Source organism: Amycolatopsis sp. NPDC024027, from assembly GCF_040638975.1.
Lineage (GTDB): Bacteria > Actinomycetota > Actinomycetes > Mycobacteriales > Pseudonocardiaceae > Amycolatopsis.
Genome location: NZ_JBEZYY010000019.1, coordinates 1 through 55,038, shown reverse-complemented (window position 1 = coordinate 55,038; position 55,038 = coordinate 1). Strand labels below are relative to the sequence as shown.

The 55,038-nt window shown below is 71.5% G+C and carries 54 protein-coding genes, 1 tRNA gene and 2 pseudogenes (1 of these 57 only partly in view); 22 read left to right on the top strand and 35 right to left on the bottom strand.

What is annotated here, in order from left to right; translation table 11 throughout:
• Positions 1-2,019: the 3' portion of an elongation factor G-like protein EF-G2 gene (locus AB0F52_RS36460; RefSeq protein ID WP_360180807.1), read on the top strand. Its footprint begins 90 nt before the window's first position; the window shows 2,019 of its 2,109 coding nt (coding positions 91-2,109); the start codon falls outside the window, past its left edge; the stop codon is at positions 2,017-2,019.
• 128 nt (positions 2,020-2,147) lie between these two features.
• Here the strand turns inward: AB0F52_RS36460 and AB0F52_RS36455 are convergent, their stop codons facing one another.
• The 10 genes from AB0F52_RS36455 to AB0F52_RS36410 form a co-directional block, all read right to left on the bottom strand.
• A complete protein-coding gene (locus tag AB0F52_RS36455; protein ID WP_360180805.1) occupies positions 2,148-2,657 on the bottom strand; it encodes an XdhC family protein in 510 nt (169 codons plus the stop codon).
• Between the two features lie 190 nt (positions 2,658-2,847).
• On the bottom strand, positions 2,848-3,102 hold the full coding sequence (locus AB0F52_RS36450) for a hypothetical protein (protein WP_360180804.1): 255 nt from the start codon (positions 3,100-3,102) through the stop codon (positions 2,848-2,850).
• Between the two features lies 1 nt (position 3,103).
• A complete protein-coding gene (locus AB0F52_RS36445; protein ID WP_360180802.1) occupies positions 3,104-3,586 on the bottom strand; it encodes an NUDIX hydrolase in 483 nt (160 codons plus the stop codon).
• A complete protein-coding gene (locus tag AB0F52_RS36440) occupies positions 3,583-4,728 on the bottom strand; it encodes a glycosyltransferase family 4 protein (protein WP_360181130.1) in 1,146 nt (381 codons plus the stop codon). Before AB0F52_RS36440 ends, AB0F52_RS36445 begins: the two co-directional genes overlap by 4 nt.
• Positions 4,729-4,746: 18 nt before the next feature.
• Positions 4,747-5,664: a phosphatidylinositol mannoside acyltransferase gene (locus AB0F52_RS36435; RefSeq protein WP_360180800.1), complete on the bottom strand. Its 918-nt coding sequence runs from the start codon at positions 5,662-5,664 to the stop codon at positions 4,747-4,749.
• Entirely contained in the window at positions 5,661-6,287 is a 627-nt protein-coding gene (gene pgsA / locus AB0F52_RS36430) for a phosphatidylinositol phosphate synthase (protein ID WP_360180798.1), read from the bottom strand. Before pgsA ends, AB0F52_RS36435 begins: the two co-directional genes overlap by 4 nt.
• Positions 6,288-6,375: 88 nt before the next feature.
• Positions 6,376-6,897: a MarR family transcriptional regulator gene (locus tag AB0F52_RS36425; protein WP_360180796.1), complete on the bottom strand. Its 522-nt coding sequence runs from the start codon at positions 6,895-6,897 to the stop codon at positions 6,376-6,378.
• Positions 6,898-6,983: 86 nt separating this feature from the next.
• On the bottom strand, positions 6,984-7,526 hold the full coding sequence (locus AB0F52_RS36420; RefSeq protein WP_360180794.1) for an HIT domain-containing protein: 543 nt from the start codon (positions 7,524-7,526) through the stop codon (positions 6,984-6,986).
• Positions 7,523-9,550, bottom strand: coding sequence for a threonine--tRNA ligase (thrS, locus tag AB0F52_RS36415; RefSeq protein WP_360180792.1), 2,028 nt, complete (start codon positions 9,548-9,550; stop codon positions 7,523-7,525). Before thrS ends, AB0F52_RS36420 begins: the two co-directional genes overlap by 4 nt.
• A 133-nt stretch (positions 9,551-9,683) precedes the next feature.
• The gene (locus AB0F52_RS36410; protein WP_360180790.1) at positions 9,684-10,298 is read right to left on the bottom strand and encodes a malonic semialdehyde reductase; all 615 of its coding nucleotides are present in this window, start codon (positions 10,296-10,298) and stop codon (positions 9,684-9,686) included.
• Between the two features lie 316 nt (positions 10,299-10,614).
• Here AB0F52_RS36410 and AB0F52_RS36405 point away from each other — a divergent pair, with 316 nt between their 5' ends.
• From AB0F52_RS36405 to AB0F52_RS36395, 3 genes are read left to right on the top strand one after another with little or no spacing between them, the layout of a single operon-like run.
• Entirely contained in the window at positions 10,615-10,863 is a 249-nt protein-coding gene (locus tag AB0F52_RS36405; RefSeq protein WP_360180788.1) for a hypothetical protein, read from the top strand.
• A gap of 21 nt (positions 10,864-10,884) precedes the next feature.
• On the top strand, positions 10,885-11,892 hold the full coding sequence (locus tag AB0F52_RS36400; RefSeq protein WP_285987041.1) for an ArsA-related P-loop ATPase: 1,008 nt from the start codon (positions 10,885-10,887) through the stop codon (positions 11,890-11,892).
• Positions 11,889-13,010 carry an ArsA family ATPase gene (locus AB0F52_RS36395; RefSeq protein WP_360180786.1) on the top strand — a complete coding sequence of 374 codons (1,122 nt, stop codon included), beginning with the start codon at positions 11,889-11,891 and terminating at the stop codon, positions 13,008-13,010. The genes AB0F52_RS36400 and AB0F52_RS36395 overlap by 4 nt, the downstream gene beginning before the upstream one ends.
• 61 nt (positions 13,011-13,071) lie before the next feature.
• Here AB0F52_RS36395 and AB0F52_RS36390 read toward each other — a convergent pair whose 3' ends face one another.
• Positions 13,072-13,368 carry a WhiB family transcriptional regulator gene (locus AB0F52_RS36390; protein ID WP_103340124.1) on the bottom strand — a complete coding sequence of 99 codons (297 nt, stop codon included), beginning with the start codon at positions 13,366-13,368 and terminating at the stop codon, positions 13,072-13,074.
• A 344-nt stretch (positions 13,369-13,712) separates the two neighbouring features.
• On the opposite strand from AB0F52_RS36390, the gene AB0F52_RS36385 reads away from it, so the two are divergent.
• Positions 13,713-15,899: a transglycosylase domain-containing protein gene (locus AB0F52_RS36385; protein ID WP_360180784.1), complete on the top strand. Its 2,187-nt coding sequence runs from the start codon at positions 13,713-13,715 to the stop codon at positions 15,897-15,899.
• A gap of 53 nt (positions 15,900-15,952) precedes the next feature.
• On the opposite strand, the gene AB0F52_RS36380 is transcribed toward AB0F52_RS36385, so the two are convergent.
• Positions 15,953-17,638 (bottom strand): protein kinase, encoded by a 1,686-nt coding sequence (locus AB0F52_RS36380; protein WP_360180782.1) that lies wholly within the window; start codon positions 17,636-17,638, stop codon positions 15,953-15,955.
• A 119-nt stretch (positions 17,639-17,757) separates the two neighbouring features.
• On the opposite strand from AB0F52_RS36380, the gene AB0F52_RS36375 reads away from it, so the two are divergent.
• Positions 17,758-18,738, top strand: coding sequence for a metallophosphoesterase (locus tag AB0F52_RS36375; protein ID WP_360180780.1), 981 nt, complete (start codon positions 17,758-17,760; stop codon positions 18,736-18,738).
• Between the two features lie 29 nt (positions 18,739-18,767).
• A tRNA-Pro gene (locus tag AB0F52_RS36370) sits at positions 18,768-18,841 on the top strand.
• A 41-nt stretch (positions 18,842-18,882) separates the two neighbouring features.
• On the opposite strand, the gene AB0F52_RS36365 is transcribed toward AB0F52_RS36370, so the two are convergent.
• Positions 18,883-19,656: a methyltransferase domain-containing protein gene (locus AB0F52_RS36365; protein ID WP_360180778.1), complete on the bottom strand. Its 774-nt coding sequence runs from the start codon at positions 19,654-19,656 to the stop codon at positions 18,883-18,885.
• Between the two features lie 39 nt (positions 19,657-19,695).
• Here AB0F52_RS36365 and AB0F52_RS36360 point away from each other — a divergent pair, with 39 nt between their 5' ends.
• Entirely contained in the window at positions 19,696-21,546 is a 1,851-nt protein-coding gene (locus tag AB0F52_RS36360) for a prolyl oligopeptidase family serine peptidase (protein ID WP_360180776.1), read from the top strand.
• A 37-nt stretch (positions 21,547-21,583) separates the two neighbouring features.
• On the opposite strand, the gene AB0F52_RS36355 is transcribed toward AB0F52_RS36360, so the two are convergent.
• From AB0F52_RS36355 to AB0F52_RS36335, 5 genes are read right to left on the bottom strand one after another with little or no spacing between them, the layout of a single operon-like run.
• Positions 21,584-21,769, bottom strand: a complete 186-nt coding sequence (locus AB0F52_RS36355) for a tautomerase family protein (RefSeq protein ID WP_176174273.1) — start codon at positions 21,767-21,769, stop codon at positions 21,584-21,586.
• Between the two features lie 32 nt (positions 21,770-21,801).
• Positions 21,802-22,821 (bottom strand): GNAT family N-acetyltransferase, encoded by a 1,020-nt coding sequence (locus tag AB0F52_RS36350; RefSeq protein ID WP_360180774.1) that lies wholly within the window; start codon positions 22,819-22,821, stop codon positions 21,802-21,804.
• Complete coding sequence (locus AB0F52_RS36345) at positions 22,818-23,855, bottom strand: hypothetical protein (protein WP_360181127.1); 1,038 nt, start codon at positions 23,853-23,855, stop codon at positions 22,818-22,820. Before AB0F52_RS36345 ends, AB0F52_RS36350 begins: the two co-directional genes overlap by 4 nt.
• A gap of 26 nt (positions 23,856-23,881) precedes the next feature.
• Entirely contained in the window at positions 23,882-24,922 is a 1,041-nt protein-coding gene (locus AB0F52_RS36340; protein WP_360180773.1) for a GNAT family N-acetyltransferase, read from the bottom strand.
• Positions 24,919-25,626: a hypothetical protein gene (locus AB0F52_RS36335; protein WP_360181124.1), complete on the bottom strand. Its 708-nt coding sequence runs from the start codon at positions 25,624-25,626 to the stop codon at positions 24,919-24,921. Before AB0F52_RS36335 ends, AB0F52_RS36340 begins: the two co-directional genes overlap by 4 nt.
• Positions 25,627-25,947: 321 nt before the next feature.
• On the opposite strand from AB0F52_RS36335, the gene AB0F52_RS36330 reads away from it, so the two are divergent.
• The 5 genes from AB0F52_RS36330 to AB0F52_RS36310 are packed head-to-tail and all read left to right on the top strand — an operon-like array spanning position 25,948 to position 31,997.
• Entirely contained in the window at positions 25,948-26,958 is a 1,011-nt protein-coding gene (locus tag AB0F52_RS36330; protein WP_360180771.1) for a glycosyltransferase family 2 protein, read from the top strand.
• The gene (locus AB0F52_RS36325) at positions 26,955-28,196 is read left to right on the top strand and encodes an ATP-grasp domain-containing protein (protein WP_360180769.1); all 1,242 of its coding nucleotides are present in this window, start codon (positions 26,955-26,957) and stop codon (positions 28,194-28,196) included. The genes AB0F52_RS36330 and AB0F52_RS36325 overlap by 4 nt, the downstream gene beginning before the upstream one ends.
• Positions 28,193-29,440: a hypothetical protein gene (locus AB0F52_RS36320; RefSeq protein WP_360180767.1), complete on the top strand. Its 1,248-nt coding sequence runs from the start codon at positions 28,193-28,195 to the stop codon at positions 29,438-29,440. The genes AB0F52_RS36325 and AB0F52_RS36320 overlap by 4 nt, the downstream gene beginning before the upstream one ends.
• A 26-nt stretch (positions 29,441-29,466) precedes the next feature.
• Positions 29,467-31,278, top strand: a complete 1,812-nt coding sequence (locus AB0F52_RS36315; RefSeq protein WP_360180765.1) for a carbamoyltransferase C-terminal domain-containing protein — start codon at positions 29,467-29,469, stop codon at positions 31,276-31,278.
• The gene (locus AB0F52_RS36310; RefSeq protein WP_360180763.1) at positions 31,275-31,997 is read left to right on the top strand and encodes a hypothetical protein; all 723 of its coding nucleotides are present in this window, start codon (positions 31,275-31,277) and stop codon (positions 31,995-31,997) included. Before AB0F52_RS36315 ends, AB0F52_RS36310 begins: the two co-directional genes overlap by 4 nt.
• Here the strand turns inward: AB0F52_RS36310 and AB0F52_RS36305 are convergent.
• Entirely contained in the window at positions 31,963-32,589 is a 627-nt protein-coding gene (locus AB0F52_RS36305) for a TIGR03085 family metal-binding protein (RefSeq protein ID WP_360180761.1), read from the bottom strand. The genes AB0F52_RS36310 and AB0F52_RS36305 overlap by 35 nt on opposite strands.
• 210 nt (positions 32,590-32,799) lie before the next feature.
• Between AB0F52_RS36305 and AB0F52_RS36300 the strand changes: the two are divergent.
• Positions 32,800-32,901: pseudogene (locus AB0F52_RS36300) on the top strand (IS5/IS1182 family transposase); the annotation flags it as partial.
• Positions 32,902-33,051: 150 nt separating this feature from the next.
• Here AB0F52_RS36300 and AB0F52_RS36295 read toward each other — a convergent pair.
• The 4 genes from AB0F52_RS36295 to AB0F52_RS36280 all read right to left on the bottom strand — a co-directional run bounded on the left by AB0F52_RS36295 (position 33,052) and on the right by AB0F52_RS36280 (position 36,283).
• A complete protein-coding gene (locus tag AB0F52_RS36295) occupies positions 33,052-34,500 on the bottom strand; it encodes a glutamate decarboxylase (RefSeq protein WP_360180760.1) in 1,449 nt (482 codons plus the stop codon).
• A gap of 72 nt (positions 34,501-34,572) precedes the next feature.
• On the bottom strand, positions 34,573-35,049 hold the full coding sequence (locus tag AB0F52_RS36290) for a DNA starvation/stationary phase protection protein (protein ID WP_013230585.1): 477 nt from the start codon (positions 35,047-35,049) through the stop codon (positions 34,573-34,575).
• 43 nt (positions 35,050-35,092) lie between these two features.
• Positions 35,093-35,515 carry an organic hydroperoxide resistance protein gene (locus AB0F52_RS36285; protein ID WP_013230586.1) on the bottom strand — a complete coding sequence of 141 codons (423 nt, stop codon included), beginning with the start codon at positions 35,513-35,515 and terminating at the stop codon, positions 35,093-35,095.
• 195 nt (positions 35,516-35,710) lie between these two features.
• A complete protein-coding gene (locus tag AB0F52_RS36280) occupies positions 35,711-36,283 on the bottom strand; it encodes an NAD(P)H-dependent oxidoreductase (RefSeq protein ID WP_360180757.1) in 573 nt (190 codons plus the stop codon).
• Between the two features lie 127 nt (positions 36,284-36,410).
• On the opposite strand from AB0F52_RS36280, the gene AB0F52_RS36275 reads away from it, so the two are divergent.
• Complete coding sequence (locus AB0F52_RS36275) at positions 36,411-37,463, top strand: alpha/beta hydrolase (RefSeq protein WP_360180755.1); 1,053 nt, start codon at positions 36,411-36,413, stop codon at positions 37,461-37,463.
• Between the two features lie 144 nt (positions 37,464-37,607).
• Here AB0F52_RS36275 and AB0F52_RS36270 read toward each other — a convergent pair whose 3' ends face one another.
• The 3 genes from AB0F52_RS36270 to AB0F52_RS36260 all read right to left on the bottom strand — a co-directional run bounded on the left by AB0F52_RS36270 (position 37,608) and on the right by AB0F52_RS36260 (position 40,593).
• Entirely contained in the window at positions 37,608-38,138 is a 531-nt protein-coding gene (locus AB0F52_RS36270) for a hypothetical protein (RefSeq protein WP_360180753.1), read from the bottom strand.
• A gap of 396 nt (positions 38,139-38,534) precedes the next feature.
• A complete protein-coding gene (locus AB0F52_RS36265) occupies positions 38,535-39,134 on the bottom strand; it encodes a TetR family transcriptional regulator (RefSeq protein ID WP_360180751.1) in 600 nt (199 codons plus the stop codon).
• Positions 39,115-40,593 carry a DHA2 family efflux MFS transporter permease subunit gene (locus tag AB0F52_RS36260; RefSeq protein WP_360180749.1) on the bottom strand — a complete coding sequence of 493 codons (1,479 nt, stop codon included), beginning with the start codon at positions 40,591-40,593 and terminating at the stop codon, positions 39,115-39,117. The genes AB0F52_RS36265 and AB0F52_RS36260 overlap by 20 nt, the downstream gene beginning before the upstream one ends.
• A gap of 231 nt (positions 40,594-40,824) precedes the next feature.
• Here AB0F52_RS36260 and AB0F52_RS36255 point away from each other — a divergent pair, with 231 nt between their 5' ends.
• Positions 40,825-41,964 (top strand): MFS transporter, encoded by a 1,140-nt coding sequence (locus AB0F52_RS36255; protein ID WP_360181121.1) that lies wholly within the window; start codon positions 40,825-40,827, stop codon positions 41,962-41,964.
• 11 nt (positions 41,965-41,975) lie between these two features.
• Here the strand turns inward: AB0F52_RS36255 and AB0F52_RS36250 are convergent, their stop codons facing one another.
• From AB0F52_RS36250 to AB0F52_RS36235, 4 genes are all read right to left on the bottom strand, one after another.
• Positions 41,976-42,356 (bottom strand): hypothetical protein, encoded by a 381-nt coding sequence (locus AB0F52_RS36250; protein ID WP_360180747.1) that lies wholly within the window; start codon positions 42,354-42,356, stop codon positions 41,976-41,978.
• Between the two features lie 16 nt (positions 42,357-42,372).
• The gene (locus AB0F52_RS36245; RefSeq protein ID WP_360180745.1) at positions 42,373-43,563 is read right to left on the bottom strand and encodes an RtcB family protein; all 1,191 of its coding nucleotides are present in this window, start codon (positions 43,561-43,563) and stop codon (positions 42,373-42,375) included.
• A 93-nt stretch (positions 43,564-43,656) separates the two neighbouring features.
• A complete protein-coding gene (locus AB0F52_RS36240; RefSeq protein ID WP_360180743.1) occupies positions 43,657-44,697 on the bottom strand; it encodes an aspartate-semialdehyde dehydrogenase in 1,041 nt (346 codons plus the stop codon).
• Positions 44,697-45,962: an aspartate kinase gene (locus tag AB0F52_RS36235; RefSeq protein ID WP_093946197.1), complete on the bottom strand. Its 1,266-nt coding sequence runs from the start codon at positions 45,960-45,962 to the stop codon at positions 44,697-44,699. The genes AB0F52_RS36240 and AB0F52_RS36235 overlap by 1 nt, the downstream gene beginning before the upstream one ends.
• Positions 45,963-46,190: 228 nt before the next feature.
• Between AB0F52_RS36235 and AB0F52_RS36230 the strand changes: the two genes are divergently transcribed.
• Entirely contained in the window at positions 46,191-46,781 is a 591-nt protein-coding gene (locus tag AB0F52_RS36230) for a nitroreductase family protein (protein ID WP_360180741.1), read from the top strand.
• Here the strand turns inward: AB0F52_RS36230 and AB0F52_RS36225 are convergent.
• Positions 46,776-47,141 (bottom strand): hypothetical protein, encoded by a 366-nt coding sequence (locus tag AB0F52_RS36225; protein WP_360180739.1) that lies wholly within the window; start codon positions 47,139-47,141, stop codon positions 46,776-46,778. The genes AB0F52_RS36230 and AB0F52_RS36225 overlap by 6 nt on opposite strands.
• 295 nt (positions 47,142-47,436) lie before the next feature.
• Between AB0F52_RS36225 and leuA the strand changes: the two genes are divergently transcribed.
• Positions 47,437-49,197, top strand: a complete 1,761-nt coding sequence (gene leuA / locus AB0F52_RS36220; protein WP_360180737.1) for a 2-isopropylmalate synthase — start codon at positions 47,437-47,439, stop codon at positions 49,195-49,197.
• Positions 49,198-49,200: 3 nt separating this feature from the next.
• Positions 49,201-50,178 (top strand): WYL domain-containing protein, encoded by a 978-nt coding sequence (locus AB0F52_RS36215; protein ID WP_360180735.1) that lies wholly within the window; start codon positions 49,201-49,203, stop codon positions 50,176-50,178.
• On the opposite strand, the gene AB0F52_RS36210 is transcribed toward AB0F52_RS36215, so the two are convergent.
• A complete protein-coding gene (locus AB0F52_RS36210; protein WP_360180733.1) occupies positions 50,169-51,071 on the bottom strand; it encodes an SDR family oxidoreductase in 903 nt (300 codons plus the stop codon). The genes AB0F52_RS36215 and AB0F52_RS36210 overlap by 10 nt on opposite strands.
• 131 nt (positions 51,072-51,202) lie before the next feature.
• Between AB0F52_RS36210 and AB0F52_RS36205 the strand changes: the two genes are divergently transcribed.
• Positions 51,203-51,754 carry a DedA family protein gene (locus AB0F52_RS36205; protein WP_360180731.1) on the top strand — a complete coding sequence of 184 codons (552 nt, stop codon included), beginning with the start codon at positions 51,203-51,205 and terminating at the stop codon, positions 51,752-51,754.
• Here AB0F52_RS36205 and AB0F52_RS36200 read toward each other — a convergent pair.
• Both AB0F52_RS36200 and AB0F52_RS36195 read right to left on the bottom strand, forming a co-directional pair.
• Positions 51,741-52,118: pseudogene (locus tag AB0F52_RS36200) on the bottom strand (AhpC/TSA family protein); the annotation flags it as partial. The gene AB0F52_RS36205 and the pseudogene AB0F52_RS36200 sit on opposite strands and share 14 nt — an antisense overlap.
• A gap of 12 nt (positions 52,119-52,130) precedes the next feature.
• Positions 52,131-52,361, bottom strand: a complete 231-nt coding sequence (locus tag AB0F52_RS36195; protein WP_360180729.1) for a hypothetical protein — start codon at positions 52,359-52,361, stop codon at positions 52,131-52,133.
• Between the two features lie 58 nt (positions 52,362-52,419).
• On the opposite strand from AB0F52_RS36195, the gene AB0F52_RS36190 reads away from it, so the two are divergent.
• Positions 52,420-53,028 carry a TetR/AcrR family transcriptional regulator gene (locus AB0F52_RS36190; protein ID WP_360180727.1) on the top strand — a complete coding sequence of 203 codons (609 nt, stop codon included), beginning with the start codon at positions 52,420-52,422 and terminating at the stop codon, positions 53,026-53,028.
• Positions 53,029-53,053: 25 nt separating this feature from the next.
• Here the strand turns inward: AB0F52_RS36190 and AB0F52_RS36185 are convergent, their stop codons facing one another.
• Positions 53,054-53,962: a LysR family transcriptional regulator gene (locus tag AB0F52_RS36185; protein WP_360180725.1), complete on the bottom strand. Its 909-nt coding sequence runs from the start codon at positions 53,960-53,962 to the stop codon at positions 53,054-53,056.
• Between the two features lie 86 nt (positions 53,963-54,048).
• On the opposite strand from AB0F52_RS36185, the gene AB0F52_RS36180 reads away from it, so the two are divergent.
• Positions 54,049-54,942: an EamA family transporter gene (locus AB0F52_RS36180; RefSeq protein WP_360180723.1), complete on the top strand. Its 894-nt coding sequence runs from the start codon at positions 54,049-54,051 to the stop codon at positions 54,940-54,942.
• Positions 54,943-55,038: the final 96 nt, after the last annotated feature.

Sequence of the window (55,038 nt, the reverse complement as noted above, 5' to 3'; positions counted from 1 at the left end):
CCGGCCGGTTCCGGGAAGACCACCCTCGCCGAAGCCCTGCTCGCCGCCTCCGGCACGGTGCCGCGGGCGGGCTCGGTGGTCGACGGCACGACGGTGTGCGACCACGACCCGGCGGCGGTCCGCCAGCAGCGCTCGGTCGGCCTCTCGGTCGCGCCGGTGCTGCACCAGGGCCACAAGATCAACCTGATCGACACGCCCGGGTACGCGGACTTCGTCGGGGAGCTGCGGGCCGGGCTGCGGGCGGCCGACGCGGCGTTGTTCGTCGTCTCCGCCGCCGAAGGCGTGGACGCGGCGACGGTCGCGGTGTGGGAGGAGTGCGCCGCGGTCGGGATGCCTCGCGCGGTCGTCGTCTCCCGGCTCGACCACCACCGGGCCGACGCCACGGCCGAGATCGCCGCCTGCCAGGCCGCGTTCGGCGCCGGCGTGCTGCCGCTGTACCTCCCCGCGGGCGACGGCCTGGTCGGGCTGATCACCCAGCGGTACTTCGACTACTCCGGCGGGCACCCGCCGACGGTCGGCGAGCCCGCCCCGGCCGACCTGGAGCGGCTGGCCGAGGCCCGCAACGAACTGATCGAAGGGATCATCGCCGAGAGCGAGGACGAGTCCCTGATGGACCGCTACCTCGCCGGCGAGGAGATCGCGGAGGCCACCCTCATCGCCGACCTGGAGACCGCGGTCGCCCGCGGCTCCTTCCACCCCGTCATCCCGGTGTGCGCGACCAGCGGCGTGGGCCTGGCCGAGGTGCTCGACGGCATCGTCCGCGCGTTCTCCTCCCCGCTGGAGCACCGGCCCCCCGACGTCACCACGCCGGACGGCGGCGAGCACGCCGCGATCACCGCCGACCCCGCGGGCCCCCTCGCCGCGGAAGTCGTCCGGACGGCCGTGGACTCCTACGTCGGCCGGGTGTCCCTCGTCCGGGTGTTTTCCGGCACGCTCCGCCCCGAACGCCCGGTGCACGTGTCCGGACACGGCCTCGCCGAGCGCGGCCACGAAGACCACGACGCCGACGAGCGCGTCGCCCACCTGTATTCGCCGCTCGGCTCTTCCCTGCGGGAAGTGCCCTACTGCGTCGCGGGCGACCTCTGCGCGCTGACGAAGGTCGGCTCGGCCGAGACCGGCGACACCGTCTCCTCCCCCGACGACCCGCTGCTGATGGAGCCGTGGGCGATGCCGGAACCGCTGCTGCCGGTGGCGGTTGTCGCGAAGACCCGCAGTGACGAGGACACCCTCGCCCGCAACCTTTCCCGGCTCGTCGCCGGCGATCCGACGCTGCGGCTGGACCGCAACGCCGAGACCGCCCAGCTGGTGCTGTGGTGCATGGGCGAGGCCCACGCCGACGTCGTGCTCTCGCGGCTGCGCGCGGGCGGCGCGGACGTCGACACCGAGCCGGTGAAGATCAGCCTGCGCTCGACGTTCGCCAAGCCGGCCAAGGGCCACGGGCGGCACGTGAAGCAGTCCGGCGGGCACGGCCAGTTCGCCGTCTGCGACATCGAGGTCGAGCCGCTGCCGCGCGGCGGCGGCTTCCAGTTCGTGGACAAGGTCGTCGGCGGCTCGGTGCCCCACCAGTTCATCCCGAGCGTGGAGAAGGGCGTGCGCGCCCAGCTGCAGCGCGGGCTGGCGGACGGCCACCCGGTGGTCGACGTCAAGGTCACCCTGGTCGACGGCAAGGCGCACAGCGTGGATTCCTCGGACGCGGCGTTCCAGACGGCGGGCGCGCTGGCCCTGCGCGAGGCCGCGGCGAACGGGCACCTCACGATGCTCGAGCCCCTGGAGGAGGTGGCGATCCGGCTGCCGGACGAGCACCTCGGCACGGTGCTCGGCGACCTGTCGTCCCGGCGCGGCCGGGTGCTGGGCACCGAAGCGGGCGAAGGCGGCCGGACGGTGATCCGGGCCGAGGTCCCGGCGACGGAACTGCTCCGGTACCTGATCGACCTGCGCTCGATGACCTCGGGCACGGCGACGTTCACCCGCCGCCACGCCAGGTTCGAGCCGATGCCGGAGGGAATGGCGGTCCACTAGCCCGACCGCAACGGACGACACGCGTACCTGGCCGGACGACACGCGCACGTGGATGGACGACACGGCGGAAAGCCGAGCCGGCCGCCGTGTCGTCCGCCTGGGTACGCGCGTCGTCCGGTCGGGCGGGCCTACGCGGTGAAGTCGAAGCCGCCGGGGCGGTTGTTCCGGTCGGCCAGGAGGCCGGCCAGCGTGGCCAGCGCGATCTCCGGCGGGGTGCGGGAGCCGATGTTCAGCCCGACCGGGCGGTGTACCCGGGCGATGTCCGCTTCGGCGACGCCCAGCCCCCGCAAGGCGGCCACGTGCGGGCCCGGGTGACGCGGGTTGCCGAGCACGCCCACCCACCGCGGCTCCCCCGCGAGCGCGGCCTTCAGCACCGCCCCCAGCTCGGGCCGGTGGTGATCGGTGACGACCACGTCCGCGGACGCGTCGAGGGGCGGCAGCGTCGTCTCCGCCTCGAACCCCTCGGGCACGTCCGTGCCGCGCGCGGCGTCGGGCTCGAACAGCGCCACGCGGTACCCGAGGTCCTTCGCGAACTTCAGCAGGTACCGGGACACCGGCGACGCGAACACCGCCACCAGGGTCCGCAGCCCCGGATCGGCCGGAGCCGTGCCGTGGGCGACGTCGCAGGTCTCGCTCATGCCGCCCAGTGTGTCAGCCGCCGGCCTGCTCGCCCACCGTCACGCGGAACTGCCACAGGTCGGTCTTGCCCTTCACGAGCACCAGGTACCCGTCGCTCACGCGCAGCACCAGCCGGTTCCGCGGCGACGACGGCCGCGGCGGCCGGTGCTGCTCGGCGAGCGGTCCGACGCGCCGGGGGCCGCCGTGGTTTCAGAGCTCTTCGAGCACGCTCAGCCGGAAGTGGAACGTCGACGTCCGGCCGTCGACGATCACCAGGTACCCGCCCGGCCCGCGCAGCACCTTCCGCGACTTCGGCGACCACGGGTAGGCGGGCTGGTACTCGTGCGCGAGCCGCAGGGCCTCGGCCTCGGCGGTCTCCTGGTCGGGCAGTGGAAACGTCTCCGACAGCGACCAGTTCCGGTTGTCCCCCATGCCGCGCTGCTCCTCGACGACCACCCACCACATCTCAGACCTCCGGCTCCGCGAATTCGAAGTACTCCGGCAGCGGCGCGGTCCCGGCGAGGCGGAAGTACCGCACCTTCCGCCGCCGCCGCAGGCGCAGCGTGTCGCGGACGGCGTCGTTGTGGACGCGGCGGGCGATCACCACCCGGTGCTCGGCGTCGGTCAGCTCCTCGGCCAGCTCGGCCGGCAGGCCCGTCCGGTCGACGCGGCCCAGCCGCAGCGTCAGCTCGTTCTCCGCGGCTTCGCGCTCGGCCCGGGGCGCCGCTTCGGCGCGTTCGGCCGACGTCCGCAAGCCCGTGTCGCCCAGCACCAGAGCGACCGCCCGCGCCACCACCGCCCGGCGCGCCAGCGCCGAGTCCAGCGCGGCCCAGCCGGCGTCCGTGCGGACGTGCAGGCGGTCGAGCCGGTTCGCCGTCGCCACCAGGAAGAGCCCGCCCAGCACGACGATCACCGCCAGCACCGGGAGCAACCAGCCGAGCACGCTCACCGGGCGGGCTCCCGCTCCGGCGCCGCGACCCGCCGGGGGTCGGCGGCGACGGCCGTCTCGTAGACCCGCAGCACCTGCGTGGCCACCACCGACCAGTCGTACATCGTGACGCGCTCCCCCGCCGCCGCGGCCAGCGACGCCCGGCGCGCCGGGTCGCCGAGCAGCTCGCGCAGCCCGTCCGCGAGCGCGGCCGGGTCACCGGTCTCGACGAGCTGGCCGGCGCGGCCGTCGTCGAGCACCCGCCGGAACGAGTCGAGCCCGCTGGCCAGCACCGGGGTCCCGGCCGCCATCGCCTCGGTGAGGATCATCCCGAAGCTCTCGCCGCCGGTGTTGGGCGCGCAGTAGACGTCGACGCTGCGCAGCGCCTGGGCCTTCACGTGGTCGTCGGCCTGACCCAGCAGCTCCAGGTGGGGGGCCAGCTCCGGCCCGGCGTCGCGGCGCAGCTGGTCTTCGTCGCCGCGGCCGACCACGACCAGCCGCAGGTCTTCGAACTCCGGGAGGATCCGCCGCAGCGCCTCCAGCAGCACCCCCATGCCCTTGCGCGGCTCGCCGAACCGGCCGACGAACCCGACCGTGCCGCCGGCCCGCGGGTAGCCGGGCAGCGGCAGCGCCGAGGAGAAGAATTCGACGTCGACGCCGTTGGGGATCTCCACGGCGTCGCCGCCCGCGTGCTCGACCTGGACCCGGCGGGCCAGCGCGGACACCGCGATCCGCGCGGTGATCTTCTCCAGCAGCGGCCGCAGCACGGGCTGGAACGCCGACAGCGTGCGGGAGCGGGTCGTCGCGGTGTGGAACGTCGCCACGATCGGCCCGTCCGCGATGAGCAGCGCCAGCAGGGACAGGCTGGGCGCGGCGGGCTCGTGCAGGTGCAGGACGTCGAAGTCGCCGTCGCGGATCCAGCGCCGGACCCGCGCGTAGGAGACGGGACCGAACTGCAGCCGCGCGACCGAGCCGTTGTACCGGATGCCGAGCGCCTTGCCCGCCGGGTGCACGAACTCCGGGAGTTCGGCGTCTTCGTCGGCCGGTGCCAGCACCGACACCTGGTGCCCGCGGGCGAGCAGCGCCTTCGTCAGGTCGATCACGTGCCCCTGGACCCCGCCGGGCACGTCGAAGGAGTAGGGGCACACGATCCCGACCCGCATCGGCCGCGTGGCCACCGGTCAGCTCGCTTCTTCGAGGCTGACCCGCTCGGCGGCCTCGAGGTCGGCGGGCCAGAACTTCTGCACCATGTGCCAGTCGGCCGGGTGCGCGGCGATGTCGCCGGCGAAGATGTCGGCCAGTGCCTGGGTGGCCGCCGGGACCTCGGCCCGCGCGGTGACGCGGATGCGCGGGTGCAGCCGGATCTGCCAGCCGTCCTCGGTGAACCAGCAGCCGGCCGGGATCAGCGCCGCGCCGGTCGTCGCGGCCAGCCGCGCCGGGCCGCCGGGCAGCCGGGCGGGCTCGCCGAAGAACTTCACCGGGATGCCGCTGGTGGTGAGGTCGCGGTCGCCGACCAGGCAGACCGCCTTGTTCTCGCGCAGGCGTTTCAGCAGCACGCGCATCGCCGAGCTGTCCCCGGTGAGCGGCACGATCTCGAAGCCGAGGGACTCCCGGTACTCGACGAACCGGCGGTAGAGCGACTCGGGCTTCAGCCGTTCCGCCACGGTCGTGAAGCCACCCAGGTAGTCGGCCAGCCAGACGCCGGCGATGTCCCAGTTGCCGCTGTGCGGCAGGGCCATCACCGCGCCGTTGCCCTCGGCCAGCGCCGCGTCGAGGTTCTCCACGCCGGTGATCGAGGCCGCGACCTTGGCGCTGACCTCCTTGTGGTCCATCGACGGCAGCCGGAACGTCTCGTGCCAGTACCGCGCGTACGAGCGCATCGCGCGCCGCGTCAGTTCGTCGAGCTCGGCCGGGTCGGCCTGGGGCACCACCCGGGCGAGGTTCGCGCGCAGCTGCCGCACGCCCCCGCCGTCCCGGCGGACGGCCAGGTCGGCGCCGAGGGAGAAGACCGTGCCGCCGAACCCGGGGGGCAGCCAGCCGGCCAGCTTCCAGCCGGCCGCATAGCCGAACGCGCTCAGCCGCTCGGTCAGCCCACTCATGCCGGTTGCTCCCCCGGAGCGGCCTCGCGGGCCGCCTTCGCCACGGCGGCGAAGCGCTGCACCAGGGTGACGACCGATCCGGCGGCGAGCAGCCAGAGCGTCACGTCCACGGTGTACGGGATGCCGAAGCCGTGCAGGCCGGTACCGACCAGCGCGATGATCAGCCGCTCGGCGCGCTCGACGAGCCCGCCGTCGACCGGCAGGCCGGAGGCGTCGGCCCGGGCCTTGACGTAGGAGATGACCTGGGCGAGGACCAGGCACAGCAGCGCCGCGGCGGCGGCCGGGTGGTTGTCGTCGACGACGAAGCACCACCAGGCGATGGCGGCGAACAGGGCGCCGTCCACCAGCCTGTCGCAGGTCGCGTCGAGCACCGCGCCGAACGGGGTGCCGTAGCCGCGGGCGCGGGCCATGGCGCCGTCGAGGATGTCGAGCATGGCGAAGCCCCACACCGTGAAGGTGCCCCACAGGAGGTGGTCGTTCGGGAAGAAGACCAGCGCGCAGACCACCGCGCCGGCGGTGCCGAACACGGTCATGGCGTTCGGGGTCAGCCCGGCGCGGACCAGCGCCTGGCCGATCGGATCGGTGACGCGGGAGACGGAGGCACGCGCGAAGATATTGAGCATCGGTTCGTCGAGGCACCTGGCTACGAGGGTCGGGTGGGCGAATGCAGCCTATCCACCCACCTCGGCCCTCCCGACGCGCCGCCCCGGGTCAGCCCGATTTCGTGAGCTCGCCCTCGTGCTCCCGCGCCTCTTCGGCGGCCGCCGCGGCGGCACACTTCGGCGACAGCTGACGCCGGATGGCCGCGCTGATCTCGCCGAGCGCCGTGACCTGCTCCGGCGTCAGCGGGTCGAACAGGCTCTCCCGGACGGCTTCGACGTGCCCGGGCGCGGCCGCTTCGAGCGCGGCGAAACCGGCGTCGGTCAGCACCGCCCAGGCGCCGCGCTTGTCGGTCGGGCACGCCTCGCGCCGGACCCACCCGTTCGCCTCCAGCCGCGCGACGGCGTGCGAAAGGCGGCTGCGGGACGCTTGCCGGGCGTCGGCGAGCTCGCTCATCCGCAGCCGGCGGCCGGGCGCTTCGGAGAGGGCGACGAGGACTTCGTAATAGGTGTGCGGCATGCCCGAGTCGTGCTGCAGCTGAGCCTCGAGGTGCGCGCTGAGCATGCGGGTGGCCGCGTTGAACTCACGCCAGACGCGCTGTTCGTCGTCGCTGAGCCATCGGGTTCCGGACATAACCCCATCATACTCTCGGTTGAACACTCAATCAGGAGTTTTCGCCGGTCGGAGCCACGATGGTCCAGACGAGTGCGGGCCGGGTGTCACCAGGCGTCGGCGAGCAGGTCCCTCGTCTCCCCCAGCAGCTGCGGGAGCACCTTCGTCTGGCCGATGATCGGCATGAAGTTGGCGTCCCCGCCCCACCGCGGCACCAGGTGCTGGTGCAGGTGCGCGGCGATGCCCGCCCCCGCGATGACACCCTGGTTCAGGCCGATGTTGAAGCCGTGCGCACCGGAGGCCGCGCGGATCACCTTCATCGCGTGCTGCGTGAACTCCGCGACCTCGCGCGTCTCCTCGACGGTGAGATCGGTGTAGTCCGCGACGTGCCGGTACGGCACCACCATCAGGTGCCCCGGGTTGTACGGGTAGAGGTTCAGCACCGCGAACACGAGGTCGCCGCGGGCGACGATCAGGCCGGTTTTGTCGTCCAGCGAAGGGATCCGGCAGAACGGGCAGCCGGTGTCTTCGTCGCCGTCCGGCTTGTCCTGGCCCTTGATGTAGGCCATCCGGTGCGGGGTCCAGAGACGCTGGAAGGCGTCCTGGACCCCGATGCCCTGCTGTTCGACGAGTTCGGGACCCTCGCTCACCGAACGATCGTCTCCAGCGCCTCGGCCGACGGCGACGCGTTCTCGCGGCGCGCGACCCACTCCGCGATCGCCTCGACCGCCTTCGCCACCGGCACGCCGTTGATCTGGCCGCCGTCGCGGAAGCGGAACGACACCGCGCCCGCCTCGACGTCCTTGGCGCCGGCCAGCAGCATGAACGGCACCTTCTGCGTGGTGTGCGTGCGGATCTTCTTCTGCATCCGGTCGTCGCTCGCGTCGACCTCGGCGCGGATCCCCTTGGCGCGCAACGCCTTCTCGACGTCCTGCAGGTACTCGACCTGGTCGGCGGTGATCGGGATGCCGACCACCTGCACCGGCGACAGCCACGCCGGGAAGGCGCCCGCGTAGTGCTCGGTGAGCACGCCGAAGAAGCGTTCGATCGAGCCGAACAGCGCGCGGTGGATCATCACCGGGCGCTGGCGCGAGCCGTCGGAGGCGGTGTACTCGAGCTCGAACCGCTTGTTCTGGTTGAAGTCCAGCTGGATGGTCGACATCTGCCAGGTGCGGCCGATGGCGTCCTTGGCCTGCACCGAGATCTTCGGGCCGTAGAAGGCCGCGCCACCCGGGTCCGGGACCAGCTCGAGGCCGGAGTCGACGGCGGCCTGCCGCAGCGTCTCGGTGGCCTCCTCCCACTCCCAGTCTTCGCCGATGAACTTGTCGGAGTCCCCGCGGGTGGACAGCTCGAGGTAGAAGTCGGAGAGGCCGTAGTCGGCCAGCAGGTCGAGGACGAACTTCAGCAGCGACCGCAGCTCGCCCGGCATCTGCTCCTTGGTGCAGTAGATGTGCGAGTCGTCCATCGTCAGCCCGCGCACGCGGGTGAGGCCGTGCACCACGCCGGACTTCTCGTAGCGGTAGACCGTGCCGAACTCGAACAGCCGCAGCGGCAGCTCGCGGTAGGACCGCCCGCGCGAGCGGAAGATCAGGTTGTGCATCGGGCAGTTCATGGCCTTGAGGTAGTAGTTCTCCTCGTCGAACTGCACCGGCGGGAACATCGTGTCCGCGTAGTAGGGCAGGTGGCCGGAGGTGTGGAACAGCTCGCCCTTGCTGATGTGCGGGGTGTTCACGAACTCGTAGCCGGCCTCCTCGTGGCGGCGGCGCGAGTAGTTCTCCAGCTCGCGGCGGATGATGCCGCCCTTCGGGTGGAACACCGGCAGGCCGGAGCCGATCTCCTCGGGGAAGGAGAACAGGTCCAGCTCGGCGCCGAGCTTGCGGTGGTCGCGGCGCTCGGCCTCGGCGATGCGCTCGAGGTAGGCGTCCTGCGCCTCCGCCGACTCCCACGCCGTGCCGTAGATCCGCTGCAGCTGCGGGTTCTTTTCGCTACCCCGCCAGTACGCGGCGGCGACGCGGGTGAGCTTGAACGCCGGGATGAACTTCGTGGTCGGCACGTGCGGACCGCGGCAGAGGTCACTCCAGACACGTTCCTTGGTGCGCGGGTCGAGATTGTCGTAGATGGTGAGTTCGCCCTCGCCGACCTCCATCACCTCGGAGGTGTCCACTTCGGACTTGAGGTCGACGAGTTCGAGCTTGAAGGGCTCGTCCGCGAGCTCCTTCTTGGCCTCGTCGACGGAGTCGAAAACGCGCCGCGAAAACTGCTGGGCGCCCTTCACGATCTGCTTCATGCGCTTTTCGAGCGCCTGCAGGTCCTCGGGGGTGAACGGCTTGTCGACCGCGAAGTCGTAGTAGAACCCGTCCTTGACCGGCGGGCCGATGCCCAGCTTGGCGTCCGGGAACTGCTGCTGCACGGCTTGGGCGAGCACGTGTGCCGCCGAGTGGCGGATGACGCTGCGGCCGTCCTCGGTGTTCGCGGCGACCGGCTCGACCTCGGCGTCGGCTTCGGGCGCCCAAGCGAGGTCGCGCAGCTTGCCGTCGGCGTCGCGGACCACGACGATCGTGTCCTCGCCCTTGGTCGGCAGACCGGCTTCGCGGACCGCCGCGCCCGCCGTAGTGCCCGCCGGTACCACCACACGGGAGGCGGCCACGGGGGAAACGGGGGGCGACTGGGACACGATCGGCTCCTCAAGCTGGAGTGACAGAGATGACGCCGTCGATGCTAGTCGGCTGCACTCGCGCGCCTCACGCGCGTGGCGCGAACGCCGGACCGGCCGCCTCCCCCTGGGAAAGCGGCCGGTCCGGTGGTGCTCAGAGGGTCTCGACGACCTGGTCGAAGTCCAGCCGCGGGAGGCGGTCGAACCACGGGTTTTCGCCCGGCTTGCCGACGTTGACGACGACCAGCGAGCGCCACTTCTTGCCGGCGAAGAACTCGTCGTCGACGCCCTGGGCGTCGAAGCCGGTCATCGGGCCGGCGGCCAGCCCGGCGGCGCGGACGCCGATGATGAAGTAGCCGACCTGCAGCAGCGAGTTCAGCTTCGAGAACTCGACGCGGCCCTGCTCGTCGGCGAAGTTGTCCTTGACCCCCGGGTTGTGCGGGAACACCTGGGGGATGTTTTCGTGGAAGTCGACGTCGGCGGCGAGCACCACGGTCAGCGGCGCGGCTTCGGTCTTGTCCCGGTTGCCCGGGGCCATGTGCGGGAGCAGGCGGGCCTTCGCCTCGGCCGTCCGGAGCACCAGCGCGCGCAGCGGCTGGGTGTTCATCGACGTCGGGGCCCACTTGACGAGGTCGTAGATCGCGCGGACCTGCTCCTCGGTCACCGGCTCGGAGCTGAAACTGTTGGCCGTGCGGGCCTCGCGGAACAGCAGGTTCTGCACGTCCGCGGGGAGCTGGAGGGCCTCGGTCTGCTCGGCAAAGGTGGTCATGGGGCTGAGCTTCCTTCCGTTGGGTCGGTACCCCGTGCAACCAGGTTGAGCGTTGAACTATTTCGGGCTCAACTAGTTGCTTGAGTCACAACGGGTCAGCCGATCGGGTCACCGTGGTCTCCTCGGGTGCCGGTAATCCGGGCCAACGAGGGCAGGCGGGCGTGCCGAGCGGGTGCCCCGGCACGGGTGCCCGGCCGGCCACAGGTGTCGCGAATGACTCATTCGGGACGTCGGAGGTCCCGAATGAGTCATTCGCGACCTCTCGGCTGTGCGCGAAGTCTCTCGGGCTCGGCGGCCGCGACGCTAGCGTGGGCCCGTGGACACCTGGCGCGTGATCGCGACGGCACTGCTCGCGGCGGCCGGGCTGCCGCTGATGCTCGTCGTGATGGCGAAGGTGCGCGACCGGACGCAGAGCTCCGGCCAGGTCGCACTCGGCGGGGTGATCACCTTCACCCTGCTGGTCGTGGTGGGCGTGCTCACCCTCACCGTGCTGCCCGGCCTCGTGAGCTGGGCGCTCGTCGCGGCGGTCGCCGCTGCGGTCAGCGTCATGCTGCTGGCCAGCTGAGCGCTGATTTAGGGTGAAGAAGTGACCATTTCCCATGCCGGCTGGACCGACGAGCTTGCCCGCGCCCGGCTGCACTTCGTCACCGGCAAGGGCGGGACGGGCAAGACGACGCTGGCCGCCGCGCTCGGCCTCGCGCTCGCCCGCGAAGGCCGCCGCGTGCTGCTCATCGAGGTCGAGGGCCGCCAGGGCATCGCCCAGCTCTTCGACACCGAGCCGCTGCCCTACGCCGAGCAGCGCATCGCGTCCGTCCCGGGTGGCGGGGAGCTGCGCGCGCTGCACATCGACGTCGAAGCCGCGCTGCTCGAGTACTTCGAGATGTTCTACAACCTCGGCTTCGCCGGCCGGACGCTGCGGCGGATGGGCGCGATCGAGTTCGCGACCACGCTCGCGCCGGGCCTGCGTGACGTCCTGCTCACCGGGAAGATCAAGGAGTGCGTCGGCCGGACCGAGTCCGACGGGCGGCACACCTACGACGCCGTCGTCGTCGACTCGCCGCCGACCGGCCGGGTCGTCAAGTTCCTCGACGTCACCAAGGCGCTGACCGACCTCGCGAAGACCGGCCCGATCCGCGGCCAGGCCGACGGTGTCGTCCGCCTGCTGCACTCCGGGGAGACCGCCGTGCACCTGGCCACGCTGCTGGAGGAGATGCCGGTGCGCGAAACCGTCGAGGCCGTGGCCGAGCTGGACGGCGCCGACCTGCGCCCGGGCGCGGTGCTGGTCAACCGGGTCCGGCCGCCGCGGCTGCCCGCCCGTTCGGTGACCGCCGCCGCCGACGGCCGCGTCGACGCGTCCCGCGTCCGCACCGGGCTCGCCTCGGCCGGGCTGAAGCTGCCGCAGGAGACCCTGGACGCGCTGGTCGACGAGACCGTCGAGCACGCCGTGCGGGTCGCCGCCGAGCAGCGGGCCCGCGAGCAGCTCGCCGAGGCCGACCTGCCGACCCTGGAGCTGCCGGACCTGACCGAGGGCGTCGACGTCGCGGCCCTCTACGACCTGGCCGAAGCCCTGACCGACCAGGGGGTGCGGTTGTGACCACCATCGACATCGACGCGCTGCTCGATGCGCCGGAAAGCCGCGTGATCGTCTGCTGCGGCTCCGGTGGCGTCGGCAAGACGACCACGGCCGCGGCGCTGGCCCTGCGCGCGGCCGAGCGCGGCCGCCAGACCGTGGTGCTGACGATCGACCCCGCCCGCCGGCTGGCCCAGGCGCTCGGCCTGCGCGAACTCGGCAACCACCCGCGGCAGGTACAGGTCGAGGGGTTCGAGCCGAAGGGCGAGCTCTGGGCGATGATGCTCGACATGCGCCGCACCTTCGACGACATGGTGCGCGTGCACGCCGGCCCCGAGCGCGCCGAGCAGCTGCTCCAGAACCCCTTCTACCAGACGATCTCCACGTCGTTCTCCGGCACGCAGGAGTACATGGCGATGGAGAAGCTGGGCCAGCTCGCCGCCACCGGCGAGTGGGACCTGATCATCGTGGACACCCCGCCGAGCCGGTCCGCGCTGGACTTCCTCGACGCGCCGACGCGGCTTTCCTCCGCGTTGGACGGCCGGATGATCCGGCTGCTCACCGCCCCGGCGAAGGCCGGCGGCTGGGGCTTGCGCAAGGTCGTCAACGCCGGGTTCTCGATGTTCGCCAAGGCGGTGTCGACGATCATCGGCGGCCAGCTGCTGACCGACGCGTCGGCGTTCATGCAGGCCTTCGACAGCATGTTCGGCGGCTTCCGCGAGCGCGCTCGCAAGACCGCGGAGCTGCTGCGCTCGTCCGGGACGTCGTTCCTGGTGGTGGCCGCGCCGGAGCCGGACGCGCTGCGCGAGGCGTCCTACTTCGTGGAGCGGCTCTCGGCCGAGTCGATGCCGCTGGGCGGGCTGATCGCGAACCGGACGCACCCGGTGCTCGCGAAGCTGTCCGGCGCCGAGGCGCTGGCGGCGGCCGAGGCGCTGCAGGAGGGCGACACGAACTCCCCCCTGGCCGAGGCGGTGCTGCGGCTGCACGCCGACCGCGTCGAGCTGGCGGCGCGCGAGGAACGGCTGCTGGCGCGGTTCACCCGGGCGCACCCGGAGGTGGCGCTGGCGAAGGTGCCGGCACTGGCTGGCGACGTGCACGACCTCGAGGGCCTGCGCGACATCGGCGTGAAGCTCGCGGGCTGAGCCGGCCCGGCTGGGCGGTACGGGCGGCGCGGCAGCAGGACCGCGCCGCCCGCAGCTCGGCTCAGCCGACCGAGACGCGCTCTTCCGCGTCCCTCTTGGCCGCTTCGAGCAGTTCGGCCCAGCTCACCACGTCGGGACGGCGGCGCAGCAGAGCTCGCCGCTCCCGTTCGGTCATGCCGCCCCACACGCCGAAGTTGATCCGGCCGTCGAGCGCTTCGGCGAGGCATTCCGTGCGGACCGGGCAGCCCATGCAGACCGCTTTCGCGCGGTTCTGCTCCGCACCCCGGACGAACAGGCCGTCCGGATCGGCGTCCCGGCAGGACGCGTTGATTCGCCAGCTCGACTGGTTGGTTTCCATACCCCCAGCTCCCTACCCTGGTGATCGACGCACCAGCGGGGAAAGGCACTGCGCTCCTTGCCCCCGCGAGCGTGTCTCCCTCAGCTCACGTCGGTTACCCGGGCACCTCCCCGGTGCCGGTGCCTCCGTTCGGACCAGGCGAGCTCCCACCCGCGTTGATCCATCCGTCGGCTTTTCTTCGTGAGACGTTGACGGACTGTAGGGGCCCTCGGTTCCCCCCGTCGAGACCCAGAATGCCTTCCGTTACCAGTTGTCACCGAAGGGGGGCTGTTTTGTCACTGAATTCACCCCTCCGGAGACACGGCGTCACCGCCGCCTGATCCGTTCCGGGTAGCCTGGCCCTCGTGCGAAAAGCGGATGGTTTGTTCAAGCTCATCGGCCTCTGCCTGCTCGCGGGGGTGCTCGTCGCCGGCATGCTCTTCCCCGTCGTGGGGGCCGCCGGGGTCATGTCCAACCAGGCCAGCGAGACGGTGGAGAAGACCTCCTCCGACCTCGCGGACATCCCGCCACCGCTGGTGACGACGGTCACCGACAGCACCGGCAAGCCGATCGCGACCCTGTACAGCCAGTACCGGCTGCCGATCAACGAGAACCAGATCAACGAGGCCATGAAGTGGGCCCTGGTCTCGGTCGAGGACAAGCGGTTCTACGAGCACCACGGCGTCGACTGGCAGGGCACGCTGCGCGCGGCCGTCAGCAACAGCACCGGCGCCGACACCCAGGGCGCCTCGTCGCTGACCCAGCAGCTCACCAAGAACTACCTGATCAACGTCGTCTACCGGAACGACCCGATCGGCCAGAAGAAGGCCCAGGAGCAGTCGATCTCCCGCAAGCTGAAGGAAGCGCGGATCGCGATCAACCTCGAGACGAAGCTGACCAAGCAGCAGATTCTCGCCAACTACCTCAACATCGTCGAGTTCTCCCGGCAGATCTTCGGGATCGGCGCGGCGGCGCACGCGTACTTCGACACCACTCCGGAGAAGCTCACGGTGCCGCAGGCCGCGCTGCTGGCCGGCCTGGTGAACAACCCGATCAACAACGACCCGTGGAACCACCCGGACAAGGCCACCGCGCGCCGCAACCTGGTGCTCGACCGGATGGTGGACAACAAGAAGCTGGCGAAGGCCGACGCGGACCGCTTCAAGGCCGAGCCGCTGGGCGTGGTCCCGGACAACCCGAAGAAGCCGCCGGCCAACTGCATCGGCGCGGGCCCGGAGGCGGGGTTCTTCTGCCAGTACGTCGAGGACTACCTCCTCAAGGCCGGCGGGATGACGAAGGACCAGCTCTACTCCGGCGGCTACACGATCAAGAGCACGCTGGACGAGCGCGCCAACCACGAGGCGAAGGTCTCGGCGGAGGCGCAGGTCAACAAGACCCAGCCGTACATCGCGAACACGTTGTCGCTGATCAAACCGGGCAAGGACCGGCACGAAGTGGTCGCCTTGGCGGCGAACCGCGACTACGGGCAGAACCAGGACGCGGGCCAGACGACGTATACGCTGCCCGCGGGTGTCTACAACACCGGTGGTGCCGGGTCGACGTTCAAGATCTTCACCACCGCCGCGGCGATGGACAAGGGAATCGCCGGGATCTACTCGCCGATCGACATCCCGGACACCTACGTGTCCCGCGTGTACACCGGCGGTGGCAACAACTGCCCGCAGACCGGGCCACCACAGCGCTCGCGCTGGTACTGCGTCGGCAACGCCGGCGACTACAGCAAGCTCTCCTCCGGCGCGACCATCCAGACGGCGCTGGCGACGTCGCCGAACACCGCGTTCGTCGAACTCGAGGACCGGATCGGCAGCACCGGCCCGGCCATCGACATGGCCCGCCGCTTGGGGCTGCGTGACACGATGGCCAGCAGCGCGGCCGGCCGCGCGCCCGACCCCAACGCGGGCAAGGCCGAGCTGCGCGATCCCCAGTCCAAGTTCTACGGCCCCCAGGACAAGAGCCCCGGGCTGGGCTCGTTCACCCTCGGGGTGAGCCCGGTCAGCGGCCTGGAAATGGGCAACGTGGCCGCCACCATCCTGTCCGGCGGCGTCTGGTGCCCGCCGACGCCGATCGCGGCGGTGACCGACCGCAACGGGCAACCGGTGTCGATCAAGGAAGCCCCGTGTGAGCAGGCGGTGCCGGAAGGCCTGGCGAACACGCTCGCGGTCGGGATGAGCAAGGACGACCAGCCGGGCGGCGGCACGTCGTTCCAGGCGGCGTCCGCGGCGGGCTGGACGCGTCCGCTGATCGGCAAGACCGGCACCACGCAGGCGAACGTCTCGGCGGCCTTCGTGGGTGGTACGCCGCAGATCGCCGGTGCGGCGATGACGTTCAAGTTCGGCGGCGGCCAAGGCGGTATCTGCGACGGCGGCCCCGGCCGGGTCGGTCTGTGCCCCGGCGGCCGCGACGGCAACATCTTCGGTGGGCACGCCCCGGCCCGGACCTGGTTCGGTGCGGTGTCGAAGATCCTGGACGGCCAGCCGGAAGCGCCGCTGCCGCAGCCGGACCCGCAGTACATGGGCGGTCCCGGCCGCTAGGTGCACCCGGCGAGGGGGGGCGGGAGGGGCGACCTCCCGCCCCCCTTCGTCGTTCAGCCGCCGGGCATGGTGGAGAGGATCTGCTCGTTCCACCAGTAGTAGAGCTGGTTCAGCTCGTCGGCGTTCGTCACCTTCGCCGACTTCAGCAGGCCCCCCAGCAGGTTCTGCTTGTCCGTCCACACGAGCATCGCGGGGTCGCCCAGGTAGCACGTCAGGTACTCGCCCGGCACCGGATTGCGTTTCTCCGCGCGGTAGTAGGTGCCCCAGATCTTCGGCACCGTGACCGGACGGCACGCACCCTGGGCGTCGTTGCGGGTCAGTCCCTGCGCCTTCACGATGCCCTGGAAGAACGCTTCCATCGCCGCCGTGTCGGGGAAGCGGAGGAACCGTGCGCCGGTCGGCTGCTTGAGCACCACGTTCCCCGACGCCACATCCCCGACGTTCGAGTCCACGCACTCCACCGCGGCCACCGCGCCCGCGTCCGGCGCCGCATCGGCGCAGGTCGCGTTTCCCTGGTACGCCGAGGGCAGAGCGCCGGACAGCTTGGTGTCGTGCGCCGGCTTCGAATCCGAAGTGGACGGTGCGTCCCTGGAAGTTTCCGTTGCCGGAGCGGAAGTTTCGCCGGTGTTCGAGGGATTCGTCGGCCCCGGCCCGGCCGTCTGGGTCGCTCTGTCCTTCGTCACGACGTACGTGATCACCAGCGCCACCACGACGACTCCCGCCAACGCGGCGCACAGCGCGATCCACCGGTTCCGCTGCGACTTCGCGGCCGGCGGGGCAATCGGCGGCCTGGTGAACGACCCCGTCCGCGGACCCGGGTGCGGCGCCGTGGGGAGCGGCATCGGCCGCGGCGGGGTCATCGGCGCCGGTGCAGCGTGCGGCACGAAGCCCGGCAGCGTCTTCTGCCACGTCGGGACCGGCGGCGCGGGCGCGGTCACCGCCGCGCGGACGGCGTCGGCGAACGCCCCCGCCGTCGGGTAGCGGTCGGCGGGGTTCTTCGCCATGCCGCGCGCCACCACGGCGTCCAACGCCGGCGGCAGGCCCGGCCGCGCCCGGGAGAGCACCGGCGGCGGTGCGGTCAGGTGCGCGCCCATCTGCGCCGCCGCGCCCTCCGCCGGGAACGGGCGGTGCCCGGTGAGGCACTCGAAGAACACGCACGCCAGCGCGTAGACGTCGACGAGACCGGTGATCGGGGCGTCGCCGAAGCGTTCCGGCGCCATGTAGTCGAGGGTGCCGATCACGTTGCCGGTGCCGGTGATCGACGTCCCCTCGGCGGTCATCGACCGCGCGATGCCGAAGTCCACCAGGTACACGAAGTCCGCGCTCGTCACGAGCACGTTCGACGGCTTGACGTCGCGGTGCACCAGGCCGTCCGCGTGGGCGGCGTCGAGCGCGCCCGCGACCTGCGTGACGATCCCGGCGGCCCGCGCCGGGTCGAGCGGCCCGTCCGCCAGGAGCTCCTTGAGGTCGCGGCCCTCGACGAGCCGCATGTCGAGGTACAGGCGGCCGTCGATCTCGCCGTAGGCGTGGATCGGGATGACGTGCGGTTCCCGCAGCCGCGCGACGATCTGCGACTCGCGGCGGAAGCGCGCGCGGAAGGCTTCGTCGGTGACGAACGGCTCGGACAACAGCTTCAGCGCGACTACGCGGTCGTGCGCCGTGTCGTAAGCGCGGTGGACCTCTCCCATACCACCGCGGCCCAGCAGGCCCTCGATCCGGTACGGCCCGAACTGCTCCATCGTTCTCCCCAAGCCCCCCGGCTCGAAACCCGTCGATCGGGCCGACGCAAATGCTATGTGGCAGGTTCCCCGGAACGGCGGCGAAGTCATCCAACTGTTGAGCACGTATCCTGGACTTCGTGAGCACGCTCAGTAACACACGCACGTCGGGGGCGACGGCCGCGCGCCTCGCCGCGGGGACGGTCGCGCTGGGAGCCGCGACCCTCGGTTACGCCGTCGGCATCGAACGGCGCCGCTGGACCCTCCGCACCGCCGAACTCCCGGTGCTGGCGCCCGGGTCCCGGCCGTTCACCATCCTGCACGTCTCGGACCTGCACATGCTGCCCGGCCACCACAGCAAGCAGCGCTGGGTCGCCGCGCTCGACGAGCTGAACCCGGACCTCGTCGTCAACACCGGCGACAACCTCTCGCACCGGACAGCCGTCCCGGCGGTGCTGCGGGCGCTGGGTCCGCTGCTCGACCGGCCCGGCCTGTTCATCTTCGGCAGCAACGACTACTACGCGCCCAAGCCGAAGAACCCGGCCCGCTACCTGATGCCGCGGGGCAAGAAGAAGCGCATCCACGGCGTCCAGCTGCCGTGGCGCGACCTGCGCGCGGCGTTCGTCGAGCACGGCTGGACCGACCTGACCCACGTCCGCCGCACGATCGACGTCGGCGGGCAACGGGTCTTCGCGGCCGGCGTCGACGACCCCCACCTGCGCCGGGACCGCTACGCCGACATCGCGGGCCCGGCCGACAGCGGCGCGGCCGTGCGCCTCGGCGTGACGCACTCGCCGGAGCCGCGGGTACTGGACACGTTCGCCACGGACGGTTACGACCTGGTCCTCGCGGGCCACACCCACGGCGGCCAGCTCCGGCTTCCGGGCTACGGCGCCATCGTCACCAACTGTGACCTGGATCGCAGCCGCGCGCGCGGTGCGTCGAGGTGGGGGGCGCACATGTGGCTGCACGTCTCGGCCGGGTTGGGGACGTCACCGTGGGCGCCGGCGCGGTTCGCGTGCCCGCCGGAAGCGAGCCTGTTGACGCTGGTCCCGCGCGGATCAGGGTCCGTCGAGCCCCGTAAGGCGGCCCGGCGAAAGGCCCATGACACGGTCCGCTAGACTTCTCCACGACCCGTTAAGCAGTACCTCGGGGTGTGGCGCAGCTTGGTAGCGTGCCTCGTTCGGGTCGAGGAGGTCGTGGGTTCGAATCCCGCCACCCCGACGAGTAAGAGCCGGTGTCTTCGGACACCGGCTCTTCTGGTTTCAGGGTCTGGTCGCCGTCACCTCGACCCAGCACTGGCTGAAGTCGCCGTCGCCACTGCGGACCCACGTCAGTGCCGAGCGAGCCGCACTCGCCAGCTGGTCGCGATCGCGGCCGAACTGCGGGTCCGCCACCGCCTCGCTCAGCCGGGACTCCACGTACTGCGCCAGACCCCGGTACGTCATGTCCTCGCGGTAGCGGGCGCGCGCCACCACCTCCGTGAAGCCCGCCGCCGCGCACAGCTCCGCCATCTTGCCGCCCGCGAACGGGTCGCCGCCCGCCCGTCGGCGCAGCAGGTGGTGCCCGCGCAGAGCGGCGTCGACGTTCGCCGTCTTCGGGCGGAGGCGGGCCTTGCTCCAGTCCGATGTGGACAAGGCCAGCCGGCCGCCGGGGCGGAGCACCCGGTGCAGCTCCGCCAGTGCGTCCCGCGGGGCGGCCAGGTGCTCGAACAGCGCATGGGAAAACGCCACGTCCACGCTGCCGTCCGCGAACGGCAGGTCGTACGCCGACGCCACCAGGAAGTCCACTGTGGAGCGTCCGGCGCGGCGGGCCGCGTCCCGGGCCATCGCCACCTGGCCCGCGTCGCGGTCGACGCCCGTCACCCGGGCCTCCGCGGCCAGGCCCAGGGTGATCGAGCCGGGGCCGCAGCCGAGGTCGACCACCCACATCCCCGGCCGGAACAGGGGCTGGGCGAACGTCGCGCGCTCCGCCGCCGTGCGCGCGGACATCATCGACACCGCGTCTCGCCCGTAGCCCGGCGCGTAACCCTCCAGCACCCCGCACACAGTACGGCCAGAAGGTGGCAGGATCGAGGGGTGAGCACGCAGTCAGCCAAGCAATTCCCGCCCGCGGTGGTCCCGGACCGGCTGTTCGACGACGCCGAAGCCGAAGCCCGCTGGCGCGCCCGCTTCCACGCCCCGCGCATCTCCGTGCCCGAGTGGGCCCGCGACGCCTCCGAAGCCAATGTTTACGTCTCCAACGCCAGCGGCGTCTGGGAGGTTTACGCCTGGAACCGCGCGACGGACGAGCACCGCCGCGTCACCGACCGGCCCAACGGCACCCTGCACTCGACGCCGTCCCCGGACGGCGAGTGGATCTGGTGGTTCGACGACACCGACGGCGACGAGTTCGGTTCCTGGGTCCGCGAGCCGTTCGCCGCGACCGAGGGCAGCAAGCCGGAGAAGGCCGTGCCGGACGTCCACGACGGCTACCCGGCCGGCCTCGAGATCGGCACGCGCCTGGTCGCGATCGGCGTCTCGACCGACGACGGCAGCGAGCTGTTCGCCCGGATCGGCGGCGAGACGCGCCGCTTCTACAGCCACCCGGACGACGCCGGCATCGCGTCCCTGTCCCGCGACGAGAGCCTGATCGCCATCTCGCACTCCGAGCACGGCGATTCGCGCCACCCGGCGCTGCGGGTGCTCGCGACCGACGGGTTCGGGACGGTCGCCGAGCTGTGGGACGGCGAGGGCAAGGGCCTCTCCGCGCTGGAGTTCTCGCCGCTGCCCGGCGACCAGCGCCTGCTGGTGCTGCACGAACGCCGAGGTCGCGAGGAGCTGCTGGTCTGGGACGTCCGGGCCGGCACCGAAACCGAAATCGAGCTGGACCTGCCCGGCGAGGTCGTCGCGGGCTGGTACCCGGACGCGCGTGCCCTGCTCGTGGTCCACTTCCACGAGGGCCGCAGTTCGTTGTACCGCTACGACCTTGACACGGCCGAACTATCCTCAGTGGACACTCCGGCCGGCCGGATCGGCGGCGCGGGCGTCCGCCCGGACGGCACGGTCGAGTACTCGTGGTCCAGCGCCGCCGAGCCGACCGCCGTGCGCGCGCGGACCACCGACGGCACCGACGCGATCCTGCTCGAGCCGCCGGGCGAGCGGGCGCCGGGGTCGGAGCCGGTGACCGACGCGTTCGTCGAAGGCGTCGGCGGCCGGATCCACGCGCTCGTCTCCCGGCCTTCGGGCGCGCCGGACGGTCCGCTGCCCACGGTGTTCTCCCTGCACGGCGGCCCGCACGCGGCGGACGAGGACCGCTTCTCCGCCTACCGCGCGACCTGGCTCGACGCCGGGTTCGCCGTGGTCGAGGTCAACTACCGCGGCTCGACCGGGTACGGCTCGGCCTGGCGCGACGCCATCGAGGGCCGGCCCGGCCTGACCGAGCTGGAAGACGTCGCCGCGGTCCACGACTGGGCCATCCAAAGTGGACTCGCCGACCCGGCGAAGTGCGTCGTGAACGGCGCTTCGTGGGGCGGCTACCTGTCCCTGCTCGCGCTCGGCACGCAGCCGTCGCGGTGGGCGGCGGGCGTCGCCGGGGTGCCGGTGGCGGACTACGTCGCCGCGTACGAGGACGAGATGGAGCAGCTGCGCTCGTTCGACCGCGCGCTCTTCGGCGGCTCGCCGGAGGACGTGCCCGCGGTGTACCGGGAGTGCTCGCCGATCACGTACGTCGACGCCGTGACGGCGCCGGTGCTCGTGCTGGCGGGCGACAACGACCCGCGTTGCCCGATCCGCCAGATCGAGAACTACCTCGACCGGCTCGGCGGCCGCGACCTGCACCACGAGTTCTACCGCTACGACGCGGGGCACGGCTCGCTGGTGATCGCCGAGACGATCAAGCAGACGTCGATCGAGGTCCACTTCGCGCTGCGGGCCCTCGGCCTGCGCTGACGCACCCGCCGGGAGACCTGCCCGGTCTCCCGGCGGCTCAGCGTTCGGAGTGCAGGACGCCGCCGGTGGCCCAGTGGTCGGCACCGATCTCGACGAGCGTCACCTGGACACCTTCGGGCTTGCCGCCGCAGGTGCGGATGAAGGCGTCGGTCAGCTCCCGGACCAGGGCGCTCTTCTGGGCCGGCGTACGGCCGGGGAACATGGCAACGCTGATCATCGGCATGGCGGCTCCTGCGGGTAGGCGACGCCCGGAAGCTAGCACCACGCCGGGATGGCGGCCGCGTACTGGGGTACGAGCCGCGCGCCCAGCGACGCCTTCATCTCGGCCATCTTCTTCCCGAACACCAGGGACGTGCGTCCGTTCTCGATCGCCCAGCGCACCGCTTCGCCGTAGAAGTGGAAGTACAGGTTGGGCCGGCCGCCGTCCTCCGGCCGGAGCGCACCCCAGTGCCGGGCGATCGGGTGCGCCGGGTGGTCGAACAACGTCGCCAGGGCGATCAGCCGGCCGGTGCGCGTGTCCCGGTATTCGATCACCGCGACGTCGGGCTGGCGCAGCAGCGCCGTCAGGTAACCGGTGAAGTGCGGCAGCGGCACGATCGGCACGTCGCGGTGCTTGCGCTCGTTCACCCGGAGGACCTCCGCGACGGCGACCGGATCGGCGTCCTTCCCCGGCACGAGCCGCACCTCGACCGACGGATCGGCGTCGAAGGTGCGGAAGATCTTGCGCAGGTTCTGCTTCCGCTTCCGGGCCAGGGAGTTCATCCAGTCGTCGCGGGAGCCGAAGTCCGTGATGTCGAGCACGGCGATGTCCTCGGTCCGCCGAACCAGCCGGAACCGGCCGGAGACGGCGTCCTGCCCCGCCTCCCCGACCTGCCGCAGCAGCAGCCCGCCGAACCCCGGCCCGAGCGCGGCCCGCATCGCCGGGACGTACGTTTCGAGCAGCCGCCGCACGCCGCCGTCGGCGTCGTCGTCCGCGAACCACCAGCCGGGTTGGGAGCTCGCGCCGGGCCCCCGGACGTCGAGACCGCCCACGCGGCCCCGGCCCGCACCCGCGAAGCGGTTCCGCCGGGTGCGGCCGGTCACCCACGCGGCGCTGACCACCCCGCACGGCCGGTCCCCGTCCCGGAACACGGTGATCGGCTGCGGGGTCCGCGCGGCCCAGGCCTGGGTGACAAGGACCTCCCAGCTCCAGTCCGCCCGGAGCCCGGCTCGCTCGCGCAACGCCGTCCAGTACGCCGGTTCCGGGTCGTGGCGCGGGTCGAGGACGTCGATCATCGGCCCAGCACCGGCCGGGGCACGGCCACCGAGAACAGGCTCCGCGTGCCGAAGCCCAACGCGGACTTCTCGGGCAGCATGGCCCGGCCCGCGGTCAGCTCCGGCCGGCGGGCGGCGATCATGTGCGCCACGCACTTCGCGTAACAGTCGACATAGAGACCCTTCCGCCCACCGGCCGCGCTCGGCCGCGCCGCCCAGTGGTGGACCGCGCAGCCGCTCTCGTGGTCGATCATCGTGTTGAAGCCGAGCAGCCGCCCGGCGCCGTCGCGGTAGGTGCGGGTCAGCACGTCCGGCCGCCGGACGAGCGCGTCGAGGTACCCGGACGCGATCGGGCTGCGGGTGTCCAGGTGCAACCCGCCGACACGCGAGCGCTGGCCACCCGCCCACGCGCGTTCGTCCTGCCGGGCGCGGTGGGCGTTGAGGAGCACCGCCAGCTCGTGCGGGTCGAGGTCGGTGCGCCCGAACGCCGCTTCGGTGGCGACGTCGGCGTGCAGGTACCGCCGGACCTCGGGGCTCAGCGACGCCTCCCACTCGGCCGGCGTGGCATACGTGTTGCGCAGCACGGCGGCCGGATCGATCTCGCGGCTGATCCGGCCGCGGCCCGCCAGCGCCGGCACCAGCTCCGGGTTCATCGCCCGGTAGACCACCCCGAGCAGGCCGGCTCCGACGTACTGCCGCAGTGCCCGTTCGAACTCGCGGATCGCCTCGCGCCGCGAAGGCGCATCGACGTCGTCATCGAAGACGCACGCGGGATAGCCGCTCAGCAGCGGGAGGTAGACCTCGGCCCAGCGCAGCGGGAACCGGCCACCGGACACCGGCGCGAACTCCCGCGAACCCCAGCCGCGGCACACCATCACCGACAGCGCGCCGACGACCCGGGCGCCCCGCCGGACGACCGCGAGCACCGGCGGGTTCTTCGCCAGCCACGCCTCGCGGCGCAGCAGCTCGTAATCCCACACGGGCGGCAGGCAGCGGCCGCGGAAGCCGGCCCACCCCTCGGGCGGCGGATCGGTCCGGGGGTCGTGGACGTCCACGACCGACGTCGTCGAAGCGGGAGCCGTCACCGGCCGAGCACCGGCCTCGGTGCCGCGGCCGCGTACAGCTTGCGCGGCAGGAACCCCAGCTCCTCCTTGAGCTCGTTCATCCCGCGGCCCGCCGACAGCTCCTTCGCCCCGCGCTGCGTCATGAACCGCACCGCGCGGACGTAGGAATCGAAGTACAGGCCCGAACCCCGGCCGCGCTCGTCCAGCGGCAGCGCCGCCCAGTGCTGCATGCAGGGGCTGTCCGGGTGGTCGAGCAGGGTGTTCACCGCGAGCAGCCGGCCGCTGGGGTCGGCGTAGGTGAGCGTGTGCACGTCCGGCCGCCGGACGAACCGGTGCAGGAAGCCCGCCGACGGGACCGTGCGCGTGTCCAGCGGCAGCTTCCCGTAGCGCTCCCGGTGCGCCTTGACCAAGGCGGCGACCTCGGCGCCGTCGACGTCGTCGCGGCCGGGGCCCCCGCGGACGACCAGCTCCGGGTCTTCGGCTATCCGGCGGCGCCGCCGTCGCAGACTGGAGCGCCGGGCACCGGGGAGCGTCTTGAGCCAGTCCTCTTCGGACTCGAACCGGTTCTCCAGCACGGCCGTGGGCTGCGCGAGCCGGACCAGGCGACCCCGGCCCGCCGTGTGCCCCGCGAACTCCTCGTCGATCGCGCGGTACAGGACGCCGAGCAGGCCGGCCCCGAGGTGGCGCCGCAGCGCCCGTTCGAACTCCCGGAGCAGCGCGGCCCGGTCGCCCGCCGGGAAGCCCGGTGCGAACACGATGCCCGGGTAGCCGCTCAGCCACGGCAGGAACACCTCGGCCCAGAACGGCCGCAGCGATCGCCGTCCCGGCGCGGGCGCGAACCGCGGAGCCACCCGCGGGTAGCAGACCAGGACGGACAGCCCGGCCACGACCTCGCCGCCGTCCGTCGCGACGGCGATCCGCTGCGGGTTGCGCGCGCCCCACGCTTCGAGGCCCAGCAGCTCGTAGTCCCAGACCGGGTGCAGCCGTGCGGTCCGGAAGAAGTCCGCCCAGCCCGCGGGGGCCGGGTCCACGCGGGGATCGTGGAACTCGAACCTCATGTGAGGACGACCGGGGTGCCGTGGCGCGGGCAGGGAGCGATCTCGCCGCGCACCCCGCCGGCCGGGAGGATGTCCACGAACCGCGGGGAATCCTGGCGCAGCAAGGTGAAGGCGAGCCCGCCGTCCGTCGGCCGGGCGTAGACGTGCGGCCAGTCGAGGTGCCAGCGACCGCAGTTCCCCAGTGCGCCGAGGTACCCGAGCACCGGGTCGTGCAGCACGCCGTAGGGACCGCTGTCCAGCGAGTCGAGTTCGCGGTGCGGCACGGCCTCGACGCGGTCGTCCCCGGGGAACGCGGCGATGGCCTTGTCGTCACCGACCACGAGCACGCGGTGCCCCCGGTGCAGGGCGGCCGTCAGCTCGCGAAGCACCGACGCGTTCGGCCCGTCCGGGTCCGCGACGCAGCCGCGCACCCCCTTCGGCAGGTCGGCCGGCGGCCGCAGGTCGTCCGGTCCGAGCAGGACGACCAGGCTGCCGGGCCCGGGAGCCCGTGCCGTCCGCAGCACCCGGCCGAGCCCGCGCACGGGATCGGGCCGGGACGCGCCGCCGGCGAGCGGGACGAGGTCGACGAGTTTGTGCACGGCTTCCGCGAGGGGCGCCGCGCCACCGTTCGTCCCGGTGCGACCGGGCACGACGACCGGGTCCTCCCGGCCGTCGAGCGCCCAGCGCTCGCGGTAGAACGGCACTGTGGCGAACGCCGACCGCACCGCCCGCCGATAGGCGGCACGCCACACCAAGGACACCCCCGGATTCCCCATGGCGCAGGAGTCTGAGCCATCCGGTCGGGTTTGGGAAGCAACTTCGCGGAAGAACAGACCGAATGCCCTAAAGTCGCGACTTCCTCCCTGGGCTGAAAGGAGGAATTCCCGCCGAAGCCGTCCCCAAGCGGATGCTTTTCTGCTTATAACTCGCAGGTCGCACAGACAGGCAAGCCGCCTTACCGGATCCACTGGGGGATTCATGAGTAGTAATACCACGTTCGGTGACCGAATGACCACGAGACCGGCCCTGCGCGCCAGGCGCCGTCGATGACCAGGACTTTCCCTGGACCAACCCAAAGTGGACTCAGCGTAGTCATTCCGTGCTTCAACGAAGTTGAAAACCTCGAACCGTCCTATCGGGAAATAACCAACGAACTAGGCCACTACCCGCTGGAACTGTTTTACGTCGACGACGGGAGCACTGACGGGTCACTGGAAGTGATCCGTTCACTGGCGGCCGGCGACCCGCGCGTGCGCTATCTGTCCTTTTCCCGCAACTTCGGGTTCGAGGCCGCCTTCTCGGCCGGTTACCGGTATGCGGCGAAGCCGTGGATCCTGCACGTCGACGCCGACCAGCAGTTCCCCGCCGCCGAGGCGGAGAAGCTGATCGCGGCGGCCGAGCAGGGCAACGACGCGGTGTTCGGCGTCCGCACCAACCGCCAGGACCCGCGGCTGCGGCGCTGGGGCACCGCCGCGTTCCACTTCCTCGGCCGGCGCGTGCTGCGCATCGAGATCCCCCCGGGGGCCACGGCGTTCCGGCTGGTCCGCGCCGAGCTGGCCCGGAAGATCGTCGACCTGCGGCTCGGCACGCCGTACTTCCTGGCCACGGTCCCCCGGCTGACCAGCCGGTACACCTGCGTCCAGGTGGCGCACCGGGCCCGGGAGCGCGGCGAGTCGAAGGTGGGCTTCGGCTTCCTGGCTTCGCACGCCATCGAGCTGTTCGTCGGCTTCACCAGAAGACTGACGACGGCGGCGTCCGTGACGGCCCTGATCGCCGGCGGGCTCGGCGTACTGGCCGCCGGCGCGGCCACCTTCGGGCTGCTCGGCGCGAGCGCCACGGCCGCGCTGCTGTTCGCGCTGCTCAGCGTGCTCCTGGTCGTCCTGTCGCTGACCGTGCGCTACCTCGTCGTGGTCGGCGCGGGGCAGCCGCGGCCCCGGCAGTTCTACGTCCGGGAAGCGAACGTCGTCGTCGACGCGGACGACCGGCTCTTCACCTCGGCGGACCCGGCGGGTCCCCGGCTCATCGATGTGCAACTGGGGAAAGGCGTTTCAGCGTGACGAGTTCGAACAACGACCCGGCGAGAACCCTGGTGATCCTGGGGGGCGCGGACGGTTCGGTCAGCACCTACGAGCGCGCGCGGGAACTGGGGTTCCGCACGCTCTGCGTCGACGTCCGGCCGGGTGCGCCGGCGGTGGCGTACGCGGACGAGTTCCTGCAGGTCAGCGTGCGCGCACCCGAGCAGATCGCGGCCGCGCTCGACGGCCGCCGTGACCTCGCCGGCGTGCTGAGCCCGGCCAGCGACGTCGGGCTGCCCGCCCTGGCGTGGCTGACCCGGCACTGGGGCATGCCGGACCCGCTGCCCGTGGCCGCGGTCGAAGCGTCGACCGACAAGTCCGTGTTCCGCGCCCTCTGCGACCACCTCGGCCTGCCGGGCTACCGCAGCGTCAGCGGCCGCCCCGGGCCGGAACTGGTCCACGCGGCCCAGCAGCTGCGGTTCCCCGCCCTGGTCAAGCCGGTCGACTCCTCCGGCAGCCGCGGGGTCGTCTCCTGCCCCGGTCCGGGCCGGTTGACCGCGGCGTTCACCGAGTCGCTCGCGTTCTCCCCCTCCGGACGGCTGGTCGTCGAGGAACACCTCGACGGCTCCCACTTCACGATCGAGGCGCTGGTCGTCGGCGGCCGGGTCGTCTTCCACGCCGTCACCGAACGAACGCTCACCCCGCCGCCGTTCTTCGTGACGTCGTCGCACCTGCTGCCCGCCGAGCTGCCGGCGGACGCCGAACTCCAGCTGGTCGAAGCCCTCGACCTGATCTGCACCGAGCTCGGCTACCGGAGCGGGCCGCTCACGCTGGACGCCGTGCTCGGCCGGGACGGGCAGCTGTACCTGGTCGAGATGGGCGCGCGCATGGGCGGGAACGGGCTCGCGGAAGCGATCGCGCAGTGCCACGGCGCCGACCTGATCGGCGCCGGGATCGCCACCGCGACCGGTGACGAGGTGCGGCTGGAGCTGCACGAACCGAAGCCGACGCTGGTGCACGTCCTCGCGTCCGACCGCGGCGGGCACCTGTCCCGGGTGGACGGTGCCGAGGACGTGCGCGCCATGCCCGGAGTGGTCGGGCTCCACCTGTTCGCCGACGAGGGTTCGTTCGTCCGGCCGTACGAGCAGGCGGGGCACAAGCTGGGGTACGTCGTGCTCACCGCCGGCTCGGTGCCCGAGCTGCTCACCGCGGAGAACGCCGTGCGCGGCACGCTGAAGTTCCTGCTCCACGAGCAGGACATGGCGGTACCGCTGCCGTGACGGGCTCCTCGGTCACCGCCGCACCGGCCGTGGCGCCGCCACGGCCGGCGGTGGTGCTGCGGCTGCTCGCCGGCCGGGGCGCGTTCCGGCTGTCGGTCCAGCTGATGGGGCTCGTCCTGATCACCGCGTGGGGCGCCCGCGACTACGGGCGGTTCGCGACCGCGCTCGGCCTGGTGACCTGGCTGAACTTCATCCCGGGCGCGGCGGAGAAGTCCGCGCTCAAGGCCCTCCCGCGGCTGCGGCTGACCCGGGACGCGGTCGCCGCGCTCGCGGTCCGGCTCGCCGCGGTGCCGGTGCTGGTGGTGCTGGCCGCCATGGCCGTCGCCCTCGTGGTGGCACCGCGGTCGGACGCGGCGCTGTACCTGACGGCGGCGGCGTGGTCGATCTCCGGCGGGCTGCTGATGACCGTGTCCGGTCTGCACCGGCTGCGCGGAAAGTCCACTTTGGACGCGGTGGCGTTCACCGCCGGTTCGGCCGTGGTCGCCGTCGTCACCTGCGTGACGTGGGCGGTGCGGTGGCCGCCCGGGGCGCACCTGGCGATGCTGCTCGGCGGTCTCCTGGTGATCCTCGGGGTTTCGGCCGCCCTGCTGCCCCGGCCGTGGCTGCGCGGCGGGGGCCTGCCGGGGCACCGGCTGCTGCCCGCGTTCGGGCGCAGCACGGTCCTGCTCGGCCTGACCGAAGTGCTCGACGTGCTCGCGACGTCGGTGGTGTTCGGCGTGTTCGCGCTGTCCGGGCGGACCACCGAAAGCGGCCCGTTCTACCTGGCCCTGCTGGTTTCGAGCGCGTTCTGCTCGCTGCTGTTCTACCAGCTGAGGGTGCACCAGCCGACGGCGTCGTGGCGGATGCGCGGTACCGGCGCGGCGGCCGGCCGGGCCCGTGCGGCCGAGCTGCTGAAGCTGGTCGAGCGCGGCGGGATCGCGTTCGCGGTGCTGCTGGCCGCCGGTCTCGCCGTGCCGTCGGCACGGGCGGTGCTCACGGCCGACAGCTACATCGTGCTCGGGGTGCTCGTGCTCGTCGAGACGGCGTTGTACGCGACCGGGATCTACGCGAGCTTCCTCGTCGAAAACACCAACAGCAAGGTGCTGACGCTGACGTCGGGCGCCGCCGTCGTCTCACTGGCCGCGACCGCCGTCGCCGCGGCCCTGCTCGTCCCGCCGCTCGGGCCGGTGGGCGGGTTCGCCGCGCTCGTCCTCGCACTCACGGTCAAGGCCGCCGTCCTGCGGCGCCTGATCCGCCGTCACTGATGTCTGCACAAGGGGAGAAGGAAGTCATGTACGTACTGGGCATCAGCAGGGTCCACGACTCGGCCGCGGCACTCGTGCGCGACGGCGAGATCATCGCCTTCGCCGAAGAAGAACGCTTCACCCGCGTCAAGCACGACGGCGGCTTCCCCGCCGAGGCCATCAAGTTCTGCCTCGACCGCGGCGGGATCACCCTCGCCGACGTCGACCACGTCGCCTACTACTGGCAGCGCTGGAAGGAAGGCATCCACGCGGCCAAGGTGTTCGCGCGGTACTTCCCGGGCACCCTGGACGTCTTCCGCAACGACAACGGCGACGAGGGCGGCAAGTCGGCGGGGATGGTGGACACGTTCAAGACCGGCGGTGGCTCGGGCAGCGACGACTACCACGTCGGCGGCGCGGTCCTGGCGCACATCAAGCGGTCCTACACCCTCGCGCAGGACGTCAAGGACGCCGCGGAGTGGACCGGCCCGACGAAGTTCAAGACGCACCTGGTCGACCACCACCGCGCGCACGCGGCCAGCGGCTACTTCATCTCGCCGTGGGACGAGTCGGCCGTGCTCACGTTCGACGGCATCGGCAGCGACGGCACGGCCACGTACCTCGCGCACGGTCGCGGCGACCGGATCGCCGACCTGCGGCGCATCAAGTTCCCGCACTCCCTCGGCGCGATGTACGCCGGCGTCACCGGCTACCTCGGCTTCTACCCGACTCGCGACGAGGGCAAGATCATGGGACTCGCCCCGCTGGGCGAGGACACCTACGTCGACGCGTTCAAGCAGCTGATCCACCTCGACGACGACGGCGGCTTCGAGCTGGACCTGAGCTGGTTCGGCCACCACCGGACCGGCAAGCACGTGATGGCGAAGAAGTTCACCGACACCTTCGGCCCGGCGCGGCCGAAGACCCGCGTGACGGCGGAGAACCCGGTGCCGCAGCACTACTGCGACATCGCCTACGCCCTCCAGGTGACGCTGGAGGAAGCCGGCCTGCACCTCGCGCGGTGGCTGCAGCGCGAGACCGGCTCGAAGCGGCTGTGCGTCGCCGGCGGCGTCGCGCTGAACAGCGTCATGAACGGCCGCATCCTGCTGGAGACGCCGTTCGAGGACTTCTTCGCCCAGCCCGCGGCCGCCGACGACGGCTGCGCGCTCGGGGCCGCGCTCGAGGTCTCGGTCGGCAAGTACCACCGCCCGCGGCCGCGAGCCGGCTACACCTACACCGGTCCGGACTACACCGAGGCCGAGATGGAAGTGGCGCTGCAGGACGCCGGAGTCCAGTACACGCGCGTCGCCGACATCGCCGCGCACACGGCGGCGAAGGTGGCGGAGGGGCGCATCGTCGGCTGGGTGCAGGGCCGGATGGAGTGCGGGCCGCGGGCGCTCGGCAACCGCTCCCTCGTCGCCGACCCGCGCGACCCCGAGTCGAAGACCCGGATGAACGAGAAGGTCAAGCACCGCGAGGCGTTCCGCCCGTTCGCGCCGTCGTGCCTGGCCGAACGCGCGGGCGAGTACTTCGTCAGCGACTACCCGTCGCCGGTGATGCTGCTGGTGTTCGACGTCCTGCCGGACAAGCGCGCCGAGGTCCCCGCGATCACCCACGTCGACGGGACCGCGCGGGTGCAGACCGTCAGCCAGGAGGACAATCCGCTGTACTACCGGATGATCAGCGAGTTCGAGAAGCTCACCGGCGTGCCGATGGTGGTCAACACGTCGTTCAACGACAACAACGAGCCGATCGTGGCCAGCCCGCAGGACGCCATCGCCTGCTACCTGAAGACCGACGTCGACGCGCTGGCGCTCGGCCCGTTCTGGGTCGAGAAGCCGCAGCTGGAGGAAGAATGACGACGACCTCGGCACCAGCCCCGGTCACCCCCGGCCGGGGCTGGGTCGGCGCGCTGTACCGGCAACGGCGGTGGCTGTGGCTGGCCGCCGCCGTCCCGGCCGTGGTCACCGCCTTGCTGATCATGGTGGTGCTGCCGCCGGACCAGACGCTGGACAACGTCGGCGACTGGGCGTTCAAGCTGTGCCCGTTCGTCTTCGCGGTGCTGACCGTGTCGCTGTTCCCGCGCGGCAAGTTCGGGCCCGCGCTGATCGTGTTCGCCGTGTTCGTCTACATGTCCTATTTGGACACGGAGCTGGTGATGCGGGTCCAGCAGTTCGCCCGGGAGGCGCCCACGAACGACGACGCGTTCCAGCCGGTGTACCAGTTCGAGCTGTTCGTGACGACGTTCATCGTGCTGTTCGCGCTGCTGGCCTACCGCCTCGGCGGCGGCCGGACGGCGAACGTGCTCAAGGTGGGTGTCGCGTCGATCCTGGTGGTCATCTCCGGCGTCAACGACCTGACGTTCTGGGCGCTCAACGACGTCTGGTCGGCCGGCACGAAGCCCACCGAGCTGAAGTGGGCGTCGCACATGATCGTGTTCCTCGGCGGGCCGCCGAGCATCCCGGCCGCGGTCGCGTTCATGGCCGTGCACCTGGTGCTGGCCGCGGTCGTGGTCGCGCTGCCGGTCGGGCGGTGGGTGACGGTCAGAGTCCGCGGTTCGCGGCCTGCAGCTTCGTGACGGCGGCCGCGTCGCCCTCGAAGTCCAGGGTGACGGCGTCGCGGCCGAACACGAACAGCAGCAGGTCGACGGGGTCGCCGACCACGGTGACCGGGTCCGGCCCGGTCTTCACGGCGGCCTCGCGGCCGTCGCGCGTCTTGAGCGTCACGCCGACAGGGGCCTTGCGAAGGTTGAGCTTGGCGCCCTGCTTGGCCGCGCGCCAGGCGGCGGCGTCCCGGGTGGGGTCCGCGGGCCGCGGTTCCCAGCCGTCCTGCGCGCGCCGGACGTCCTCGTGGTGGACGAGAAACTCGGCGGTGTTGGTGAGCTCGTCGAGCGGGCCGATCGCGGTGGGCCAGAACTTCGACGGGCCGCTCCGCACCTGCTCGACCAGGTTCGCCCAGGGTTTCGCGGCGTACCGGTCCTGCACCTTCTTGGTGTACCCGGCGAACGCGGGCACGATGATGCCGGGAGCGGCATCCGCCCGGTGTTCGCGCACGACGAGGTGCGCGGCGAGGTCCCGCGTGGTCCAGCCCTCGCACAACGTCGGCGCGTCCGGCCCGAGATCTTCGAAGAGCGCACTCAGCGCCCGGCGTTCGTCAGCAGCGACACCCATGACGTCGACGCTACCCGTCGGTAGCCGCCCTGGCGACGGGATGTGAGCTAGGGCTGTCTGACAAAGGTCGAGGCCGGTTGCTGAGATCTGCTGGTCGTGTCGAGGTTTCAGTGGCTCTCGGATGCTCAGTGGGCGTTGATCGATGACTTGCTGCCGGTCCGTACCGGTAAGCGTGGCCGCCCGTTATCGGATGCGCGGGCGATGCTGACCGAGCCGCCTGACCACGCGATCGGCCGCTCCCGCGGCGGCTGGAGCACCAAAGTGCACCACCTCGTCGACGGCAACGGCCGGCCACTGGTGACGTTGGTCGGGCCCCGCCAGGCCGGCGACGCGCCGATGTTCCTCCATCTGATGCGCCACCTGCGAGGCCGCGGGATGGGCGCGGTCGGGCTCGCACAAGACCCGACCGTGTCCGAACCTGCCGGCCAGTGATCACCCGACCAAAGCATTGTCAGCTACGAGCTAGTGGTGGAACGCCGTCGCCTTCGCCGGGTCCTTCGGGCGGCCGCCCAGCTGCTCCAACTCCGGGAGCACCCGCTTCAAATCGGCCAGCAGCAGGTCCGCCAGGTCGTGCGTGAAGCCGTTGCGGACCACGATCCGCAGCACCGCCAGGTCCGTCCGGTTCTCGGGGAACGTGTACGCCGGGACCAGCCAGCCCCGCTCACGCAGCCGGCGGGACACGTCGAAGACGTCGAAGCCGACGTCCGGGCGGGTGGTGAACGCGAACACCGGCAGCTGATCACCTCGGGTCAGCAAGGAGAACGGCCCGAGCGAAGCGATCCCGGACGACAAGTGAACGGCGACGTCACGCGAAGCCTGCTGCACCGCGCGGAACCCTTCCCGGCCGAGCCGGACGAACGTGTAGTACTGGGCCGCGACCTCGGCGCCCGGACGGGAGAAGTTCAACGCGAACGTCGGCATGTCGCCGCCGAGGTAGTTCACGTTGAACACCAGCTCGGACGGCAGTGCGGCCTTGTCGCGCCAGATCACCCAGCCGACGCCCGGGTACACCAGCCCGTACTTGTGGCCCGACGTGTTGATCGACGCCACGCGCGGCAGGCGGAAGTCCCACTCCAGGTCCGGGTCGAGGAACGGGGCGATCATCGCGCCCGAAGCGCCGTCGACGTGCACCGGGATGTCCCAGCCGGTGCGCTCTTCCAGCGAGTCCAGGGCGGCGACGATCTCCGCGACCGGCTCGTAGCTGCCGTCGAACGTCGAGCCCAGGATCGCCACCACGCCGATCGTGTTCTCGTCGCAGCGGGCCACGGCTTCGTCGGCGGTGAGGTGGTACCGGTCGCCGTCCATCGGGACCAGCCGCGGCTCGACCTCCCAGTACTCGCAGAACTTCTCCCAGCACACCTGGACGTTCGCGCCCATCACCAGGTTCGGCTTCCCGGGCTGTGACATCCGGGCTTCGCCCGGGCCGGGGGCTCCGCCACCCGGACCCCCTGAAGAGACGCGGTCGAGCTTGGACCAGCGCCGTTTCAGCGCCATCCCGGCGAGCATGCACGCTTCCGACGACCCGGTCGTCGAGCAGCCCATGATGTCGGCCGGGTCGGGCGCGTGCCACAGGTCGGCCAGGATGTTCACGCAGCGCCGCTCCAGCTCGGCCGTCTGCGGGTACTCGTCCTTGTCGATCATGTTCTTGTCGACGCACTCGGCCATCAGCTCGCGGGCCTGCGGCTCCATCCACGTCGTGACGAACGTGGCGAGGTTGAGCCGCGCGTTGCCGTCCAGCATCAGCTCGTCGCGCACGAGCTGCAGCGCGGTGTCCGGCGGCAGCGAGTCCTCGCGCAGCTTGTCGTGCGGCATGACGAAGCCCGCCGCGAGCGCCGGGTTCGCCCCGGCGTAGAGCGGGTTCGTCCCGGCCGTGCGGTCCGGGCGGCCGGCTTTCCCCTGATGCAAGACCATGCCACCGAACGTACTGGGCCCGGGCGCACGAAAGGGGCCGCTCCATCCGGAACGGCCCCTTTGGTGGGAAAATCAGGCCTGCTGGGCCTGCCACATCCAGTGCGCCTCTTCCAGCGCCCGGGTGATCTCGATCAACAGGTCCTGCGTGACGAGGTCGCTCTTGTCGGTCTCGTCGATGCGCTGGCGCAGCCGCTCGATGAGCGCGGCCAGGATGTCGACGATCGCGGCGACCGTGGCCTCGACCGACTGCCAGTTGTCCGGGTACTCGGGCACGCCCGAGCTCTCGACGACGGTCTTCGCCTTGCCGTTCGGCGAGATGCCGATGGCGTTGGCGCGCTCGGCGACCTCGTCGACGTACTGGCGCGCGGTGTTCACGAGCTCGTCGAGCTGCAGGTGCGCACTGCGGAAGTTCGAGCCGACGACGTTCCAGTGCGCCTGCTTCGCGATGAGGGACAGGTCGACCAGGTCGACCAGCGTCGCCTGGAGGGCGTTGCCGGTGATCTCCTTGTCGGCCTCGGAAAGCGGGCTCTTGATCGGAGACTTGCTCATCTGGCGTGATCCTTTCCTCGGACTCGTGCGGAGTGGTCGGGGGTCAGACGGTGGCGGAGAGCGCGACCTCGATGTTGCCGCGGGTCGCGTTGGAGTAGGGGCACACCTGGTGCGCCTGCTCGACCAGCTGGTCGGCCTGGGCCTGGTCGAGGCCCGGCAGCGAGACGTTCAGCGCGACGCCGAGGCCGAACCCGACCTCCTGCTTGAGCACGCTGACCTCCGCGGTCACCGTCGAGCCGTTCAGCGGGACCTTGGCCTGACGCGCGACCAGCTGCAGCGCGCTGTGGAAGCAGGCCGAGTAGCCGGCGGCGAACAGCTGCTCGGGGTTGGTCTTGTCCCCACCGGGGCCGCCCATCTCCTTCGGGATGGCCAGCGACTCGTCGATGACGCCGTCGGACGACGTCACTTCGCCGTTGCGGCCGTCGCCGCGCGCCGTTGCCACCGCGGTGTAGATCGCCTGACCCATGCTCAGCCTGCCTTCTGTCGCGGACGCTCCACAGCGAGCGTCTCACTGGGCACAACATCCCGCACCCGCGGAACAGTGCCCCCACATGGCAGGCATCACGTGGATGGCTTACCCGGCCGCCCCCGGGAGAAACGTCTGTGTCCATCGGGGCTCCGCCCCGGCCGGGGGCTCCGCCACCCGGAACCCCCGAAATCCTCATGCGGTGCGCGTCACCGCGAATTCCGCGACCTGTCGCCCGATCAGGCGAAGGGTGCGGACGCTCTTCTCGTCGGAGGCCCCGCCGGCCTCGTCGAACTTGGTCTCGGCCGAGTTGATCGAGCCGCCCAGCGGAGTGGCCCAGCCGCGCAGGGCGTGCGTGATCGTGCGGAGCTGCTCGAGCGTGGTCACCGCGGCCTGCCAGCCGTACGCGACGGCGGCGAGGCCGACCGCGCGGCCGTCCAGGTAGGGGCGGCGGTCCTCCCGCAGGTCCTCGACGTAGTCCAGGGCGTTCTTGACCAGGCCGGACAGCGCGCCGTGGTAGCCCGGCGAGACGACGATGAGCCCGTCCGCCTCCCGGATGGCCGCCACCAGCCGGGTGGCACGCTCGTCGCGCTCCGGGACGCCGGCGTCGTAGAACGGCAGCACGAGTTCCGGGCCGGTGATCAGCCGGGTCCGGACGCCCGCTTCGGCCGCGCCGTCGAGCGCGATCTTCAGCGCGCGTTCGGACTGGGAGCCCTCACGCAGAGAGCCGCCGATCCCGAGCACGTTGACCGTCCTGGCTGAAGTCACGTTTTCCAGGCTAACCCCTCGACTTAACTGGAGGACCAGAGTCTGGGACGGAGGTCCTGGTCACACCTGGACCAGCTACCTACTGGCAAGTAACCTGACCCGCAGTCCCGAGGCTGATGGAGGAACCATGGCGATCCCGCTCCCGGTCCGTGCCCAAGCGGCAGCGTCACAGCTGGCGTTCTGGCTGCCCACGCCGGTGCGGCGGGCCGCCGCGGGCCGGACCGTCCGCATCGACGGCCAGGACCTCGCGCTCGACGCCCAGCTTCTCCTCCGGCTCCAGAGGATCGCTCGAGCCGAGCTGGTGCGCGGGTCGGTCGAGCAGTCACGCACGCTGCTCGACGCCGCCAGGCACCTGGTCAGCGGCAAGCCGATCGAGCCCGTTTCGGTGCGCGAAATCGCCGTTCCGACTCCGGACGGGGACGTGCCGGCAACGCTGTACACGCCGGTGGGACTGCCCGAGGAGTCGCCATTGCTGGTGTTCTTCCACGGCGGCGGCTGGGTGATCGGCACCCGCGCGAGCCACGACAACGCCGTCCGCTTCCTGGCCAAGCACGCCGGGGTGCGGGTGCTGTCGATCGAGTACCGGCTGGCCCCGGAGTTCCCGTTCCCGGCGGCGACGGAAGACGCGCTGGCGGCGTTCGACTACGCGGTGGCGAAGGCGGGCGACCTGGGTGCCGACCCGGCGCGGATCGCGGTCGGCGGCGACAGCGCGGGCGGCAACCTCGCCGCCGTGACGGCCCAGCAGGCCGTCCGCCGCGGCGGCCCGGTCCCGGCGTTCCAGCTGCTGATCTACCCGGCGACGGACTTCGCGCGGCGCTACCGCTCGCAGGACCTGTTCGCCGAGAACCTGTTCCTGACCGACGTGCACATGAAGTGGTTCGAGGGCCACTACGTGCCCGAAGGCACCGACCTGACCGACCCGCGGCTCTCGCCGTTGCGCGCGGACGACCTGAGCGGCCTGCCGCCGGCCTTGATCGTCACGGCGGGGTTCGACCCGTTGCGCGACGAAGGGGAGGCGTACGCGGAGAAGCTGCGCGAGGCGGGGGTCGAGGTGGCGCTGCGCCGGCACGAAGACCTGATCCACGGGTTCATCAACTTCACCGGCGTGGGTACCCGGTTCCGGGAAGCGCTGGCGGAGATGGCGGGGGCCCTGCGGCAGGGATTGTCCAAAGTGCACTAACCCGGCCCAGCCGCAGTGAATGACTCATTCCTGGCTTCGGACGTCAGGAATGAGTCATTCACCGCATCAAGCGGCGAACGCGCCGGAGCCCGGCGCGGAGAAATGTCCGCGGCCGGGCTCCGGGCCCCCGGTTTCCTTCGGTGGTTACGACCCCGGCAGCGGCGGCACCGGGAGGGGCAGCGGCGGCACCGGCAGCCCGCCGAGCAGCCCGCCCAGGATGCCGGTGACGGCCGCGAGCAGCGCCTTCACCAGGTCGCTGACGATCTTCAGCGGGCCGGGCAGATCGGGCAGCGACGGGATCGGCAACGGCAGCGGCGGCAGCTGGCGCGCCTTCGCCGTCGGGTCGGCCAGCAGCCGGGTGGACTCGTCGGCACGCCCCTTGGCCAGGCCCGCCAGCTGCCCGGTCTCGGTCTGGACCGTGTAACGCTTGCCGGCCGCGATGTCCGCGAGCACCGGGCTCAGCTGACCGAGGTCCGTCCGCGTGGCACCGACGTCGCCCGCGTAGGCCACCTTGGTGAGGTCGTCACGCATCTGGAGCACCTGCGCGGCGAGGGCCTGGGTGCTGGAGGAACCCTTGCCCCCTCCCTGGCTCGCCGACGCGATCCCCGCCGTCGCCACCGCCAGCAGACTGCCGGCAGCCACCAGGGCGATGACTCGCCCGAACTTGGCTTTCATTCTTTACCTCCTGGCATCGAGACCTGACGGGGTAAATCGATACCCCCCGTGTCGGAGATAAGCCACTCGATCACCGATTCGGGACGTTTAACACCCTTACGTGCCGGATCTGAATGAGGCGAACTGGCCCGCATTGGATTAACCCCGAAACCTCGCCCGTCCCCCTGAAGATCATCATGACCGATTCCGAGGATCACTGCTGGTAGCATCCGTCCACTATGGAACGTTTCGGTAACCCACACGAGTGTAAACAGTGATCAATTAGCTTCATCACTCCGTCGGACCGCGCGTCTCGACTGCTCCAGATGGGGCGTCCCCCACGCTCGCCCCGCCACCCACACGGTTCCCCCGAGGTGGACGGGAAAATGCGAAACCAATTCCGGAATGGGTGCCCGATCAGAGCGGCAGGCCCGCTTCCAGGTGAGCCAGCGCCTTGTCGAGGATCACCAGGGTGTCGGCGCCGGGGTCCGCCGCGGCCCCGGCGAACGCGGCCAAGACCACCCCGACCACCGCCCCCGCCCAGTTGCGGACCTCGAACTCGTCCGCCGACCGGCCGGTGCGGCGCGCGGCCATCCCGGCCAGCAGGTCGATCCCCTCCGCGAACTTGTCCATCACCGCGGTGCGGAGCTCGGGCTCCCGGAACACGAGCACCTGCCGCTGGCGTTCCCGCTCCCACTCCTCGGCGGGGATCTGCGCGCGGATGGTGTCCGCGGTGGCCCGCAGCGCGGCCGCGGGGCTTAGTTCGGGCGGCTGCGCCAGCGCGGCCTCGATGAGCACCGGGTCGAACGGGTCGTAGAGCACCGTCGCCTCCTTCGTCGGGAAGTACCGGAAGAAGGTGCTGGGCGAGATCTCCGCCGCGGCCGCGATCTGGTCGACCGTCGTGGCGCTGTAGCCCTGCTCGTGGAACAGCCGCAACGCGTGCCGCTGGATCGCGGCGCGCGTCTTGGCCTTCTTCCGCTCCCGCAGTCCCGTGGGCTCAGATGGCGACGACGTCATGCTCCGATTCTCGCGGCTGCGCTCCCGCCGCCGCCCGGCCGGGCAGGAACACCAGCGCGAGCAGCGCTCCGGCGACACCGAGGCCGGTGCACACCCACAGCGTCGCGGCCATGCCGCCGGTGAACGCGGCCCGCGCGGACGCGGCGAGCTCGGGCCGGTGGAGCCGCTCCGCGACGGCGACCGCGGCCGAGGCGCTGCCCCGCACCGCGTCGGCGACCGGCGCGGGCAGGCCCCGCACGTCGACGCCGTCGCGGTAGCCGCTGTTGAGCACCGTGCCGAGCACCGCGACGCCGATGGTGCCGCCGACCTGGCGCAGCACCTGGATCAGCGCCGAACCGGCCCCCGAGCGGCCTTCGGTGAGCGCGCCCATGGCCATCGTCATCAGCGGCGGGAGCGTGGCGCCGGTGCCCAGCCCGATCACGAGCTCCCAGCCCACGGTGGCGCCGTAGCCGCCCGACGGCGACGTCGTCGAGCCCCACGCCAGCCCGGCCGCGAGCAGCACGAACCCGCCCGTGACGACCCCGCGCACGCCCAGGGCGGCGACCAGCCGCTCGGCGAGCTTCGCCGACACCAGCATCCCGCCGATCAGCGGCAGCAGCCGCACGCCGGTCTGCAGCGCGTCGGCGCCCTGCACCGCCTGGAACAGCTGCGGCAGCACGAACAACAGGCCCATCAGCGCGAACGACGCCACCGTGGCCAGCACCGCGCCCCAGACGAACCGCGGCTCGCGGAACAGCGCGAGGTCGGTGAGGGGCGCGGCCACCCGCGTCTGCGCCCAGCAGAACACCGCCACCAGTGCGGCACCCAGCCCGATCAGGCCGTACGTCACCGGATCGGCCCAGCCGTGCTCGCCGGCGTGGACGAACCCGTAGGTGAGCGCGAGCAGCCCGGCCGCCGAGAGCGCGATGCCGGTGTAGTCGATCGCGCCGCGTCCGGAACCCGGCGTGCGGGGCAGGAGGAACAGCACCGCGGCGACGCCGATCGCGGTCATCGGGACGTTGATGAGGAACACCGAGCCCCACGCGAAGTGGTCGAGCAGCCAGCCGCCGAGCAGCGGCCCGAGCGGGATGCCGGCGAACATCGCCATCACCCAGGTCGTCAGCGCCTTCGCCCGCTCCTCCGGCGGGAACAGGACGTTCAGCAGCGAGAGCGACAGCGGGATGAGGAACGCGGCCCCGGCGCCGAGTGCGACACGGGCGGCGATCAGCTCGCCCGGCGAACCGGCGTAGGCGCACCACAGCGAGGCCAGCCCGAACACCGCAAGGGCTCCGAGCAGCAGTTTCTTCGGGCCGAACCGGTCGCCGAGCAGGCCCGCGGGCAGCAGCAGCGCGGCCAGCGCCAGCGTGTAGGCGTTGCCGAACCACTGCAGCTGCGTGGTCGTGGCGGCGAGGTCGACGGCCAGCGTCGGCACGGCGACGTTGAGCACCGTGAGGTCGAGGCCGATGGTCAGCAGGCTCACCGCGAGCGCACCGAGCGCCCACCACCTGCGTGGATGTCCTTGAGTCATAGCGACCCCCAATTGATAGTGACTACCAAGTGAGAGTAGCTCTCATAATTTTCCGGCACCAGGGGGAACGGCCGGGAAATATGTTGCACGGACGTACCACCTTGGGTTCTCATCGAGGACGTGCCGCTGCAGCCCTACCGCCGGGTGCTCTCCGTCCCCCGCGTCCCGTCGACGATGGCCCTGATGTTCCTGGCACGCCTTCCGATGACCATGAACGGCGTGCTGATGACGCTGTACATCGTCACCGGGCTCGGCCGCGGCTACGGCGCCGCCGGGCTGGTCGGCGGCGGCGTCACGCTCGGGATGGCGCTCGGCGCGCCGATGCTCGGCCGCTGCTTCGACCGGTACGGGCTGCGCCCGGTCGTCGCGATCTGCGGGTTCGGCACGACCGTGTTCTGGATCGCCGCGCCGCACCTGCCGTTCGAGGCGCTCGCCGTGGTCGCGGTCCCGGCCGGGATGCTTTCGGTGCCGGCGGGCTCGCTGGCCCGGCAGGCCCTGGCCACGCTCGTGCCGCCCGAGCAGCGCCGCGCGGCCTACTCGCTCGACACCATCTCGATCGAAGCGACGTTCATGATCGGCCCCGCGGCCGGCATCGCGGCCATCACGGCGTTCTCCCCGATGTGGACGCTGACCGCGCTCGGCGTGCTGTTCGGCGGCACCGCGTTCCTGATCTGGCTCGTCGACCCGCCGATCCGCGAGGGCGCCGGCAAGGCGGACGAACTCGGCCCGCGGCCGCCGCTGCGGAGCTGGCTCACCGGCCGGCTGGTGGGGACGCTGCTGATCGCGGGCGGCACGTTGTTCGTGCTCGTCGGCACCGAACTGGCGACGCTGGCGGCCCTGCGCGCCAACGGCGAGCTCGGCGTGACCGGCCTGGTCATCGCGGTGATGTGCACGGCATCGATCACCGGCGGCATCGTGCACGGCGTGGTGAAGCGGTCGCTGCCGCAGGGCGTGCTGATGCTGCTGCTCGCGGTGCTGGTGATCCCGGTCGGCCTGGCGGACCACCCGTGGTGGCTGCTGATGCTGGCGCTGATCCCGACCAACCTGATGTGCGCGCCGACGCTGTCGGCCACGACCGAGACGGTCACCCGGATCGCCCCGCCCCAGGTCCGGGGCGAGGCGATGGGCCTGCAGGACGCGTTCACCCGGCTCGGCCTGGCCGTGGGCGGCCCGGTGGTCGGCTTCGCGATCGACCACTCGAGCCCGGAATGGGGTTTCGTGGCGGCCGGGGTCGGCGGCCTGGTGATCGCCTCGGCCGGCCTGCTCCGCCGCCGGGCCCCGGCCACCGCCGCGGAACCAGCGCTGGCGGTCAGTCCCGACTGAGCCGGGTTTCGCTAGCCGCAGGCGGCGCGGAGCGCGTCGAGCTTGACCACGTTGCGCTGCACCCACTGGGCGACGACGCCGGCGTCCTCGATGCGTTCCTTCTGCACCTGGACGTAGGAGTCGGCCATGCCGAGCAGCGCGTTCTTGACGTCCTGGTCCTGGACGTCACCCGCGAGCTCGCGCAGCCGCTTCTCCTTGTCCTCGGCACGTGCCTTCAGCTTGGCCGGGTCGACCAGGGGGTTCAGGTCGGCGAGCCCGAGCGCCTCGGCGCACGCCGCGACCTTGTCCGCCGTCCTGCCCCCCTGGTCGACCGCGTTGCCGACCTCGGTGCACCCGCCCAGCAGCAGTGCGATCCCGGCCAGCAACGCGGCCGTCGTTCCACCCCTCGTCATGGCGCCAAGGTACCCGTCAGCCCTTGACGCAGACCACCTGCTTGAGGTGCGCCACCACTTCGACCAGGTCCGTCTGCGCGCGGATCACCGTTTCGATGTCCTTGTAGGCCGCCGGGATCTCGTCGACCACGCCGGAGTCCTTGCGGCACTCGACGCCGGCCGTCTGCGCCGCGAGGTCGTCGGCGGTGAACAGCTTCTTGGCCTTGGTGCGCGACATCCGCCGCCCGGCGCCGTGCGAAGCCGACTGGAACGAAGAGCTGTTGCCCAGCCCGCGGACGATGTACGAACCGGTCCCCATGCTGCCCGGGATGATCCCGAGATCACCCGATCCGGCGCGGATCGCGCCCTTCCGGGTGACGAGCAGCTCGACGCCGTCGTAGGTCTCTTCGGCGACGTAGTTGTGGTGGCACGAGATCGCGTCGTCGAAGGTCGTGCCCGGCACGACGTCCGCGAGCGCCAGCTTCACCAGCGCGACCATCGTGGCCCGGTTGCGCGCCGCGTAGTCCTGCGCCCAGAACAGGTCGCGCCGGTAGGCGTGCATTTCCGGCGTGCCCGCGACGAACACCGCGAGGTCCCGGTCGGGCAGGTCGGCGTTGTGCGGAAGCTTGCGCGCGACGGCCATGTGCCGCTCGGCCAGCTCCTTGCCGATGTTGCGCGAACCCGAGTGCAGCATCAGCCAGACCCGGCCCTCGTCGGCGCCGCCTTCCTCGAGGCAGACCTCGATGAAGTGGTTCCCGCCGCCGAGGCTCCCGATCTGCCGCGCGGCCCGGTCGTGCAGGTCCTGGACGCCGGCGTGCAGTTCGCCGAACTGCTTCCAGAACGCGTCCCAGCCGCCGACGCCGTGCACCTTCGCCGGGTTCACGGGCGTCTTGTGCAGCCCGAACCCGACGGGCACGGCGCTTTCGATGCGCCGGCGCAGCTTCCCGAGGTCGTCGGGCAGGTCGCTCGCGGTGAGCGACGTCCGGACGGCGCTCATCCCGCACCCGATGTCGACCCCGACCGCGGCGGGCGAGACGGCGTCCCGCATGGCGATGACGCTGCCGACGGTGGCCCCCTTGCCGTAGTGGACGTCGGGCATCACGGCGACGCCGTGCACCCACGGCAGGTTCGCGACGTTGTGCAGCTGCCGCATGGCCTGGTCTTCGACCGACGCGGGATCCGCCCACATCCGGATCGGGACGCGGGCCCCCTCGACAGCGGTGTACATGATTTCCTCCCCTTGAAAAGCGTTTCGCGGTGCCCAGGATCCCCCGGGCACCGCGAACCGGCCAAGCGAGTTTTCAGTTGTCCACTGTGGTCCCTACAGCTGCTGCGCCACCAGCTCCGCGATCTGCACGGCGTTGAGCGCCGCGCCCTTGCGCAGGTTGTCGTTCGAGATGAACAGCGCGAGGCCGCGGCCGCCCTCGATGCCCTGGTCCACCCGGATTCGGCCGACGTAGCTCGGGTCGTTGCCCGCCGCCTGCAGCGGGGTCGGGACCTCCGACAGCTCGACGCCCGGCGCGTGGTTCAGCAGCTCCGTCGCGCGCTCGACCGACAGCGGCCGCTCGAACTCCGCGTTCACCGAGATCGAGTGCCCCGAGAACACCGGCACGCGCACGCAGGTGCACGAGACCCCCAGGCCCGGGATGCTCAGGATCTTGCGGCTCTCGTTGCGGAACTTCTTCTCCTCGTCCGTCTCCAGCTCACCGTCGTCCACAATGGACCCGGCCATCGGCAGGACGTTGAACGCGATCGGCCGGACGTACTTCTCCGGCTTCGGGAATTCGATCGCCGCGCCGTCGTGGGTCAGCAGCGACGCGTGCTCGGCGGCCGCCCGCACCTGGCCGGCGAGTTCGTCGACGCCGGCCAGCCCGCTACCGGACACCGCCTGGTACGTCGACGCGATCAGCCGGACCAGCCCGGCTTCGTCGTGCAGCGGCTTCAGCACCGGCATCGCGGCCATCGTGGTGCAGTTGGGGTTCGCGATGATCCCCCCGCCACTGAGTTTGATTGCCTGCGGGTTGACCTCGCTGACGACCAGCGGCACGTCCGGGTCCATCCGGAACGCCGAGGAGTTGTCGATCACCGTGACCCCGGCCGCGGCGAATCGCGGCGCCTGCGCCTTCGACGTCGAGCCGCCCGCCGAGAACAACGCGATGTCCAAACCGGACGGATCCGCCGTCGAGGCGTCCTCGATCGTGATTTCGGTGTCGCGCCAAGGGAGTTTCGACCCCGCCGAGCGCGCCGAGGCGAAGTAGCGCAGCTCGGCGATCGGGAATTCCCGCTCCGCCAGCAGCTTGCGCATCACCGCACCGACCTGGCCGGTCGCGCCGACCACTCCGACCCGCAGCCCGTCCGCCATCAGCGACCACTCCCCGCGTAGACGACGGCTTCTTCGTCGCCGCCGAGTTCGAACGCCTCGTGGATCGCGCGCACGGCGTCGTCGAGCTGCGCGTCCCGGATCAGCACCGAGATGCGGATCTCCGAGGTGTTGATGATTTCGATGTTGACGCCGGCCTCGGCCAGCGCCTCGCAGAACGTCGCCGTGACACCCGGGTGCGAGCGCATCCCGGCGCCGACCAGCGACACCTTGCCGACGTGGTCGTCGTAGAGGACCGACTCGAAGCCGATCTCCGCCTTGACCTTCTCGAGTTCCTTGACGGCCTTCGCGCCGTTGGCCTTCGACAGTGTGAACGTGATGTCCGTGCGGCCGGAGACGGTGCTGGACACGTTCTGCAGCACCATGTCGATGTCGATCTCGGCGTCGGCGATCACGCGGAAGATCCGGGCCGCGGCACCGGTGTGGTCCGGCACCCCGGTGACCGTGATCTTGGCTTCGGAGCGGTCGTGCGCCACACCGGTGATCAGGGCTTGTTCCACGGGGATCTCCTCGATAGAACCGGTCACCGTCGTGCCCGGCTTGTCACTGTAGGAAGAACGGACTCGGATGGGGACGCCGTAGCGGCGCGCGTACTCGACCGACCGCAGGTGCAGGATCTTCGACCCGCTCGCGGCGAGCTCGAGCATCTCTTCGTACGTGACGGTGTCGAGCTTCTTCGCGTCCGGCACCACCCGCGGGTCGGCCGTGTACACACCGTCCACATCGGAGTAGATCTCGCAGACGTCGGCGTTCAGCGCGGCGGCCAGCGCGACGGCGGTGGTGTCCGAGCCGCCGCGGCCCAGCGTGGTGATGTCCTTGGTGTCCTGCGCAACGCCCTGGAAGCCCGCGACCAGCGCGATGTAGCCCTGCTCGAGCGCCTCGGTGACCCGGCTCGGCGTGACGTCGATGATGCGCGCGTTGCCGTGCACCGACGTCGTCACGACGCCGGCCTGCGAACCGGTGAACGACCACGCCTCGGCGCCCTGGGCCGCGATCGCCATCGCGACCAGCGAGTTCGAGATGCGCTCGCCGGCGGTGAGCAGCATGTCCATTTCCCGCTCCGGAGGCGCCGGGTTGACCTGCTGCGCCAGGTCGAGCAGCTCGTCGGTGGTGTCACCCATCGCCGAGCAGACGACGACGACGTCGTTGCCCGCCTTCTTGGTCGCGACGATCCGCTCCGCCACGCGCTTGATCCGGTCGGCACTTTCCAGCGACGATCCGCCGTACTTCTGGACCACGAGGGCCACGCCCGAACCTCCTCGCGGGCCGGGCGGCTCCCTGGTGGGCACCGGAGAGCCCCCGCGTCCCATGATTTGAACTGGAGCCTACCGGGGCTTCGGCGGCCCGCCACCCTCTTGACGTGGGGCGGACCCCGCCGGTGGGTGTCGGGGAAGTAAATCTTCCGCAACACCAACGAAATGCGCGGAGCCCTTCCTCCCGAGTGATGCAGCGCACGCCTCGGTATGGTCGGGATCGTGCGGAAACCAGCTGTGACGAGCGTCCCGATCGCAACCCTGATGGCGGAACGGTGGAGCCCGCGGGCCTACGACGAGTCGGCCGTGGTCACCCCGGAACAGGTGCGGGCCCTGCTGGAGGCGGCCCGCTGGGCGCCGTCGTTCGGCAACACCCAGCCGGCCCGCTACCTGGTGGGCGTCCGCGGCACCACGGCGTTCGACGACATCCTCGCGACGCTCAATTCGGGCAACCGGGCCTGGGCGCACCGGGCGAGCCTGCTGCTGATCGGCGTGATGATGACGACGAACGAGAAGGGGGAAGTCCCCTACGCCGAGTACGGGCTCGGGCTGGCTTCGGAGAACCTCGTGCTGCAGGCGGTCGAACTGGGGCTGATCGCCCACCAGATGGCGGGCTTCTCGCCGGACGCGGTGCGCGCGGCCTTCGCCCTGCCGGACGACGCCGTCCCGAAGGTCGCGATCGCGGTGGGCTCGCCGGCCGAGCCGGACGTGCTGGAGGAGGAGCGGCGGATCGAGCGGGAAAAGGCCGACCGGGTGCGGCTGCCGCTGGCGGAGTTCGCGTTCACCGACCGGTGGGGCAAACCGGCGCTATGACGCCCCGCCGACGCGGCGGATGACCTTGGCCAGGATTCCGGACACCACGAGCCAGAAGATCGCCGCGATGCCGTAGTTCACCAGGACGCGCAGCTTCTGGTCACTCGGCGTGAACAGGTCGCTGAAGCCGAGCGCGAGGCTTTCGGCCCAGGACTTCACGAACGAGACGATGCCGTTGTCCGGGTTGGCCGAGCCGACCGTGAAGATCACGTGGATCACCAGGATCGCGGCGAAGACCAGGCCCACCCAGCGGACGATCGACGCGATCAGCGAGGCCACCCGGCCCCCGGTCCGGCGCCAGTCGACGGCGGCGCGACGGGAGACACGGGTCTCCTCCGACGACTCTGCGTGCTCACCCATGCCCGCAGTTTGGCACGCCACCTCGCCGATTGCTACCCGCTGGTAACACGTTCGGTCGATCACGAATAACAATTCGGCGGCGCGAAGCGCCTCAGTTGAGGGCCGTGGTGGGGGCGTGGGAGGAACGGTTCCGTCGCGGCCCGGCTTCCCTCAGCCCGCGTTCCCTGGTTATGGTGGGGCCGTGGCGCGTGCTCTCCTGCTTCGATGCCGCGACGGGGCCTGACCGGACCGGCTCCCCGTCGCGGGGCTTCGTGGTGCCGGTCGCACCCGTCGAGCTGGAGACACTCCAAATCCCATGAGCAAGATCCGCAAACCTTCTCGTACCGCGCCCGCCGACCAGCCCGCTTGGAACACCCAGCGCGGCACGTCCATGCCGGTGCACCGCTACCGCCCCTGGTACGACCTGATCGAGAACATCGACCTGCCCGACCGCACCTGGCCCGAGAAGCGCATCGACCGCGCGCCGCTGTGGTGCGCCGTCGACCTGCGTGACGGCAACCAGGCCCTGATCGACCCGATGTCGCCCGCGCGCAAGCGCAAGTTCTTCGACCTGCTGGTCCGCATGGGGTACAAGGAGATCGAGGTCGGCTTCCCGGCCGCGTCGCAGACCGACTTCGACTTCGTCCGCGAGATCATCGAAGAGCACGCCATCCCGGACGACGTCAGCATCCAGGTGCTGACCCAGTGCCGTCCCGAGCTGATCGAGCGCACCTTCAAGTCGCTCGAAGGCGCCCCGCGGGCGATCGTCCACATCTACAACTCGACGTCGATCCTGCAGCGCCGCGTGGTCTTCCGCGAGGAGCGCGAGGGCATCAAGAAGATCGCGACGCAGGCCGCGGAAATGGTCGTCGAGCTGGCCGCGAAGCAGCCGGACACCGACTTCCGGTTCCAGTACTCGCCGGAGTCCTACACCGGCACTGAGCTGTCTTATGCGCTCGAGGTCTGCAACGCCGTCACCGAGATCTGGCAGCCGACGCCGGAGAAGCCGGTGATCCTGAACCTGCCGGCGACCGTCGAGATGGCCACCCCGAACGTCTACGCCGACTCGATCGAGTGGATGTCCCGGAACCTGGAGCGCCGCGACTCGGTGATCCTGTCGCTGCACCCGCACAACGACCGCGGCACCGGCATCGCCGCCGCCGAGCTGGGCTACCAGGCCGGCGCCGACCGGATCGAGGGCTGCCTGTTCGGCAACGGGGAGCGCACCGGGAACGTCGACCTGGTCGCGCTGGGCATGAACCTCTACAGCCAGGGCATCGACCCGCAGATCGACTTCTCCGACATGGACGAGATCAAGCGGACCGTCGAGTACTGCAACCAGCTGCCGGTCGGCGAGCGCTCGCCGTGGGGCGGTGACCTGGTGTTCACCGCGTTCTCGGGCAGCCACCAGGACGCGATCAACAAGGGTCTCGACGCGCTGAAGGACGCCGCCGACAAGCAGGGCGTGCCGATCGACGAGTACCCGTGGGAGGTCCCGTACCTGCCGATCGACCCGAAGGACGTCGGCCGCACGTACGAGGCCGTGATCCGGGTGAACTCGCAGTCCGGCAAGGGCGGCGTCGCCTACATCATGAAGGCCGAGCACCAGCTCGACCTGCCGCGGCGGCTGCAGATCGAGTTCTCGAAGGTCATCCAGCGCTACACCGACACCGAGGGCGGCGAGGTCGACCCGGCCACGATGTACAACGCCTTCTCGGCCGAGTACCTGGAGCTGAAGACGCCGCTGGAGCTGGTCCGCCAGCACGTGCGCGACAACGGCGACGGCGAGTACGACATCACCGCGACCGTGCGCGTGGAGGGTGACGAGCACGAGGTCACCGGCCGCGGCAACGGCCCGATCGCGGCGTTCTTCGACGCGCTGTCGACGGTGGGCTTCGACCTGCGGCTGCTGGACTACAGCGAGCACACGCTCTCGCCGGGCGACGACGCGCGCGCCGCGTCCTACATCGAGTGCGCGATCTCGGACCGGGTGTTCTGGGGCATCGGTATCGACCCGTCGATCGTCACGGCGTCGCTGCGCGCGGTCGTCTCGGCGGTGAACCGCGCCAACCGCTAGCCGGTGAAAGCCGAGCGGCTGGTCGCGCTGCTGTTCACGCTGCAACGGCGGCGCAGCGCGACCGCCGCCGAGCTCGCGGTGGAGCTCGGCGTCTCCGAGCGCACGATGCACCGCGACCTGGCGGCCCTGCGCGAAGCGGGGGTTCCGCTGTGGACGGAGCAAGGGCGGCACGGCGGCTTCCGCCTGGTCGACGGCTGGCGCTCCGGCCTCGACGGCCTCACCGCGCGGGAGGCCGTCGCGCTGTTCGCGCTGGGGGTGCCGGACGCGCTCGCCGGGCTCGGTCTCGACACCGCGGGCAGCGCGGCGCGGGCGAAGGTGTCCGCGGGCATGCCCGCCGAGCTGCGGGAACACGCGGCCTTGGTGGCGGGCCGGTTCCACCTGGACGCGCCGGGCTGGTTCGGCTCGCCGGACGAGCCGCCGGCGCTGGCGGCGGTGGTGCGGGCGGTGTGGTCGCAGCGGCGGGTCGCGGTGGCGTACCGGCGCCGGGACAAGGTGGCGTCGCGGGAGCTGGAGCCGCTGGGGCTCGTGCTGAAGGCAGGGGTCTGGTACCTCGTGGCGCGCGTGGTCCCGGACGACGCCGTGCGGACCTACCGGGTGTCGCGGATCTCGGAGGTTTCCGCGCGGGACGTGCCCTTCGACCGGCCGCCGGAGTTCGACCTGGCCCGCTGGTGGCGTTCGTCGTCGGCGGCCTTCGAGCAGGTGGCGCGGCCGTTGCGGGTGCGCGCCCGGCTCGACCGGACGGCGGTGCGGGAACTGCGTCGCGTGTTCGGGGGCGAGCACCTGGCGGACACGGTGGTTTCGCTCGGGACGCCGGACGCGGACGGCTGGGCCGAGGCCGAGCTCGCCCTGGAAGACGACGAGATCGGCCTCGGCCAGCTGGTGGCGTTGAGCCCCGGCGTGGAGGTGCTGGAGCCGGTGGAGCTGCGGGCGGCGCTGGCCGCGATCGGCGCGGAACTGGCCGCCCGCAACGCTCAGCGGTAGCCGGTGGTGTCGGCGGGCTTTCCCGCGTCGGCCACCTCCGTCATGTACCGCCAGGCGTCCGGCCGGCTGCCGTCGACGTCGTCCACGCCGTACTCCTTCGCCAGCTGCCCGCTGTTCAGCGTCTGCCCGGTCCACCGGTGCCGGTCCGGGTCCGCGGCCAGCGCCGCCACCGTGCGGCCGACGAACGCCGGCGTCTCCGAAATCGCGAAGTGCGGCACGCGCTCGCAAGCGTCGCGCCAGTTCTCCTCCGTCACCCCGTAGTGCTCCAGCATCGCCTCCGACCGCAGGTACCCCGGGGTGAAGGCCACCGCCGTCGCACCGTGGGCGGCCAGCTCGGCCGCCTCGCCGATCGCCAGCAGGTGCGCCGACGCCTTCGCCAAGTAGAACGGCAGCGAAGTGCCTTCGCGGTACTTCGCGTTGTACTCGGCCGTCCCGTCGGTCAGCTCGACGACCAGGCCGCCCGGCCGGCCGATCAGCAGCGGGAGCAGGAAGTGGCTGGTGATCAGGTGCGCGTCGATGCCGAGGCGGACCATCCGCAGGCCCGCGTCGAGGTCGTGCTCCCACACCGGCTTGCCCCAGCCCAGGTGCTGGTCACCGCCCCAGAGGCCGTCGACCAGGATGTCGAGGCGATCGATGCGCTTGGCGAGAGCTTCGACCTCGGCCGGCACCAGGTGGTCGACGCGGATCGCTTCCGCCGCCCCGCCCGCCCGCTCGATCAGCTCGGCCGTCTCCTCGATCGTCTCCGGCCGGTCCACTTCGGACCGTCCGGCGCGCGTCGTCCGGCCGGTCACGTACACAAAGGCGCCCGCACGGCCCAGTTCGACGGCGATCGCCCGGCTCGCGCCACGCGTACCGCCCGCCACCAGGGCGACTTTTCCGGAAAGTGTGTTCATGCGCCCCAGCCTCACGGCGAACCATGACAACTCCTGGCATGGTTTCGGCGAGTCTGTGGACGAGCTGTCGGGTTGCTGTGAGTCCCCGCTGATCGGGAGTGCTTCCCGGCGAGCGGGCGGTTAATGGAGGTGTGGACGGATCGACGGCGGGCCTGCTGGTGCTGTTCGTCGTCTCGCTCGTGCCCCTGCTGCCCACCGAGGTGACCATCCTCGGCATGGGCATCGCGGCGGCACAGGGCGGGACGTCGCTGGCGCCGGTGATCGCCGTGGCGAGTGCCGGGTGCCTGGCGTCCGACCAGGCGCTCTACGCCCTCGGCCGGTTCGGTGGCCGGGCGGCGCTGGACCGGCTGAGCCGGCGGAAGAAGATCGCCGCCGGCCTCGGCTGGCTCGACGGGCGGCTGCAGCGCCATCCCCGGCCGGTGCTGGTGGTCGCCCGCTGGCTGCCGTCGGGCGGGACGATGGGCGCCCTCCTCGCCGGATCACTCCGGTGGCCGATGGCGGAGTTCTTCACCGCTTCGGCCATCGGCGTCACACTCTGGACGTCGTACGTGGCCTTCCTCGGCTACGCGGGCGGCCGGATCGTCACCGAACCCGGGATCAGCCTGCTGCTCTCCCTGGCCGTGGCCCTGGTCCTGGGTTCGGTGATCACCTACCGCGTCCGGCACAGCGTCAAAGCGACTTGACGGCTTCCAGGATGTCCCCCGGTTCGGTGCGCGTGACGAAGTCCGGGTGGACGTCGATGTAGCGGATCACCCGGTCGTGGTCGACCACGACCACCGCCGGGTGGACCAGCTCCCAGGTGCCGTTGACCTTCTCGAGGTCGGTGCCGAGCGACTCCATGGCGTCGCGCACGGGCTCGGACACCGGGTAGCTCAGCCCGAGGCCGCGCGCGACCGTGCTGCCGACGTCCGAAAGCACCGGGAACCCCAGGTCTTCGACCGGCACCGAGCCGTCCGGCCGCTGCGGGCTGATCGCGGCCAGCGTCGCACCGTACTTCCCCAGCTCGGGCAGCACTTCCTGCTGGTAGGTGCGCAAGGTCAGGTTGCAGTACGGGCACCACTATCCGCGGTAGAACACGAGCACCGCCGGCCCCTCCGCGACCAGTTCGCCGAGGCTCGCCGGCACCCCGGCGGCGCCCGGCAGGGTGAAGTCTTCGATCTTGTCGCCCGTTTCGGCGAACTTCGTTCCCGCGGCCCGGCGGCGGTCGGCTTCGAGGACCGCGAAGATCTCCGGCGGCAGCGCGCCGCGGGCGTGGTCGTTGACCCCGGTCAGGGCGTTCTCGAGCGTCATGGATCCCCCTAGCTGTTGTACTGGTTGGTACAGTGAGCCGGACTGTACTATCCGGTACATGGAGACGCAAGCGGCTACGACCCAGCGCGGCAGGCGGAGCCGCGAGGCGATCGTCGACGCGGCGGCCACGCTGATGTACGTCGACGGCGTCGCGGGCACGAGCGTCGACAAGGTGCTCGCCGCGAGCGGGGCCGGGAAATCGCAGATGTACCACTACTTCAAGAACAAGGAACAGCTGGTCGGGGCGGTGATCGAGCGCTACCTCGAGCAGGTCCTCGGCAATCAGCCGGCGATCTTCACCCTGGCTTCCTGGGCCGATCTGGAGACGTGGACCGAGCAGCTGCTGGACGTCCACCGCCGCGCGGGCGCGCCGATCGCCTGCCCGCTGGGCAACCTCGCCGGCGAAGTGGGCGACAACCCGAAGCTCGCGCCGCTGGTCGACCAGGCCTACCGGACGTGGGAGTCCCACCTGGCGCGCGGGCTGAAAACCCTGCAGGACAACGGCGAACTTGCCGCGGACGCCGACCCGGCGCGGCTGGCGCAGGCGGCGATGACGTCCGTCCAAGGTGGACTGCTGCTGGCGCACATACGGCACGACCTCACGGCACTGGAGGACGCACTGGGCATCGCGCTGGCCTACCTGCGCTCCCACGCTCGTGAGTGTTGAGGCGGGTTAGAACCCGCCTCAACACTCACGAGCCGGTGAGCTGAGCGACCTCCGCGCGCAGCTCCGCGATCACCTGGGCCACCGCCGGGCGCTGGCGGGCTCCGGTCCGGCAGACCGCCTCCACCAGGCGGGCCGCGCGGATGCCGGCGAGCGGCCGCCCGACCAGCCCGCTGCCACGGCGAGTGTCCATGGTGTACCGCGGCAGCAACGCAATGCCGTGGCCGGCGGCGACCAGCCGTTCGGTGATCCGGAAGTCGTTGATCCGCTGCACCACGACCGGCCGCACGCCGGTGCGGATGGTCAGCGAGCGCAGCACGTCGTCCACCGGGAAGCCGAAGTCGACGCTGATCCAGCGTTCGTCCGCCAGTTCCGCCAGCTCGACGCGCTGCTGGTCCGCCAGCCGGTGCCCGGCCGGCAGCGCGACGTCGAGCGGTTCGCGCAGCAGCGGCACCACCTCGAGGCGGCTCGAGGCGAACTCCGGCGCGTGCTCGTCGCGGTGCGCCACGACGATGTCGTAGTCCGCGACCAGGCCGGGAACCTCGGGCGGCGTCATGTCGACGTCCCGGACGTCGATCTCCAGGCCGTCGTACCCGGCGACGCGGGACAGCAGCCCCGGCAGCAGCATCAGGCCGGCCGACTGGAAGATCGCGATCCGCACCCGCCCGCGCGGCGCGCTGCGGTAGGTGTCCAATTCGGACTCGGCCCGCTCGAGCGCGGCGAGCACCTCGTCGGCGCGGGCGACCAGCGCGCGGCCCGCGTCGGTCAGCCGCAGGCCGCGGCCCGCCGGCTCGGTGAGCGGCAGGCCGACCTCGCCCTGCAACGCGCGCAGCTGCTGCGAGACCGCCGACGGCGTGCAGTGCAGCGCCCGCGCGGCTGCCGTCACGCTCCCGCGGTCGGCGAACTCCCGCAGCGTGCGCAACCGGCCCAGATCCACGCCGTCACTGTACTTGAAGCACCGCTACAAGGTCCCTGCAGATATTCTCGCTGGTCCTTCACGGTCCTCGTTGTCACAGTGGAGGCATGCCCGCCCGTGATCGCCTGCTCGCCGTGCTCGTCGCCGTCCTCTGGGGCCTCAACTTCCTGGCCATCCACGCCACGCTCGGCCAGTTCCCGCCGGTGTTCGCGGGCGCGCTGCGGTTCGCCGTGATCGCCGTCCCGACGATCCTGTTCGTACCGTGGCCGAAGGTGCCGGTGCGGCACCTGCTCGGGTACGGCCTCGGCTTCGGCACCGGCCAGTTCGCGTTCCTGTTCATCGCGATGGACACCGGCATGCCGACCGGGCTCGCGTCGCTGGTGCTGCAGGCGTCGGCGCCGTTCACGGTGCTCCTCGGCGCTGTCTTCCTGGGCGAACGCGTCACGCCGCAGCAGCTGGCCGGCATCGCGCTGGCGGTGGCCGGGATGGCCGCGATCGCGTGGCAGCGGTCCGGGCACGCCGCGCTGCTGCCGATGGTCCTGACGCTGCTGGCCGCGCTGAGCTGGGCGTTCGGCAACCTGAGCACGCGCCAGGCCAAGCCGGACAACCCGCTGCACTTCACGCTGTGGATGTCGGTGGTGCCGCCGCTGCCGATGTTCGCGCTTTCGCTGGTCATGGAGGGGCCGGCCGCGCAGTGGCGGTCGCTGACGACGCTCGGGACCCCGGCCGGGCTGACCGCGCTGGGCGGGCTGACCTACGTCGTGCTGATCGGCACGGTCGTCGGATCGGGCCTGTGGACGACGTTGATGCGGCGCAACCCGGCCGGCGTGGTGTCGCCGTTCTCGCTGCTGGTGCCGGTGGTCGGGCTGACGGCGTCGTTCCTGCTGCTCGGCGAGCGGCCGACCTGGCTGGAGGTCGGCGCCGCCGTCGTCGTGATCGCGGGCGTGCTGCTCGGGTCCCTGAAACGGCCCGCGCGCAAGCCCGAGCTCGTCGCGGTCTAGGTGTTCTGTCCCGTGAGGTTGAGGACGCGGCTGGCGGGTGGTTTGCCGCCGAGTGCGGTGTGGCCGCGGTGGTGATTGTAGGTGTGCAACCAGCCT

Excerpts from the sequence above, each read along its gene's own strand:
- AB0F52_RS36440 (WP_360181130.1), bottom strand. The coding sequence starts at position 4,728 with ATGCGGGTCGGGATCGTGTGCCCCTACTCCTTCGACGTGCCCGGCGGG.
- AB0F52_RS36310 (WP_360180763.1), top strand. The coding sequence starts at position 31,275 with ATGACGACGACCTCGGCACCAGCCCCGGTCACCCCCGGCCGGGGCTGG.
- AB0F52_RS36330 (WP_360180771.1), top strand. The coding sequence starts at position 25,948 with ATGACCAGGACTTTCCCTGGACCAACCCAAAGTGGACTCAGCGTAGTC.
- AB0F52_RS36315 (WP_360180765.1), top strand. The coding sequence starts at position 29,467 with ATGTACGTACTGGGCATCAGCAGGGTCCACGACTCGGCCGCGGCACTC.
- AB0F52_RS36305 (WP_360180761.1), bottom strand. The coding sequence starts at position 32,589 with ATGGGTGTCGCTGCTGACGAACGCCGGGCGCTGAGTGCGCTCTTCGAA.
- AB0F52_RS36225 (WP_360180739.1), bottom strand. The coding sequence starts at position 47,141 with ATGGGTGAGCACGCAGAGTCGTCGGAGGAGACCCGTGTCTCCCGTCGC.
- AB0F52_RS36195 (WP_360180729.1), bottom strand. The coding sequence starts at position 52,361 with ATGACGCTCGAGAACGCCCTGACCGGGGTCAACGACCACGCCCGCGGC.
- AB0F52_RS36190 (WP_360180727.1), top strand. The coding sequence starts at position 52,420 with ATGGAGACGCAAGCGGCTACGACCCAGCGCGGCAGGCGGAGCCGCGAG.
- AB0F52_RS36425 (WP_360180796.1), bottom strand. The coding sequence starts at position 6,897 with ATGTCCGGAACCCGATGGCTCAGCGACGACGAACAGCGCGTCTGGCGT.
- AB0F52_RS36265 (WP_360180751.1), bottom strand. The coding sequence starts at position 39,134 with ATGACGTCGTCGCCATCTGAGCCCACGGGACTGCGGGAGCGGAAGAAG.
- AB0F52_RS36390 (WP_103340124.1), bottom strand. The coding sequence starts at position 13,368 with ATGGAAACCAACCAGTCGAGCTGGCGAATCAACGCGTCCTGCCGGGAC.
- AB0F52_RS36355 (WP_176174273.1), bottom strand. The coding sequence starts at position 21,769 with ATGCCGATGATCAGCGTTGCCATGTTCCCCGGCCGTACGCCGGCCCAG.
- AB0F52_RS36180 (WP_360180723.1), top strand. The coding sequence starts at position 54,049 with ATGCCCGCCCGTGATCGCCTGCTCGCCGTGCTCGTCGCCGTCCTCTGG.
- AB0F52_RS36340 (WP_360180773.1), bottom strand. The coding sequence starts at position 24,922 with ATGAGGTTCGAGTTCCACGATCCCCGCGTGGACCCGGCCCCCGCGGGC.
- AB0F52_RS36435 (WP_360180800.1), bottom strand. The coding sequence starts at position 5,664 with ATGAGTGGGCTGACCGAGCGGCTGAGCGCGTTCGGCTATGCGGCCGGC.
- AB0F52_RS36410 (WP_360180790.1), bottom strand. The coding sequence starts at position 10,298 with ATGACCACCTTTGCCGAGCAGACCGAGGCCCTCCAGCTCCCCGCGGAC.
- AB0F52_RS36380 (WP_360180782.1), bottom strand. The coding sequence starts at position 17,638 with ATGGAGCAGTTCGGGCCGTACCGGATCGAGGGCCTGCTGGGCCGCGGT.
- leuA (WP_360180737.1), top strand. The coding sequence starts at position 47,437 with ATGAGCAAGATCCGCAAACCTTCTCGTACCGCGCCCGCCGACCAGCCC.
- AB0F52_RS36275 (WP_360180755.1), top strand. The coding sequence starts at position 36,411 with ATGGCGATCCCGCTCCCGGTCCGTGCCCAAGCGGCAGCGTCACAGCTG.
- AB0F52_RS36285 (WP_013230586.1), bottom strand. The coding sequence starts at position 35,515 with ATGGGTCAGGCGATCTACACCGCGGTGGCAACGGCGCGCGGCGACGGC.
- AB0F52_RS36270 (WP_360180753.1), bottom strand. The coding sequence starts at position 38,138 with ATGAAAGCCAAGTTCGGGCGAGTCATCGCCCTGGTGGCTGCCGGCAGT.
- AB0F52_RS36450 (WP_360180804.1), bottom strand. The coding sequence starts at position 3,102 with ATGTGGTGGGTGGTCGTCGAGGAGCAGCGCGGCATGGGGGACAACCGG.
- AB0F52_RS36295 (WP_360180760.1), bottom strand. The coding sequence starts at position 34,500 with ATGGTCTTGCATCAGGGGAAAGCCGGCCGCCCGGACCGCACGGCCGGG.
- AB0F52_RS36350 (WP_360180774.1), bottom strand. The coding sequence starts at position 22,821 with ATGATCGACGTCCTCGACCCGCGCCACGACCCGGAACCGGCGTACTGG.
- AB0F52_RS36455 (WP_360180805.1), bottom strand. The coding sequence starts at position 2,657 with ATGAGCGAGACCTGCGACGTCGCCCACGGCACGGCTCCGGCCGATCCG.
- AB0F52_RS36250 (WP_360180747.1), bottom strand. The coding sequence starts at position 42,356 with ATGACGAGGGGTGGAACGACGGCCGCGTTGCTGGCCGGGATCGCACTG.
- AB0F52_RS36240 (WP_360180743.1), bottom strand. The coding sequence starts at position 44,697 with ATGGCGGACGGGCTGCGGGTCGGAGTGGTCGGCGCGACCGGCCAGGTC.
- pgsA (WP_360180798.1), bottom strand. The coding sequence starts at position 6,287 with ATGCTCAATATCTTCGCGCGTGCCTCCGTCTCCCGCGTCACCGATCCG.
- AB0F52_RS36245 (WP_360180745.1), bottom strand. The coding sequence starts at position 43,563 with ATGTACACCGCTGTCGAGGGGGCCCGCGTCCCGATCCGGATGTGGGCG.
- AB0F52_RS36210 (WP_360180733.1), bottom strand. The coding sequence starts at position 51,071 with ATGAACACACTTTCCGGAAAAGTCGCCCTGGTGGCGGGCGGTACGCGT.
- AB0F52_RS36255 (WP_360181121.1), top strand. The coding sequence starts at position 40,825 with ATGTTCCTGGCACGCCTTCCGATGACCATGAACGGCGTGCTGATGACG.
- AB0F52_RS36290 (WP_013230585.1), bottom strand. The coding sequence starts at position 35,049 with ATGAGCAAGTCTCCGATCAAGAGCCCGCTTTCCGAGGCCGACAAGGAG.